Genomic DNA, 57671 nt, shown 5'->3' with positions numbered 1-57671 from the left:
GGGAGTGGCTATAGCCATGCTGGTGGTGACTTGCTGGGCTGGCTTGTTGGTGTTTCTGCTGCGTTGGTCCGTTGACTTTAGGTCTCCGCTCACGTACCTGTTTCTGCTGCTTCAGACCCATCTTTATACCGGTCTTTTTATCACCGCTCACGATGCCATGCATGGGGTGGCTGCCCCTGGCTACCCGAAGCTGAACAGGGGGATTGGGACGGTAACGGCATTGCTTTTTGCTTATAACTGGTACCCCCGCTTGCTACCCCGTCATCACCAGCACCACCGGCACGTAGCCACGGCGCAAGATCCTGATTATCATGCGGGTAGCTTTTGGCCCTGGTACCTCAGTTTTCTGAAGCAGTACATTACCTGGTGGCAGTTAGTGCTCATGGCCCTGACCTTTAACCTGTTGAAGCTGTTTTTCCCGCTGGAGAACGTGATTCTTTTCTGGATGCTGCCTGCTGTGCTGGCTACCTTTCAGTTGTTTTACTTTGGCACTTACCTGCCCCATCGGGGCGAGCACTCCGAGGATAATCCCCACAAGTCAGGGACACAGGCCAAAAATCATTTATGGGCTTTTTTCAGCTGCTATTTCTTCGGCTATCACTTCGAACACCACGATAAGCCGTACCTGCCCTGGTGGCAGCTTTACAAGGCCAAGGAGCCGGACCAGAAAGAGGTTTACGGTTAAATTGCTGGACCTTATCTTGTTGTATTCTTAAGCTGCTTTTCCCGTAACCCCGCTCTAAGTAAGGCCGGTTTCGCGTCATTGTGCAAACGCTGATTCCTTCTCTTTTTGGGATGTTCATCCACAGTCCTTCCACTTTGCCCCACTTTTGCCATTTTCCACCACTTTCCACATCCTTGCTGCTTGTGTGCAATTCATACTTCGCTATATTTAGATTATTATTCTGGTTTACAGGTGTTTGTAGTTTTAGTGCCTCGTATTTTACGGAAAGATCTGAATCCTTGCAAAAAAACTTATACCCAAAATGTCCCTGTTGAAATGTGGATAATGTGGATAAGTGGAGTGGATAACCATAATTTATCCACAAAGTGGGAAAAAGTGGAAGATAGTGGTTGCGGTATTTTCTTGAATCGCTACATTTGTATAGTCCGAAATCTATACGGTCTATACTACTGTGCCTATGAACTTCCTCTCCGGCGAGTATGAGTGCAAGATCGATCCGAAAGGAAGGTTGGTTTTACCTGCAAAGATAAAAGCCAACCTGCCGGAGGCGTCGGGCAATCATGTGGTGCTGATGAGGGGGTTTGAGCCTTGCCTGGTGCTGTACCCGAAGGCGGAGTGGAAGGTGATTTACGATAAAGTTGCCGGGCTTAATGAGTTTAACGAGGAGTACCGCCACTTTCAGCGTAATTTCTTTCGGGGAAACACTGAGATCGAGTTAGACGGGGCGGGGCGCTTTATTGTGCCAAAGACCATGTCCCGTTTTGCCGGCCTTGAGAAAGAGGCAATTGTGGTGGGCTTGGGCAACCGCGTGGAGATCTGGAATCCTGATACTTATGAGGACTTCCTGATTAAGGACCAGCAGAATTTCTCACAGCTTGCCCAGAAGTTTTTGGGTGACAAACCGGCTGAAGAGCCCTTGATGTAATGGAGTATCATCGCCCAGTATTGTTAGAGGAGTCAGTGGAGGCTTTAGCGATAAAGCCAGAGGGGGTGTATGTGGACGTGACCTTTGGGGGCGGCGGGCATTCAGCACTTATTTTAAGCAAGCTTACAAGCGGTAAGCTGTTTAGTTTTGACCAGGACCGGGATGCGGAAGAGCAGTCCAAAAAGCTGCAGGGGGAAACCTTCCAGTTTGTGCGGGCTAACTTCCGGGACCTGAAAAAGTACCTGCGGCTATACCGTGTGAAGGAGGTGGATGGTGTGTTGGCTGATTTGGGCGTTTCATCGCACCAGTTCAATGTGCCGGAGCGTGGTTTTTCTACCCGCTTTAACGGTCCCCTGGACATGCGCATGAACGCAGAGGCGGGTACAACGGCACAGGAGGTGCTCGAGACTTACTCAGAGGAGCAGTTGCACCGCATCTTCGGTATTTACGGTGAGGTGAAAAATGCCAAGACGCTGGCCCGCACAGTGGTGGAGAAGCGGAATAGGCAGTCGCTGCAGACGATAAACGACTTTAAGCAGGCAATCAGCTCCTGCACCCCGAAAGGGAAAGAGAACAAGTACCTGGCGCAGGTGTTTCAGGCGCTCCGCATCGAAGTGAACGACGAGATGAAGGCACTGGAGGAAATGCTGGAGCAGGCGGCTGAAATTCTGAAACCGGGTGGCAGGCTGTCCGTGATCTCTTACCACTCTTTGGAAGACCGCCTGGTGAAGAACTTCATCGCAAAGGGTAAATTCTTTGGGGAGGTAGAGAAGGACCTGTTTGGAAATGAGATAAAGCCGCTGGAGGCCGTGTACCGGAAGCCGATCACGCCAACAGAGCAGGAGTTGCTGGAGAATAGCCGCTCGAGGAGCGCCAAGCTGCGGGTGGCAGAGAAGAAAGAGGAGAGCGAACGGAAGTAAAGCAAACAAAAGCTAAAGGAAACAACAATTTATGGCTTCAAATCTACTTGCAAAGAGAGCAGGCACCCCAAAAGGAAACCTGAAGCGTGTGAAGCCAGAGCAGGAAGCCGCGAAGCCGAAGGGTCGTAGCTTTAGTCTGTTTACCCTGCTCGAGAAGTACGCGAACGTAGATGCCCTGTTTGAGCACGGTGTGCCGCTGAAATACATGCCGCACGTCCTGTTTCTGACAGGTATTACCCTTTTCTATATCGGCAACACCCACTTTGCCGAGAAAACAATCCGCAAAATAGACAGGCTTAAGGTAGAGGTAGAGGATCTGCGTGCAGATTACTCTACGCTCAAGTCCGACTACATGGAGGCCAGCAAACAGTCAGAGGTGGCGCGCAATGTGGCGCCCCTGGGCTTAGAGGAAAGTTCCACCCCACCGTATCAAGTAGTAGTGCCGGCAGATGAATATTAAGAAATCCATACTGATCAGGGTAAGGGTAGCTTTTCTGCTAGTCTGTCTTTTTGCCTGCGCCATTGTGTACAAGGTGGTGTACATTCAGTTTCTGGATGGGCAGAAGTGGAAGAGCATTTCTAAAGAGCGACGCATATTTTACAAGCCGGTGCTGGCCACGCGCGGGAACATCTATTCCGACAACGGAAGCATCCTGGCTACTTCGCTGCCTTTCTACCGTGTGGCCTTCGACCCAACGGTGGCAAAGGCAGAGGTGTTTAACAGCGGTGTTGATTCGCTGGCACTACTATTATCGCGTTTTTATGGTGATAAGTCGGAGGAGTATTACCGTCGCAAGATGAAGAACGCGCGCCATTCGGGCAGGAGGTATATCCGCATGAGCAGCCGCCAGATCAACTACCAGGACAAAAAGATGATGGCCCGCTGGCCGATCTTCCGGGAGGGCAAGAACAGGGGTGGGGTGATCTTCGAGAAGGTGGAAAAGCGCTTTAAGCCTTTCGGTATGCTCGCTGAGCGTACCATTGGCTTTATTAACGAGGATAAGAACGGGGCAGGCCTGGAGTACAGCTTTAACAGCAGCCTGACAGGTACGGACGGAGAGGCGCTCTTTGAGCGCATTGCAGGAGGCAGTAAGCCTATCTATGATGGCACAGAGGTAAAGCCGAAGCACGGGTACGACATTAAGACCACCCTGGACATTAACTTGCAGGACGTAGCGGAGAATGCGCTGTACAAGGCCCTGGAGAAAACGAATGCGGAGTACGGCACCGTTATCCTGATGGAGGTAAAGACCGGTGAGATCAAGGCCATAGCCAATTTGGGCAAGACCAAGGGGGGCTACATCGAGGACTATAACTATGCAGTGGGAAGCCAGGGGCGCACAGAGCCCGGGTCTACCTTCAAACTGGCCTCTATGATGGCGCTTTTTGAGCATGCGCCTCAGATTAAGCTTACTGATACGATCGATACGGGTAACGGTACCTATCGTATTAAGAATACCACCATGAGCGACTCGCACCACGGTGGCTTCGGGAAGATAACCGTGAAGGAAGTGTTTGAGAAGTCTTCTAACATTGGGGTAGCCAAGCTGATGGAGCAGTACTTCAGCAACGACCAGCGGGCTTATGTAGATTACCTGCACAAGTTCGGACTGAGTAGCACGCTTGGCTTCCAGATGGATGGGGAGGCCCGTCCTTACATGAAGAGCCCGGAGGACAAGAACTGGTACGGTACCACGCTTACCTCCATGGCTATTGGGTATGAGTTAAAGCTGTCGCCCTTACAAACGCTGGCCTTTTACAATGCCGTGGCTAACAACGGCGTGAAGATCCAACCGATCATTGTAAAGGAGATCAGCAAAGAGGATAACGTGATACAGTCCTTCCAGACAAGGGTACTGAATGAGAAGGTTTGCTCGGATGAGACGCTGAAGCGCCTGAAGGAGATGCTGGAAGGCGTGGTCGAGCGCGGAACAGCCCGCAACATCAGCAGCCCCGACTATAAGGTGGCCGGTAAAACAGGCACCGCCCGCAAGGTGAAGAATGGCCGGTACGTGCGGGAGTATTCGACTTCTTTTGTTGGCTACTTTCCGGCAGACAACCCGAAGTACAGCTGCATTGTGATCATCGACAGCCCCCGCGGCGTGAACGTGTACGGTGGCGACGTGGCCGCACCCGTGTTCAAAGAGCTGGCCGACAAAGTGTATGCGCGCGACCTGGCAATGCATAAACCGATGCACGCACGGGTGGTACCAAACAAAGACAGCATGCCGCAAGTGCCGGCAGGTAGCTTTGAGGACTTGTCGCTGATTTGTAACAGGATCGGAGTTAGCAGCCACGCCAACAACGTGGAGGAAGACTGGGTGAAAGTATCGCCAAAACGACGCTCCCTAAACTTTGATCCGAATCCTGTACTACAGGGGCAAGTGCCGGATGTAACCGGCATGACTCTGCGGGATGCCCTGTTTATCCTGGGAAATCAGCATCTGGAGGTAAGGGTAGAGGGCGTAGGGAAACGCGTTCAACGACAGTCCAAAACACCCGGTACTGATATAGACAAAGACAAAACAATAACCATTACACTAAGCTAATGCAGCTACTGCAAACCATATTACAAGACGTAAAAGTGTTGGACACAAAAGGCCCGCTGGACATTCCGGTGCAGGGCCTTACGTTTGATTCGCGTCAGGTGCGCGAGGGGTGGGTGTTTGTGGCTGTGCCGGGCGTTCAGTCCGATGGGCATGCTTTTATCCCGAAGGCAGAGGAAGCCAAAGCGGGAGCCATCATTTGCGAGCACCTGCCTGCAGCGCTGCAACAAGACATTACCTATGTGGTGGTACAGGACTCTGCAGAAGCAGTGGGACTGATGGCTTCGGCTTTTTATGGGCATCCTTCTCGAAAGCTGCAGCTGGTAGGGGTAACGGGCACGAACGGAAAAACTACTTCAGTAACGCTATTGCATAAGCTCTTCCGTGAATTGGGCTACCATGTGGGCTTGCTGTCAACAGTGCAGAACCAGATCGATGAGGAGGTAATTCCTGCCACGCATACCACACCGGATGCCATCAAGCTGAACGAACTGCTGGCGCAGATGGTAGCGGCAGGCTGCTCGCATTGCTTTATGGAGGTGAGCTCACATGCCATGGTGCAGCGCCGGGTGGCAGGAATCAGGTTTGCCGGTGGCGTCTTTACGAACATTACGCATGATCACCTGGACTACCATAAAACATTCGACGAGTACATCAAGGCTAAAAAGTCTTTCTTTGATGGGCTGCCCAAAGACGCCTTTGCCCTGGCAAATGCCGACGACAAGCGGGGGGCGGTGATGGTGCAGAACACAAAGGCAAGCATCCACTATTACGCTTTAAGAAAAGCCGTGGAGTTTAAGGCGCGCATTATCGACAACACCATACAGGGCTTGCACCTGGAGGTAGACGGGCAGGAGATCTGGTGCAAGCTGATCGGGGCCTTTAACGCCTATAACCTACTGGGTGCCTATGCCGTGGCGGTGCTGTTGGGTGAGGACCAGGTGGAAACGCTTACTGTACTCAGCAACTTAAGTTCCGCTGCAGGCCGTTTCGACTATATTGTTTCTGATTCACAGATTACAGGCATAGTGGATTACGCCCACACGCCAGATGCCTTGGAAAACGTGCTGAACACCATCCAACAGATAAGGAATCCAAACCAGAAAGTGATCACACTGGTTGGCTGTGGTGGTAACCGCGATGCGGCTAAGCGGCCGGTGATGGCTGACATTGCCTGTCGCCTGAGCGACAAGGTAATCCTAACCTCCGATAACCCGCGCTTCGAAGAACCGCAGGCTATCCTGGAGGATATGCAGAAAGGCGTGAAGCCCCTGGACTTTAAGAAAACCCTATCGGTGCTGGACAGACGGGAGGCCATCAAAACAGCCTGCGTGTTGGCTGAGCCGAATGATATCATATTGGTGGCCGGTAAAGGCCATGAGACTTACCAGGAAGTCAAAGGCGTGAAATACGACTTTGATGATAAGCAAGTGCTGCGCGAGATGTTTCAACTACTAGGAAAATAAACGAAGCCCAAAAAGCAAAAAACTAAAAAGCCAAAGGAAACCGATTACAATTAAATGCTTTACTACCTCTTCACATACCTAGACCGGGAGTTCGACTTTTTTGGAGCCGGTGTCTTCCAGTACATCTCCTTCAGGGCAGGTATGGCCACACTCGTCTCGCTGTTGATAGCGATGATCTTTGGCGGAAAGCTTATTAAAATACTGCAGCGCAAGCAGGTAGGGGAGAGTATCCGGGACCTGGGCTTGCAGGGACAAATGGAGAAAAAAGGCACACCTACCATGGGCGGCCTGATTATTCTGCTGGCCATTCTGGTGCCTACCTTACTTTTTGCCCGTCTGGACAACGTGTATATCCTGCTCATGCTGGTGTCTACGGTATGGCTGGGCCTGATCGGCTTCCTGGATGACTACATCAAGGTTTTCAAAAAGAACAAAGAGGGGCTGGCAGGGCGCTTCAAAATATTAGGGCAGATCGGGTTGGGCCTGATCGTGGGCTTTACCCTGTTTTTTAGCGATGATGTGGTGGTACGCCAATACCTCTTCGGGGATGGTAGCATTTCATCGGTAAATGCCAGCAGCCACTTTACGGATGTGCACAAAATGATCACCACCATTCCTTTCCGGAAAAACAACGAATTGGACTACTGTAACCTGTTCACCTTTGCCGGGCCGCTTTTTCAGGGCTGGTCGTGCTACCTGTACATCCCTTTTGTGATCCTGGTGATCACGGCGGTTTCCAACGGGGCGAATATTACAGACGGAATCGATGGTTTGGCGGCTGGTACATCTGCCATTATCGGAATGACCTTGGCCATCTTCACGTATGTATCGGGTAACACCATTTTCGCCGATTACCTGGACATCATGTTTATCCCTAACTCCGGCGAGCTGGCTATTTTCTGTCTGGCCTTTGTGGGGGCTTGTGTTGGCTTTCTGTGGTATAATACATACCCGGCGCAGGTGTTTATGGGCGATACGGGTAGTTTAGCCATTGGCGGTATCATTGCCGTGCTGGCCCTGATCGTGCGCAAGGAACTGTTGATCCCAATACTCTGCGGCATTTTCCTGATAGAAAACCTGTCGGTGATGCTGCAGGTGAGCTACTTTAAGTACACCAAGAAGAAGTATGGCGAAGGGCGCCGCATTTTTAAAATGTCGCCGCTGCACCACCACTACCAGAAACTCGGCTACCATGAGTCCAAGATAGTAGGGCGCTTCTGGATTGTAGGCATTATGCTGGCCATTTTGTCATTGGCGACGCTGAAGTTAAGATAAGCCACAAGGACTAAGGAAAACGAAACGATGAAGATAGCAATATTAGGAGCGGGAGAGAGTGGCGTAGGAGCCGCTTTGCTGGCAAAGGCAAAGGGGCTCGACGTGTTTGTGTCGGACATGGGGCAGATAAAGGAGACTTATAAAGCCAAGCTGGCCACTGCCGCTATCCCTTTTGAGGAAGGCAGGCATTCTACGGAGCGTATTCTGGGGGCAGATGAACTGATCAAAAGCCCCGGCATACCTGAAAAAGCCCCGATCATTCAGGAAGCTTTCAAAAAGGAGATCCCGGTAATCTCCGAAATAGAATTCGCCGGCCGCTATACCCAGGCAAAGTTCATCGGTATTACAGGTACCAACGGTAAGACGACGACGACACTTCTGACTTACCACTTGCTAAAGAACGCGGGGTTAAATGTAGGCTTAGCCGGGAATATCGGCGAGAGTCTGGCCGAGAAGGTGATCGAGGACAAGTACGAGTACTATGTACTGGAACTGAGCAGTTTTCAGCTGGACAACATGTACCAGTTCAAGGCGCACATTGCGGTGCTGATGAACATCACACCGGATCACCTCGACCGCTACGGCTATAGCATGGAGAAGTACGCCGCCTCTAAAATGCGCATAGCGCAGAACATGACCGGGGCAGACTTCTTTGTGTACAACGCTGATGACGAAAATATTGCCAGGGCCTTTCAGCCGAAAGCTTTTGCCGGAGTGGCTGTCCCGTTTTCCCTGAGTAACGCTGAAGCTAGCAAGGTGTACTTTGACGGGGGTAAAATCCGGGTAAACGAGAAATTCTACCAGGGGTCGGTAGATACCTCTACGTCTAGCCTGATAGGCAAGCACAACCAGTACAACACCATGGCTGCCGTAACTGTGGCCAAGTTGATGGGGGTTGCCGATGCGGAGATAGAGAAAGCGCTGGAGACCTTCCAGAATGCAGCGCACCGCCTGCAGCCGGTAGGAGTTGCAAAGGAAGTAACCTATATCAACGATTCGAAGGCCACGAACGTGGAAGCCGTGTGGTATGCGCTGGAGGGTATCAAACAGCCGATTATCTGGATAGCCGGTGGGGTAGATAAAGGAAATGATTACAGCACCCTACAGGAGCTGGCCCGGGAAAAAGTGAAGGTGCTGGTTTGCCTGGGCAAGGATAACGAGAAACTGAAGCAGGCCTTTGGGAAAGTAGTGCCGATTATCGCCGAGACAACCTCCATCGAGTATGCCGTGCGCTTAAGCCGCTCCCTGTCAACGCCTGGAGATGTCGTACTCCTGTCGCCGGCATGCGCGAGCTTCGACCTGTTTAACAACTACGAACACCGTGGACAGCGCTTTAAAGAGGCTGTAGAAAAGATTGTTTTGAAGAAGTAAAGACAACATAACCTGTTTAGCCGAGGGTTTATGATAAAGCAGTGGTTACAAAAGAACCTGAAGGGAGATCCTGTGATGTGGGGTATCGTGATTGCCTTTTCGCTGATTAGCGTGGCAGTTGTGTACTCTGCCACAGGTACGCTTGCTTACAGGATGCGGGATGGTAACACAGAGTATTTCCTAATAAAGCATTCCTCGCTTATCCTGGTGGGGCTGGCCTTTATGTGGATTGCCCACAAGATACCCTATCGCTACTATTCTAAGCTGTCCTTGCTGGCGCTCATCATTTCGGCGCCATTGCTGATCATTACCTTCTTCTACGGCTCTAACATTAACGAGGCTTCGCGTTGGATCACGATACCGGTTATTAATCAGACCTTCCAGCCTTCGGACTTGGCCAAGCTAGCCCTGATCTCTTACCTGGCCAGCATGCTGTCGAAGAAACAGCAAGAGTTGGAGAACTGGAAAAGCACGCTGGTGCCGATGCTGATCTGGACAGTGGCGATCTGTGCTTTGATTGCTTTAACGAATACCTCTACGGCTGTCCTCTTGTTTGCAACCTGTATGCTGCTCATGTTCATTGGCCGTGTGCCCTTCAAGTACCTTGGCGCCGTGGTGCTGATAGGTATAGTAGTAGGTGGCTCAGCCCTGGCATTAGGACAGCGTATGGGCACGGCTATTAGTCGCTTCGAAGACTTTATGGACCCGAACGAGGTGCCCTTTCAGTTGGAGCAGTCCTACATTGCCATTGCCACAGGCGGGCTCGTGGGGAAAGGGCCGGGAAACAGTGATCAGCGGGACATCCTGCCGCACCCTTATTCAGACTTTATCTATGCCATCATACTGGAAGAGTATGGCTTGATCGGGGGAGTGGCGGTGCTGTTCCTCTACCTGGCGCTCCTGTATCGGGGGCTTGTTACGGTTAGTAAGAGCAATGGGGCCTTTGGTGGTTTGCTCTCTGCCGGAGTAAGCTTTAGCCTGGTGCTGCAGGGGATGGTGAACATGGCCGTGGCTGTAGGATTAGGGCCTATCACAGGTTTGCCGCTTCCTTTGCTCAGCATGGGAGGCACTTCCCTGATCTTTACGGGCATCTCCGTGGGAATCATCCTGAGCGTGAGCCGTAGCGATGAGCAGGAGTCGGAGAAAGCCAATGTGGCAGTTCCTGTTAGTACAGCCATAAATGCACCGATCAATGCCTAGAAGCGAAAGACCATATCGTGTAATCATCAGTGGCGGCGGCACCGGCGGGCACATTTACCCGGCGGTGGCCATAGCAAACCAGCTAAAGGCCGTAAACCCGGAGGCAGAGATCCTGTTTGTGGGGGCCAAGGGCCGCATGGAGATGACGCGTGTGCCAGAGGCTGGTTACAAGATCGTGGGGCTGTGGATCAGTGGGCTGCAAAGGCGCCTGACGTTGGATAACCTGTCGTTTCCGTTGAAAGTGCTTTCCAGTGTGCGGGCCTCGCATAAGATAATTAAAGAGTTTAAGCCGGATGCGGTGGTTGGCGTGGGCGGTTATGCCAGTGGTCCTTTGCTTTATGCAGCAACCTCACGTGGGATACCTGCCCTGATCCAGGAGCAGAATTCTTATGCGGGGATTACGAACAAACTGCTGGCCAAACGGGTGGACAAGGTCTGTGTGGCCTACCCCAACATGGAGGCTTTTTTCCCGGCTGAGAAACTGGTGCTGACCGGAAACCCCGTGCGCAGCGACATCCTGGACAGCCATCTGAAGCGGGAAGAGGCCTTGGGGCATTTTGGCCTGCAAAAAGACAAGAAAGTGATTTTGGTGATTGGCGGAAGCCTTGGCGCCAGAACGATAAACCGTAGCGTTGCTACCGGGCTTGCACAAATCGTGGAAGGCGGCTATCAGCTTGTCTGGCAGACAGGTAAAGCATTTTTCCCGGAGGCAAAAGCTTTGGAACAACAGTTCGAGGGGAAAGGGATTTACGCCTTTGACTTTATCAAGCGCATGGACCTGGCTTATGCCGCTGCGGACGTAGTGATATCCCGGGCCGGGGCCCTGTCTATCTCTGAGTTGTGTTTGGCTGGGAAACCCGCTGTGCTGGTGCCTTCTCCAAACGTGGCCGAAGATCACCAGACCAAGAATGCCATGGCGTTGGTAGAGCAGGAGGCAGCGCTTTTGGTACGGGATACCGAGGCGGGGGAAAAACTGATACCGACCACCCTGCAGTTAGCACAGGACGAGCAGGCGCAGCAGCGCCTGCGGCGGCATATTCTGAAAATGGCCCGCCCGAACGCGGCGGCCGATATTGTGAACGAACTTATAAAATTAATCGGGTGAGACTGGACAACTATTCATACATCTACTTTCTAGGCATTGGCGGAATAGGGATGAGCGCCATTGCCCGATGGTTCAAGGCCAAGGGCTACCCGGTCTGGGGATATGATAAAACGCGTACCCCCTTAACCGAAGCGCTCGAGCAGGAGGGGATTGAGGTGCATTACGAGGATAACATAGCCTTACTGCCCGAAGAAATCCTGCAGCACAAGCAGCAGACACTGGTGGTCCTCACCCCCGCTATTCCTGCAGAGCACAGCGAGTGGGCTTACCTGCGGGAGCAGCAGTACATGATCAAGAAACGTTCGGAGGTGTTGGGCATCATTACCGCTTCGGCCTATACGGTTGCAGTAGCAGGCACACACGGCAAGACGACCACTTCTTCGATGGTAACGCATTTGCTGCACCATGCCGGGGTGGACTGCTCTGCCTTTCTGGGCGGGATTGCGACAAATCTAAACTCCAATCTGCTGATTGGGAAAGGGGCTGTGGAGAAAGAGGTTGTGGTGGTGGAGGCCGACGAGTACGACCGTTCCTTCCTGACCCTGTTTCCGGAAATTGCAATTGTAACTTCCGCAGATCCAGACCATTTGGATATTTATGGCGATAAGGAGGAACTGATACGAACTTTTCAGCGGTTCATTAGCCAAATTAAGCCCGGCGGCTATCTGTTTTTACAGGAGAAAACGGACCCGCGCTTAACAGACCTCATACAAGCGGGGGTGCACATTGTAAAGTACAGTTTGGAGGGCGGGGAAGCCCACATCAAGAACCTTGCGATCCGTGGGCGCTGGTTTGAGTTCGGAGTGGAAAGTCCCTTTGGTAACATCCCTTCGCTGCGCCTGGGAGTACCCGGCTATCACAATGCTGAGAATGCGCTGGCAGCTGTGTTGGTAGCGCAGGCATTGAAGGTGACGGAAGAAAAAATACGTGACGGAGTCGAGACTTTTAGCGGGGTGAAGCGGCGCTTTGAGTTTGTGTATGAAGGCAAGGGCAAGGTGTATATCGACGATTATGCGCACCACCCGAAAGAGATAGATGCCTTCATGACTTCGCTGCGCGCTTTGTATCCAAACAAGAGAATAAAAGTGATATTTCAGCCACACCTTTTCAGCCGCACCCGGGACTTCGCCGACGAGTTCGCCGAGAGCCTGAGCAAGGCCGACGAGTTGGTGTTGCTGGACATCTATCCGGCCCGTGAAAAACCGATCCCGGGGGTGACCTCCGAGATGGTGCTGGAGCAGGTAAAAAGCCCCATAAAGGAGCTAATGCACAAGGAGGAAGTTGTGGGAAATCTGTTCAAAAACGGTGATTTTGATGTCTTGGCCACCGTGGGGGCCGGGGACATTGATACGCTCGTAAAGCCATTAAGAAATTTTTTAGAAAATAACTGAAATGGGCTTGAATAGTAAAATAAAATCTTTAATTTTTGCAGGTTGTAGCATCGTTACAATTGGCGCTTTGGCGGGCTTTGCTTCCTCACGGCAAAATGAAAAAGTCTGTGAAAAAGTGTCAATAAATGTTGAAAATGAGTACAACAATTACTTTATTGGGGACAGGGAAGTCAGGGACTTGCTCACCCGCGAGGGAGAGCGAAAATTAGAGGGGCTCCCCAATCAAAACATTGACCTGAAGAACCTTGAAAAACGCATCGAAGCGCATAAATTTGTGAAGAATGCGGAAGTGTACCGAGGTTTAGATGGGAACGTCCATGTACAGGTAAAACAAAACAGGCCTATAGCGAGAATTATACGATCAGATCAGGATGTCTACATCGACGCAGAGGGAACTATTCTTCCTCTGTCAGACAGATACACCGCTCGTGTAATCCCTATCACCAAGTCAGCGCTTGTTAAGTCATCTGACAAAGGATTCTTTCAGGATTCTATAGGCTACTCTTATCTTTCCTTACTGCAGTTCATTGAGCAGGATGCGTTTTGGAAAGCCCAGCTTGCCCAGATGCACATAGATGGCAAGGGCAAAGTCACTTTTCTGCCGCAGGTAGGTGAGCACAGCATTGAGTTCGGGAAGCCGGACCGGGTGGAGCAGAAATTTAAGAAGCTAATGGTCTTTTATAAAGAAGTACTGCCTGTGATGGGCTGGGAAAAATATAAAAGGGTAAATGTTGAGTACGAGGATCAGATTATTTGCGAATAACAGACACAAGATATGCAGAACGACAAAATAGTAGTGGGCTTGGATATTGGCACAACCAAGGTTTGCGCACTGGTAGGTCGTAAAAATGAGTTTGGCAAGCTGGAGATATTAGGGATGGGCAAAGCTACCTCCGAGGGAGTAGTGCGGGGCATAGTAAGCAATATCGACAAAACAGTAGAGGCCATCAGAAGAGCGATTCGTCAGGCAGAAGAGCAATCCGGAATTAATATCGGCGTGGTAAACGTGGGTATTGCGGGCCAGCATATCAAGAGCCTGCAGCACAACGGCAGCATTACCCGTCAGGTAACTGACCATGAGATCCGGCTGGAAGATGTGAACCGCCTTACAAACGATATGTACCGCCTGGTGACGCCTCCTGGCAGTGAGATCATTCACGTGATGCCGCAGGAGTACAAAGTGGACTATGAGGAGGGCATCGTGGACCCGGTTGGGATGTCCGGCGTGCGCTTGGAGGGTAACTTCCACATCATCACGGCGCAGTCAAATGCCATTAACAACATCAACAAGTGCGTGTCGCGCGCAGGCCTGGAGGTAGACCAGTTGATCCTGGAACCCCTTGCCTCCAGCATGTCTGTGCTGAGCGAGGAGGAGAAGGAAGCAGGTGTTGCTTTAGTGGACATTGGCGGCGGTACAACCGATTTGGCTATATTCAAAGACAATATTATTCGCCATACGGCAGTTCTTCCTTTTGGAGGGAATATTATTACGTCTGATATCAAGCAGGGCTGCATGGTGATGCAAAACCAGGCAGAGCAGCTAAAAGTGAAGTTTGGCAAGGCCATTGCCGACGAAGCGTCTGAGAACGAAATTGTTTCGATCCCGGGGCTACGGGACCGCACACCGAAGGAGATCTCCATTAAAAACCTGGCCTACATCATTGAAGCCAGAATGGAAGAGATCGTGGAACTGGTGTATGCTGAGATTGTGCGGTCAGGCTATGCCAACAGCCTCGCAGCCGGCATTGTGGTGACAGGTGGAGGTGCGCAGTTACAGAACCTGGTGCAGCTGACAGAGTACATCACCGGCATGGACACGCGCATCGGTTACCCGAACGAGCACCTGGGACGATCTAAAGTAGATGCCGTGAAGAGCCCGATGTATGCGACCAGTGTAGGCTTAGTCCTGGCCGGTTACCAACCGCTGGACCAGCGCGTGGATTCTTACAGCAGGACAGAGGAACCGGTATACCAGCAGCCAAAGCAGGCAGAGGTAAAGGCTCCGGGCAACAGTGGCGGCGGGCTGCTGCAGAAACTGAAAGGCTTCTTATCAGACGACATCGACAACAAACAAAGTTATTAACCCATTAGAGCAGGAGAATTTAAGTATGACATCAGCTTACACATTTGATTTGCCAGCTACCGGTAAGTCCATTATAAAGGTGATTGGCGTGGGCGGCGGCGGTAGTAACGCTGTAAACCACATGTATAGCCAAGGAATTAAGGACGTAGAGTTCATTATCTGTAACACCGACGCTCAGGCTTTGAAGAGCAGCAGTGTTCCGAATAAGCTGGCAATCGGGCAGAACCTGACAGAAGGCCTTGGGGCAGGTGCTAACCCTGAGAAGGGAAAGCATGCGGCGCTGGAGAGCAAAGAGGAGATCAGGGAGATGCTAAGCGCTGATACCAAAATGGTCTTTATCACAGCAGGTATGGGAGGTGGTACCGGTACGGGTGCAGCCCCTGTCATTGCGAAGGTAGCCAAAGAGCTGGGTATCCTGACAGTGGGAATTGTAACAGCGCCGTTTGCCTTTGAAGGCAAGAAGAAAAAGACTGCCGCCGAAAACGGTGTGAAGGAGCTGAGCGAAAACTGCGACACAATCCTGGTGATCCTGAACGATAAGCTTCGGGAGATGTTCGGAAACCTGACCATCCGGGAGGCTTTTGCGAAGGCTGACAACGTGTTGACTACGGCAGCCAAGTCAATTGCGGAGATCATTACGGTAACTGCTGAAGTAAACGTTGACTTTGAAGACGTTAAAACAGTAATGAAAGACTCTGGTGCTGCAGTAATGGGTTCTGCAACAACAGAGGGCGAGGGCCGTGCCCTGCGTGCTGCCGAAGAGGCTCTTTCTTCTCCTTTGCTTAACAACACCGACATCCATGGTGCCCAAAAGATCCTGCTTTCTATTATGTCAGGCGAGCAGGCTGAACTGGAAATGGATGAACTGACAGAGATCACAGAGTATATCCAGGATAAAGCTGGCCAGGAGGCAGAAGTGATTTTTGGTCATGGTATTGATTCATCATTGGGGCAGAGCATCCGTGTAACTGTTATTGCCACAGGTTTCGCAAGCGATACCCAGAGCATTATCGAGCCAAAAAAGACGGTGTTTGACCTGGAGAGCCAAAAAAAAATTGAAGTAAGCGAGCCTGCTAAGCCAGAGCCTGTTCCTGCACCAGAGGTGGCCACTTTCGTAGCCAAGCCTGTAGCACCGGCACCTGTTGCGCCGCCACAGCCTCCGGTGCAACCGCAACAGCCACAGGCGCCGCAGCAAGGTTATGAGCCAACGCGCCGACCAGTAGAGCAGCCACGTACACAGCCGATCGTATTTGAGTTGGACGGAAACGTGCAGCAGAACAACTACGCTGCTTCGCAGGAAGAAGAGATCATGGCGGCCCGTGCCAGAGAGCGCGAGGCGGCAGCCCGTCAGGCAGAAGAAAGAGAATTGATGCAGCGTCGTGCTGAAGAGCGGCGTGAGCGCCTGCGCATGCTGAGCTCTGAGATTACCTCCGAAGCCATCAAGGAGAAGCTGGACGTACCGGCTTACCTGCGCAGAAATGTGTCGCTGGAGAGAGTGGCTCATTCTTCCGAGCGTAACATCTCCCGTTTCAACTTAAACGATGACAACGAGATTCTTGGCGATAATCGCTTCCTGCACGATAACGTCGACTAAGTTTCAAGTAAGAGTAAAGCAAAAGGGCCTGTACCAGATCGTACAGGCCCTTTTGTTTATACAAGGCAAGAATTCTGTAGACGCAAGCAGACAGAAGCTTTAAAAAGAGATCAGTTGCTCTACGTGTTGTTGTAAGAGCTCATTATACAGTTTGCTGGTAAGCTGCTTTCCATCGAAGTTTTTCTCGATGTGGGCCAGCTTGAGCTTCATGGCCATAATATGCATGCCCAGGTAATTTAATATATCTGTCAGGTGGCTAAGGGCAAGCCCGCTGCCCTGCATACCCGAAGATAGTCCAATAAGAGCCCCTTTCTTATTTTGGAAAGGACAGGGGTAATCCAGGGCATCAATAAAGGCCTTCAGCACGCCCGGGAAGGAGGAGTTATATTCAGGCACCACGAACACAAACTTATCGGAAGCCTTGATCATTTCTGTTAGTTGGTTAAAGCGCTGGTTCTTTCCGGTGTTCTCATACATGGCTGACACAATAAAATCCGATGGGACGTCTGCCAAGTCAAGAATCTTGAAAGCCTGCCCGCGTTCCTCCAACATAGTCGCATACATGTTAGCAATAGCTCTTGATCTGGACGAAGGTCGGTTTGTGCCTGATATAAGTGTGATCATGTTTACTAGTGGCTTTCCCTTTTAACAGATGCGGTTAGTTAAGGTTATGATGCGGCTGTTAAAAGTGCTTTATACATACTTTAAAGCAAAAAGGCGAGAACTGTTGTGTCTCGCCTTTTTGTATACTCCTGTAGGAGGAAAAGTTTACTTACTACAGGTTCTCAGAGGTTGCTTTGGCAAGAATGTACTCGCTTCGCAGCATGTTGATGTTCTCTAACGAGATACCCACCGGGCATTCTGCGGCACAGGCACCTGTGTTCGTGCAGGCGCCGAAGCCTTCCTTATCCATCTGGGCAACCATGTTCTCCACGCGCGTCTTGCGCTCTGTCTTACCTTGCGGAAGCAAAGCCAGCTGCGATACCTTGGCGCTCACAAACAGCATAGCGGATGCATTTTTACATGCCGCCACGCAGGCGCCGCACTGAATACAAGTAGCCGCATCGAAGGCCTTGTCTGCAACAGACTTTGGAATCGGAATAGCATTGGCATCAGGAACACCTCCCGTGTTTACAGAGATATAGCCACCAGCTTGCTGAATACGGTCGAAGGCAGAGCGGTCTACCACCAGGTCTTTGTGTACCGGGAAAGCCGCAGCCCTCCATGGTTCGATCGTGATGGTGTCCCCGTCTTTAAAGTGACGCATGTGCAGCTGGCAGGTGGTTGTTCCTTTTTCCGGTCCGTGTGCACGGCCGTTGATGAACAGGCTACACATACCGCAAATACCCTCGCGGCAGTCATGGTCAAAAGCGATTGGCTCTTCACCGCGTATCAGCAGGTCTTCGTTGAGTACGTCCAGCATCTCCAGGAAAGACATATCCGGAGAGATACCCTTTACAGGGTACGTAACAAGCGCACCTGCTGCGTTTCTATCTTTTTGGCGCCAAACCCTTAGTGTCAGGTCCATTGGTTTAGCATTTGGATTACTTCCAGCCATTTCTATACAAATTTGAATTATGAACTTCGAATTAGGAGTTGCTCTGAGAAGCGTTCTGTTTACGCCATACTCACTTCTAATTCATAATTTCTTGTTTTTAACTTATTACTTGTAGCTACGCTGCGTCAGTTTCACGTTCTCGAACTTGAGCTCTTCTTTGTGCAGTTTTGGTTCGCCGTTTACGCCAGTAAACTCCCATGCTGCCACGTAGGCAAAGTTCTCATCGTCACGTAGGGCCTCGTTCTCAGGGGTCTGGTACTCCTCGCGGAAGTGACCGCCACAAGACTCCTCTCGGTGCAGCGCGTCTGTTACCATCAACTCACCTAATTCCAGGAAGTCAGCTACACGGTGTGCCTTCTCCAGTGTCTGGTTCAGTTCTTCGTTCACGCCAGTTACCTTCACGTCTTTCCAGAACTCTTCGCGCAGCTTGCGAATCGCCTGTTTCGCAAAGGCCAAGCCTTCTGCATTACGGGCCATACCGCAGTAGTCCCACATGATTTGTCCCAGCTCTTTGTGGAAGTCGTCTACGGTGCGCTTTCCTTTAATGGAAAGCAGCCTGTCGGTCATGTCCTTCACGCTCTGCTCTGCCTCCACAAAGGCAGGGTGGTCTGTTGGTACCTTGTCGTAAGGCATTTTAGCCAGGTAATCCCCAATGGTGTAAGGCAACACAAAGTAGCCGTCAGCCAGACCCTGCATCAGGGCAGAAGCACCCAGGCGGTTAGCACCGTGGTCGGAGAAGTTACACTCTCCGGCAGCGTACAAGCCAGGTACTGTTGTCATCAGGTTGTAATCAACCCAAAGGCCGCCCATGGTATAGTGCACGGCAGGGTAGATGCGCATTGGCCGCTCGTACGGGTTCTCATCGGTGATCTTCTGGTACATCTCGAAGAGGTTGCCATACTTGGCGGCAATGGCCGGCTGCCCGTCACGCTTGATGGCATCCGCAAAATCCAGGTAAACGGCCAGACCAGAAGATCCTACACCGCGTCCTTCGTCGCAAACAAGCTTCGCATTACGGGAAGCCACGTCGCGCGGTACCAGGTTACCAAAGGCCGGGTACTTACGCTCCAGGTAATAGTCGCGGTCCCCTTCCGGAATATCGTTAACTGTTATCTCTCCTTTTCTCAGGCGTTGTGCAATTTCCACCGTCTTAGGTACCCACACACGTCCGTCGTTTCGCAGGGACTCAGACATCAGGGTAAGCTTAGACTGATAGCCTCCGGATACCGGGATACAGGTTGGGTGAATCTGCGTGAAGCATGGGTTAGCGAACAAAGCCCCTTTCTTGTGTGCTCTCCAGCCTGCGGTGGCGTTAGAGCCCATGGCGTTGGTAGACAGGAAGAAGACATTTCCGTACCCCCCTGTTGCCAATACTACGGCGTGGGCACTGTGCGACTCTACCTTACCGGTGATGAGGTTACGCACCACGATACCGCGTGCCTTGCCGTCGACAACTACCAGGTCCAGCATTTCAGTACGAGGGTACATCTTCACTTTGCCATAAGCAATCTGGCGGTTCAGGGCAGAGTAGGCACCTAGCAACAGCTGCTGCCCTGTTTGGCCACGGGCATAGAAGGTACGGGACACCTGGGCACCACCGAAGGAACGGTTGGCCAGCAGCCCGCCGTAATCACGTGCGAAAGGTACCCCTTGTGCCACGCACTGGTCGATGATGTTCACCGACACCTGCGCCAGGCGGTAAACGTTCGCTTCGCGGGAACGGTAGTCGCCTCCTTTGATAGTGTCATAGAAAAGACGGAAAACAGAGTCGCCGTCGTTCTGGTAGTTCTTGGCTGCGTTAATACCACCCTGTGCCGCAATAGAGTGCGCGCGGCGAGGGGAGTCCTGAAAGCAGAAAGCCTTCACGTTATAGCCAAGTTCTCCAAATGTTGCTGCAGCGGAGGCACCGGCAAGACCTGTACCAACTACAATAATATCGTATTTACGCTTGTTAGCCGGGTTAACCAGCTTTACGTTGAATTTATGATTATCCCAAACCTCAGCTAAAGAATAGCCTTCCGGGATCTTAGAATCTAATATCATAGTAATATCAAAGACAGTTACAATTAAAAGAAGAAGAACACATACAGCGGAATGGCGGCAAAGCCTAAGCAAACAAGGATAGAGAAAGCGTAGCCAAACTTCTGAATGAACGGTGTGTATTTCTTATGGTCTAGACCCAGGGTCTGGAAGGCGCTCTGGAAACCATGAATCAGATGGTAGGCCAGTGCAATCATCGAAAGCACATAAATCAGCACGTACCACCACTGGCTGAAAGCATAAATTACCTCAGCATACAGGTTGTCGTACACTTCATTGTCGATGGAAACAGTGTCCAAACCACCGAAGCGAGCCGGTACAAAAAAGTTATACAGGTGAATGATAAGGAACACCAGAATCACAGTGCCCAAAAGCCCCATGTTACGGGACGACCAGGTGCTGTTTTCCTGCGGGCGCTGCTCAGCATAGTCAATGGGGCGGGCAGATTTATTGCGGCGGGTAAGCACGATGGCGTCGTAAATATGGAACACAAAGCCGAGGACCAGAATTAGTTCCATAAAGCGAATCACCTTGTTTGTCCCCATAAATGCGGAGTAAACGTTAAAAGCATCTCCTCCGTCACTGGCCAGTAATTGTAGGTTGCCAATCAGGTGAACCACCAGGAATGAGCACAGAAAAAGGCCGGTAATCGACATCACGATTTTACGGCCAATTGTACTGGAAAACGTTTTAGTAAACCAACTCATCTGTATTTGTTAAAGGTTAAATAAGTGTGCGTTTTAAATTCTCAAAGGTACTTCCGGTACGTATATAAAACAATTTAAATGCAATATTTTGAATCAATCTAAATTGATGTGCGTAGGACAAAAAACTACTACCTTTAAACCCACATTTCTTCCTTTTGTTGATAATAAAATTAAATTTTTGTAGTTATACATTGTAGCAATTTTTACCGCCAAATTATACTTATATGCCGCATATCTTACGCATGAGGTATTTGTTGCGTGTTAGTCTCTTGTGGGTGCTGATTTTAATGTGGGGAAGTTTCAACGAGGCGCAGGCCACGCACATTAGGGCAGGAGATATCACCGCAAAGAGAGATACCACGCCTAACCCTAACCCTCGTCGCTTTTTCTTTACCATGGTCATGTACACGGACCAGGCTTCTTCCGCTGATGACCCTGTCGTTTATATTAACACCGGTACAGGGGATGTGATTGAAGTACCCCGTCTTTCGGTGACGGACATCGGAAACGACACAGACAAGGAAGTATTCAAATGGGAATACACATACCCTTCTGACGGAACCTATACTGTTTCCTGGAATGGTATAAACCGGAACCCCGGTATCCTGAACATGGCAGCGCCATCCGATCAGCGCTCCTTCTTCATTTCCACGACGATCAACATCAATGCCCTCCGTGGCTTCAACAGCACACCGGTGCTTACCGTGGCGCCGATAGACCTTGCTGCCGTGGGCCGTAAGTACGTGCACAACCCCGGCGCCTACGACCCGGATGGGGACAGCCTCGCTTTTAAGCTGTCGGTGCCGAAGTACATCGGCCCGAATGGCGTGATTGCCCCGGTTCCGGGCTATTCGCTCCCGGACCGCACATTCAACTGTACCACCTCCGACGCGCAGGGCAATGCTTTCCTGACGCTGGACCTGCAGGACGGGCAGTTGGTGTGGGACGCGCCTTGCCGCAAAGGGGAATACAATGTCGCCTTTATAGTAGAGGAATGGCGGGTGTCACCCAACGGTGGGGCCGTCAAACTCGGCGAAGTGGTGCGCGACATGCAGATACTGGTGAAGGAAACACCCAACAAACCGCCCGTTCTGGAGCCGAAGGATACCTGTATCGTGGCTGGCACTGTGCTTGAGGGCGTAGTGCGGGCAACAGACCCGGATGGCGATTTGATTGACCTGACAGTGGCGGGATCCGGCATTGTGCCCCCGGCCACCTTCGAGGTGACGCGCCGTGTAGCCGGCGAGACGACCGGTTTGCTGACCTGGAATACCTCTTGTGAGGATGTGCGGGAGCGACCTTATCAGGTCGTGTTCAGGGCCGAGGACGTCCGGCCGCCGGGAGAAACGCGCCTGGCTGACCTGCAGCCCTGGAACATCAAGGTAGTAGGGCCGCCTCCGCAAAACCTGGCTGCTGAGGGCGCCAGTCGCAACGTGACCCTGACCTGGGATCCTTACATCTGCCAAAATGCGAGCAAGATCCGTATCTACCGACGGGAAGGACCTTCGGGTTTTGAGCCGGACGTGTGCCAGACAGGCATCCCTGCCAGCACCGGCTATGTGCTGGTAGGCGAGGTGGATGCCGGCGAGGCGACCTTTTTCGACGACAACAACGGGGCCGGCCTGAAGGCTGGCATGGAGTACTGCTACATGATCTACGCCACCTTCCCGTCGCCTGGACGTGGGGAGAGTCTTGCCTCCAACGAGGCCTGCGTGGAAATCGACCGCGACGTTCCTTACCTGACCAATGTAACGGTAGACGAAACGGATGCCACCAACGGGCAGATCACCGTGCGCTGGACACAGCCAGAGGCAGAGCGCCTGACGCCGCCTTTCGAGTACCGTTTACTGCGCAAGCAGGGAATGGAACCTGGAGAGGGGTACGATGTAGTTTACACGAGCCGTAACCTGCGTGACACAACTTTTGTAGACGAGGGGCTGAATACCCTGGAGGAGGCCTACCGCTATCGTCTGGAGTTCTACCAGGCGCCGCGGGCAGGAGCAGGCCCGACCGAGTTGCGCGACAGCACCGAAGCTTCGAGCGTGCGGTTGGATGTAGAAGCGGCTGCAAACGATGAGAAGGCGATCAACCTGAGCTGGACGTACGACGTGCCGTGGGATAACAGTGTCTTTAAGCACCGCATTTACCGTTTGGTGGATGGGGAGTATACCCTGATCGACAGCGTGCAGGTAAGCGGGAGCACAGGATCCTACACCGATACGGGTGCCTTTGGAGACGCGGGGCTGCAGCGGGGACAGGAGTACTGCTACTATGTGGAGACAGTGGGTACTTACGATATAGAAGGGCTGCCTGAGCCGCTGTTTAACAGAAGCCAGGTGATGTGCAGCACCTTGCCTAAGGTGGTGTGCGCGCCGGAGCTGAGCATCGACCAGTTGGATTGCGAAGCTTTTGCCAATAGTCCTAGAAGGCCTCCGTACAGCAATGTGCTGACGTGGGTGCCACAGATAACGGGCGACTGCACCGATCAGATCGACTTCTACACCGTCTACTTCAAGGACACGGCCGACGGCGAGTTCACCAAGCTGGCGACGACGACAGAGACAACGTTTACGCACGGCGATCTCCGGTCCTATGCCGGCTGCTACGTGGTGACGGCCACCGATACGGCGGGCAGGGAGAGCCCGGTTAGCAATGAGGTGTGCAAGGATAACTGTATCTCCTTCATGTTGCCGAACATCATCACACCGAACGGTGACGGGCTCAACGACGTGTTCCGCCCTGACCAGAAGACAGCCTTCGTGAAGAGCATGAACTTCAAGGTGTTCAACAGATGGGGTAACCTGGTGTACGAGAAGCGGGCCCTGGACGGGGGCGGCGACGACGTCTACATCAACTGGCCTGGCGTGGACAAGGACGGAAACCGGCTGCCAGACGGAACCTACTATTATGAGGCAGAGGTAGAGTTCTACTCCATAGACCCCGCTAAAGTAAGGTCCACCTATAAAGGATGGGTCGAAGTACTTCGCTAGAAATGATTCTACAAGATTTGGAAAAGCCGCAGGACGCAGCCATTGTTTTTTATGATGGCACCTGCGGCTTTTGCCAATTCAGCATACAGCTGGTTTTAAAGCATAACCGAAAACAAAACCTGTACTTTGCCTCTCTGCAGTCAGGCTTACTAGAGCAGCTTGTGCCACAGGTCCGGCGCCCTGAGCCTGTGCCTGATTCTGTTTTATTTTATGAGCAGGAGAGGCTTTATACAGAGTCGGATGCAGTCCTACGCATTGCCCGCCATCTTAACTTTCCCTTTTCCATACTTTCGCATTTCCGCTTTATTCCTTTATCTTTCCGCAATTTTGTGTACCGCTTTATAGCCAAACACCGCTATAAAATCACTGGTCGCACGGAGAGTTGCACCTTGCCAAGCCCTGAAGAAAGGGCAAGGTTTGTAGCTTAAAAGACAAAAGCCGGGAAGAGTTACCGCTAAAGTTTCTTCTGGTCTTACAGTCTGGCGCAGCGGGAAGGCGTGCCCCGGGTTTACGGGCTTGTCCTTTTGCTGAGCTTTTGTCTCCTCCGCTGATTGCGAAGAAATTAATTAACCAATCATAAGTAATGAAAAAGGCATATGTTTTCCCAGGCCAAGGAGCTCAGTTTGTAGGGATGGGTAAAGACCTGTACGAGCAGCACGAAGAAGTGAGGCAGCTGTTTGACAAAGCAAACGAGATTCTTGGTTTCAACATCACGGAAATCATGTTTAACGGCCCTGAAGAAGAGCAGCGTCGCACAAGGGTAACGCAACCTGCTATTTTCCTGCACTCAGTAGCTCAGGCTGCCGTGGCAAAAGACTTCCAGCCCGACATGGTGGCCGGGCACTCTTTAGGTGAGTTCTCTGCGTTAGTTGCCAGTCAGGTGCTAAGCTTTGAAGATGGCTTGCGCCTGGTATACAAGCGGGCGATGGCCATGCAGGCTGCCTGCGAGGCGAACTCCTCTACCATGGCGGCTGTGCTTGGCCTGGAAGATGCGAAAGTAGAGGAAGTGTGCGCTTCCATTGAAGGTGAGGTAGTAGTGCCTGCCAACTATAACTGTCCGGGGCAGCTAGTGATTTCCGGTACAAACAGAGGAATAGAGGTAGCCTGTGAGCAGCTGAAGGAGGCTGGGGCCAAGCGCGCGCTGCCTTTATCGGTTGGCGGAGCATTTCATTCGCCGTTGATGAAACCAGCCGAGGTAGAACTGGCCAAGGCCATCAAAGAAACAACCTTTAGCCAGGGGATTTGCCCTATCTACCAGAACGTAGATGCAAAGGCGCACACCGACCCGGAGGAAATCAAGCAAAACCTGATTCACCAACTTACCGCCCCCGTCCTCTGGACACAGTCTGTACAGCAGATGATCGCCGATGGAGCCACAAGCTTTGTAGAGTGTGGGCCGGGCAAGGTCCTGCAAGGGCTTGTGAAAAAGATCGACCGAACTGCCGAGGTAAGTTCTGCGGAATAGCCTGTTAAAGGTGCTTTAACCAAGCTAGCCGGTTCTTCATCTTTGGAGAAAGGCATTAAGGTTTGGTGTGGGCAGTTAAAAGAAAAACAAAGCGATGTGGGTATTTCCGCATCGCTTTGTTTTTTTGCTTGATACGGTTATGGCTACAATTTCTTACATTTCTGTATGGAATCGTACTTGTAAACTTAGCTTAAACAACTAAACCTATGGAAAATAGAATGTCCCCTGTGGTGTGGACCGCTGCCTTCCTGCTGCTGAACCTGTATGTAAACGGAGTGCCCCGGTTTTTACAGCAGGATGAGGCCCTGTTGTGGATGTGCTATTGGCTGGGCTTCTTCTTACTCGCCTCCCTTGTAGCAAAGTTTGTCCTACGGCTAAAAGGGCTTCAGGAGTTAGGCCTCTGGCTGCACAGAGGCTGGTGGCGGAACGCCGCCGCTGGTTTCATCATTGGGTTTTCTGTTTATGCGGCCAAGTACCTTGCCTTATATGGGTTGGAGAAGTTTGAGGTAAGAGGTGTAATGGATACTTCTTATATCCTGAACATGCTTTCTTTGGCCCTGCTGGCGATGTTCTTTTCCTCAATTCTGAATGATGTTATGATCAGGGGATATTGGCTGGCATATTTTCAGAAAAAGAACCTGATGCAAGGTTTTCTATTAACGGCTACCCTGCTCTACACGCTGGATGACTTCTGGAACGAGGGCTTGAACTTAATGAACCTGGCTTTCTCTGTTGTGTTTGGGGTAACTTTTGCCTATGCGGTACTCCGAACCGGATCCATTTGGCTGGGCTTTGGCCTGCATTGGGGTGGCAATATGATGTACAGAGCCATGTATGGCTTTGATGGGCAAGGAATCCTGCAGCTAGAAGAAACTGCGGAGGGCATGACCTATGATTACATAAGTCTCCTGGTGACGGCGCTGATGTTCCCGGTGGTGTATCTGGCGATCAGGTCTGGCCTTGTTACACGGCGGCAGGAGCTGAAAATGGAGGCCCCTTTGCGAGAGGAACCGGCTTAGTTCTCCGTAAAAACCCGGACCTTCAGTTCGTCGGGGCATTCGTTCAGTAAAGCAGACAGGTGCTTGCCAAGTACTGGGTGAATTAGCATGGGGGCGATTTCAACTAAGGGCACCAAGGTAAAACGGCGCAGGTGTAGTTGTGGGTGCGGAATGGTTAGCCTTTGCGTTTGCAGGATCATGTCGTCGTAAAACAAGATATCGATGTCGATCACGCGTGCCCCCCAGTGTTCGTGTCGCTGCCGACCGAGTTCCTGCTCTATGGCGTTAATGGTGCGCAATACCTGTTCTGGTGGCAGTGCTGTCTCCACTTCCAATACCTGATTCAGGAAAGCAGGCTGGTCTGTTTTGCCCCAGGCAGCTGTTTCATAAAGCCCGGAGTTCTGTCGGATGCTCCCTACTCTGGAAGCGATGCTTTCGCGCGCTTGACTTAAAAAGCTTGTGCGGTCCCCCAAGTTGCCCCCGAGGAGCAGGTATAGCTTAGCCATGTTTTTGAAAGAAGGCGATGGAGAGGTCGGCGGCGGTGCGGGCAGGGGAGGGCAGTTCCTCCAGCTCGTAGGGGTGCTTTCCGCCAAAGGAGTGGTCTGCCTCCGGCAGTAAAGCGATTTCGGCGTCCGGCTTCCAGCTTTTCAGGTCGTGGGCCATTTGCACCGGAAGGGTCTCGTCCTGCTCTCCATGCAGGATAAGCAGGGGTTGCTTTAATTTCCGGACCGCCTTCGGTACTTCCAGCCGGTCCCGGTTTGCGTAAAAATCCTCCACGATCTGGTAGTAAAGCGGCATCTTCTGCCCTGTGCGCCCGTTTAATACCCACTGCACCCCATCCTGTTTCCACTGCTGCATCTGCAGCTCATCCCAGCGTTGGTCAAAATCGCTTACAGCGGCCCAGGTAGCAAGAGCCGTGACGCGCTCATCCTCTGCTGCTTTTAAAATAACAGAGCCTCCCCCGCGGCTATGGCCGATTAGGTAAATGCGTTTATGGTCGAGCTCTTTTTGTGGCAGTGGCCCCTGTGCATCATGTACTAGGTCAAGCAGGGCGTGTAAATCATCCAATTCCAGGCTAAAGTTGTTCTGGCCGAAGGCTTCCAGGTCGTGCACGTCCGAGTAGTCTTCCAGCGTGGTGCCATTGTAGGAGAAGTTGAACTTGACAAAAAGGAACCCCCTTTCGGCAAAGTACCTGGCCAGCAGATTAAAGTGTCCCCAGTCCTTAAAGCCTTTGAACCCGTGGGTGAAAATCACGATCGGCTTTGGTTGTCCATCTGCAACGAAGGTCGCATCGGCGGTAAAAGGGCGGCCATGCGCGGGGTATACTACAAAGTCTACTTTTGTGCTCTCTGCCATGGGGGCTATGTTTTAGGGTTGTTAACTGCTGCGTGCCTTAACCTGATCTTCTGTTTCATGCTGGGTGCCAGGGTCCTGAAAATGTGCCTGTGGTAAGGCTACCCGCTGTCTTCTTTGTAAGGAACCCGGCTGTGCGGCAATTTAACAATTAATAGGGCTTGGAAGCCTTATTTTATCAATATACCTGTTTTAAGTTAATTATACTGGCTTTTGCTAACACGCGTTTGGAAACCTCTCAGGGAGGTAGTAATATTGCGCTCTTGACACATGAGCATCAGCCTAAAGGATATACAAGCGCCCATAGCGCAGGAAATGGAGCTGTTCGAAAAGAAGTTCAGGGCCTCGATGAAAACGAAGGTGCTGCTTCTGGATCGGATTATGAGCTACATCGTAAAGCGCAAAGGCAAGCAGATGCGCCCGATGTTTGTGTTCTTTACGGCTAAGCTGTTCCACGAGCATATTGATGAGCCTACCTACCGTGGCGCAGCCCTGATCGAGCTGTTGCACACGGCTACCCTCGTGCATGACGACGTGGTGGATGACGCCAACTACCGTCGTGGTTTCTTTTCGGTAAACGCCCTCTGGAAAAACAAGATTGCCGTGCTGGTAGGAGACTATCTCCTGTCGAAAGGCCTCCTGCTTTCGCTTCAGAACGACGATTACGCCTTGCTTAAAATCGTGTCGAACGCTGTGAAGGAAATGAGCGAGGGGGAATTGCTGCAGATTGAGAAGGCCCGCCGTCTGGACATTACTGAGGATGTTTACTTTGACATCATCCGCCAAAAGACCGCTTCGCTGATTGCCTCCTGCTGTGCTGTAGGCGCTGCCTCGGCCGGTGCCACTCCTGAAGAAGTAGAAAAGGCCCGCCTGTTCGGAGAGAAGGTCGGTATCGCTTTCCAGATCAAAGATGACCTGTTTGACTATGGCACGGCCGAAATCGGCAAGCCGGTGGGTATCGATATCAAGGAAAAGAAGATGACCCTGCCCCTGATCCATGCCCTGCGGGAGGCAGACTGGCTAACGAAGCGCCGCGTGATTTATAATGTGAAGAACAACAACGGCGACAACAAGCGTGTGCAGCAGGTCATAGACTTTGTAAAGCAGTCCGGCGGCATTTCCTACACGATCAAGGTGATGAACCAGTACCACGCCGAGGCGCTGGAGATACTGCGTACGTTTCCTATTTCCCCGTCCCGCACCTCTCTGGAGCAACTCATTTCCTACACCATCGAGCGCGAGAAGTAGCAGTTGTTTGGATTTACTGCATTTCTTTATCTGAATCAGGATTTGCAGGATTTTCTCAGATGAGCAGGATTTCGAAATTTCGCAGCGCGTGCAGCTCCTGCGAGCTTAACTGCTTCATCACAACAAGTTTGTATAAACCGCAATTATCTGATTCAGGATTTATGAATTAAGGATTTTTAAATCCTACCGATCCATTCGCCCGAGAAATTTCTATGCTACTTAGGGGCAAGTTTAGTAGATACTTTACCCTGTTCATCTTAGGAAATCCTGTAAATCCGGATTTAGAGGATTTTATAAGCATCAGCCATAATTCTGTAATAGAAGGCTCCGGGCAATAGCTAGCTTTGCATATGCAAAATACACTATGAAATGAGCTTGAACACGAATACCTGGAACCGGCTGCGGTACACGCTGTACCTTCCGGTTTATGACCTGATTGCCGATCGCGTTTTCCGTAAATACCGGAAGCGCTCCATCCAGTTGCTATCAGCTAATCCCACAGAGGCAATTCTGCTATTAGGCGCTGGCACAGGCTTAGATTTACCTTACCTGAAGGGTTACACGAACCTTACTGCCATTGATATCACCCCTGGTATGATTACGAAGCTGAAGCAGCGCGCCGAAGAACTGGGCATACCTGTACAGGCAACGGTTATGAATGGAGAGGCGCTTCGTTTTGCCAACGCAAGTTTTGATGCTGTCGTTCTGCACCTGATTCTGGCTGTTATCCCAGATCCCGTAGCCTGTATCAAAGAAGTAGAGCGGGTGCTGAAGCCGGGCGGTGCGGTAGTAGTCTTTGATAAGTTCTTGCCGGACGGCACCAAGCCCTCTCCGATACGCCATCTGCTGAACCAGTTCGCCAGTACACTTTTTTCTGACATTAACCGATCGATCGGTAAAATCATTAGCTATACTGCGCTGCAGCCTGAGCTAAATGAACCAGCCGCTTTTGGCGGAACTTTCAGAATTGTGAGACTGCGGAAACCCTGACCCTTAGCTTTCTTTTTCTGATGTTCTGAAGGGGTTCTGTGGCAACCCCAACTGCCTTTCTGTTTCTTTATCCGGCCGTAACAACATAACGGGAAGAGAATAGGCTTCGTGCTTCAGTAGGTCTTAAGTTGTACACTACTCTTGTAGGCACCTCGCTAAGTGCTTAAAAAAGACAGAGGCTGTTACTGTAAAAATAACAGCCTCTGTCTTTCTGTCTATTGAGAAACAAAATAGGCATGCTACTTCTCTGCCAGCAGCTCGTCCATGGTTTTGTTAAAATCGGCTACCCACTCCTCATAGTACTTGCCGGTGCCGGGACCGGAGAAGCCAGTGTGTATTTTGCGCACTTTGCCGGACCTGTCGATGAAAATGGTCGTGGGGAAGGACATCACGTGGTTCAGAGCTGGGAGCGCTTTGGCGGCTGCCTCCTTGTCGGACACACCGGCCACTAACAAATCATACCCGATATCGAAGCGCTCTTCCATTTTCTCCAGGCGTGCCGCGGCTTTCTCAAACTCAGGGCTGCGCTCGAATCCCAGGCCGATGATTTCCAGGCCGCGGTCCTTGTTCTGTTCGTAGTAGGGGGCCAGAAACTTGGTCTCATCCATGCAGTTCGGGCACCAGGAGCCGAGCAGCTGCACCAGTACGACCTTGCCTTTGTACTTGGGATCAGACAGCGATACAGGTTCCCCTTGCAGGTTTGGAAAGGTGAAAGACAAAGTCTCGTAGCCTGGCCTCAGGTACGTGAGGGTATCGGCGCTGGCCAGCTGCGCGTTTTCGTTACGTTTTGCTGTCCAGGTCTCGTGGCCAGTCATGCCCGAGTAGAACTGCCCTTGTAGCGTGCTATCGCCGCTAGGGGTGGCGGTAAAGAGGTAGGCATGGTTGCCGTCGAAGGTCGATAACTTTAGCTGGTCTCCCTCCACCTGGCCCTCCAGGTAGCGGTAGTCGCCCGTCTCTGTCAGGAAGGTGCCCGTCACGTAATTATCCTTTTGCTCGAACACCCCGATAGCATCATAGGTGTTTCCATTCTCTTCGTCGAATACCACTTCCCACTTGCCGTCAAAGTTATAGGAAGCTGCAGCAGGGCTTTCTGCAAAGCGGTTGTTCTTGCCGTGCACGGCTGTAAAAGGAATCGCATAGGGGGGCGTGGCATCGTTCTTCACAAAAAGGCCTTTCAGTTGGTTGCCCTCCACTTTAGCGATCAGGTCCGCATCAAAAATGTGCAGGCCGATCTTCACGGAATCGCCTTGCTGCTGGATATCATCGAGCAGGATACGCTCCTCGCCATTAACGAGGTAGAAAACGGTAGCCCCTTCTACCTCCTTCGCTTCCATGATAAAAGGAATTTCCTGGCCTTGTGTATGAAGCACAACGCGCCAGGGGCCGGTTTTAAGAGCTGTGTCAGAAGAGGACATAGAGGTACAAGCGGTTATAAACTGGGTAGTGAAGAATGCCAATAACAAAATCAGCTTAAGAGCTGTATTAGAAAAGGGGTGTTTCATGTATTCGAAAAAATATTGGTTCTGGCTGACAAAAATACAAGATGTTGCTTTAAAAACAGTAGGAAACAAAGCAGGTCGCGCAACTAATACACACTTCTATATTCCTATAATGGAATGTTGTTAAGTACTCCTTAGATTTCGTATATTTGTAAACTTCTTAAAGAAGCATTTAAAACACTAAGAATAGCAAAACTATGGCATTTGATTTAGAAATGATCAGGGCAGTTTATGCCGGCATGGAGGAGCGTGTGACTGCTGCCCGCAAGGCGGTTGGTCGTCCGCTTACTCTAACTGAGAAGATCTTGTATTCGCACCTGCACGAGGGCGCTGCCCAGCAGGGCTTTGAGCGCGGCAAGTCTTATGTGGACTTTGCTCCGGACAGAGTGGCTATGCAGGATGCGACGGCACAGATGGCTTTGCTTCAGTTCATGCAGGCGGGTAAAGCACAGGCTGCTGTACCTTCTACAGTACACTGCGATCACTTGATTCAGGCACGTGTTGGTGCTGACTCGGATTTGCAGGACGCTTACGACGAAAACAAAGAGGTATACGATTTCCTTGCCTCTGTTTGTAATAAATATGGTCTTGGCTTCTGGAAGCCAGGCGCAGGTATTATCCACACGATCATCCAGGAACACTACGCTTTCCCGGGTGGTATGATGATCGGTACCGACTCGCACACACCAAACGCTGGTGGTCTGGGTATGGTCGCGATCGGGGTGGGCGGCGCTGATGCCGTAGACGTAATGGCAGGCATGCCGTGGGAGCTGAAGTTCCCGAAAGTAATTGGTGTGAAGCTGACAGGCAAACTAAGTGGCTGGACTGCACCAAAAGACGTGATCCTGAAAGTGGCCGGTATCCTTACTGTTAAGGGTGGTACTGGTGCTATCGTGGAGTACTTCGGCGAAGGAGCGGAGAGCTTATCAGCCACTGGTAAGTCTACAATTTGTAACATGGGTGCAGAGATTGGTGCGACTACTTCGGTGTTTGCATACGACGAGCGGATCCGTGAGTACCTGAAGTCAACAGAGCGCCAGGAGGTAGCTGAGCTTGCTGACGGGGTGTACGAGCACCTGCGCGCCGACCAGGAAGTATATGCCGATCCGGCATCGTTCTACGACCAGTTGATCGAGATCGACCTATCTACACTGGAGCCACACGTAAACGGCCCGTTCACGCCGGATGCGGCATGGCCTCTTTCTCAATTTGCCTCTGCGGTAAAAGAGCACGGCTGGCCATCAGAGCTGGAAGTAGGCCTGATTGGTTCTTGTACAAACTCTTCTTACGAAGACATTACCCGTGCGGCTTCTGTAGCAGCGCAGGCAGTAGACAAGAAGCTTGTAACGAAGGCTGAATTCACCATCACACCAGGTTCTGAGATCGTGCGCTACACAGCAGCCCGTGACGGCCTGTTGGATACGTTTGCTGAGATGGGCGGTGTTGTGTTGGCGAATGCCTGCGGTCCTTGCATCGGCCAGTGGGCGCGTCATACAGACGATCCGTCTCGCAAAAACTCTATCATCACTTCCTTTAACCGTAACTTTGCGAAGCGTAACGATGGTAACCCGAACACACACGCGTTCGTGGCATCGCCTGAGATCGTAACAGCCTTCGCTATTGCCGGTGATCTTACCTTTAACCCGCTGACCGATACCCTGACAAATGAGGATGGCCAGCAGGTGAAACTGGATGAGCCGCAAGGCATCGAGTTCCCGACCAAAGGCTTTGCCGTAGAGGACGCTGGCTATGTGGCTCCTGCAGAGGACGGCAGCCAGGTAGAAGTAGTGGTTGACCCCGCTTCTGACCGTCTGCAGTTACTGGAAGGCTTTAAGCCATGGGAAGGCACTGACCTGAAAGGTCTGAAGTTGCTGATCAAAGCACAGGGTAAGTGTACGACTGACCACATCTCCATGGCCGGCCCGTGGTTGAAGTACCGTGGTCACCTGGATAACATCTCTAACAACCTGTTGATCGGTGCGATCAATGCCTTCAACGGTGAGGCTAACAAGGTATACAACGACATGACGCGTGGTTACGAGACTGTGCCTGCTACAGCCCGTACCTATAAAGCTGCCGGCATCGGTACCGTGATCGTGGGGGATGAGAACTACGGTGAGGGATCTTCCCGTGAGCACGCTGCCATGGAGCCGCGCCACTTGGGTGCGCGTGCCGTTATCGTGAAGTCATTCGCACGTATCCACGAAACCAACCTGAAAAAGCAGGGTATGCTGGCGCTTACCTTCGCTAACAAAGCCGACTACGACCTGATCGAGGAGACTGATACCTTCGATATCCTTGGGCTGGAAGACTTCCAGGAAGGCAAGCCGCTGAAAGTAGTGGTACACCACAACGACGGCAGCCAGGATAGCTTCATGGTAAACCATACTTATAATCAGGGACAGATCGAGTGGTTTAAGGCTGGTTCAGCCCTTAACCTGATCCGTCAGCAAAGCAAGCAGTCAACTAACGCATAAGCGCAGCTGATAAATTGTTGGTAAAAAGAGAAGGCCTCCCCATGATTGGGGAGGCCTTCTCTTTTTTGTATATGCCCTAAATTTTTAGCGGGTGTCAGCCTATTGCTTTACCACAAGACGCTCGACGTAGCTGCTGTTATGATAGCGGATGTGAACCAGGTACAGGCCGCTAGCCAGGCCGTCCAGCTTAAAATACATGTTGGCCCCCGACACTTGCCCTTGCGGAACACGAACCGTTTTGCCTGCCATGTCTGTCAGCGTCAGGTGTGGCAGGCTGGAGGGTATGGCCAGATCAACAGGCGCTGTGAGGGTGAACATTACTTGCTCCCGGGCGGGATTCGGGAAAAGCGTAAGGCTGTTGCTGTATATAGTAAGGGTTTTAGAGGTAACGCTTGTAAAGCAGCCCAGGCTATCTGTAACAGTTAAGGTAACGCGGTACACTCCTGCTGTGTGGTATACGTGTTCCGGCTCCTCTTCATCAGAGGTAGTGCCGTCGCCAAAATCCCATTTCCAGGAAGAGGCATTGGTGCTGTTGTTCACAAAGCGCAGGTTCTTGCCGATGTTCCCAAAGGCGTTTTCTGCTCCAATACTTGCCACCGGTTCGGCAGTAATCAGATAGGTGAAAGGGGAGACGGCGCTTTCAAACAAAGAGTCTGCATTGCTGACGTAGATGGTCCTGTCTTCGTTTACGCTGCCTAGCGAAAACACCTCCCCCGAGCCGAGCAAGTGTTCTCTGCTTTTGTCTGCATAAAAATTAAAGGTACTGCCTCCCTGCGGCGTAATGGTCACGCTATTGCCAGGGCATATAGCTGTGCGCGCTGCCAGAGGCACCGGGCCAGACTTGATGTCGATGTACTTGACCTGGGCGGCATCGGCATGTTGTTGCAAGTGCTTTAGGTTGTCTCCAGCCAGCAAGGCGAAGGCAACGGTTTTTGTTTCGCCCGGTGCCAATTGCAGATAGGAGGCACCTACCACGTGTGACACGTTGTTACCCGTAAGGCCCCCGGCTTCTTTTCTGCTAAGCCCCCCGGAGAGGATCTTATACTTTTCAACGTCCGAGAAACCGTCATCCACCGTGACAGTAGATGCGTCTTCTCCAATATTATCAATGGCATGGTACAAAGGCTTATCTGCAGTGAGTAACTTTATCCCTACATAAGGCAGATTCGAGTTCTTGTTGTAGACGTAACCCAACTGGCGCTGTTGGTCCCAGCCTGCCCAGTTTTCCATATAGCTGCCTATGTCCCAATCCGCGAAAAGACCGGCATGCAGGGTGTCTATTGTTTCGGAGGTAAGGTTTGTGATCTGGTACTCCACAACCACAAAATGTTGATTAGGATCAGTGGCCCAGGCGTAGGCGGCATGCCTGACCTGTACACCCGCCTGCTCGGCGCCTGTGGCTGCGTAAGCCGTCCGTACCTCCTGATGGGCGAGAGGTGTGTTATAGGAGAGGCGGGTGGGGCTTGTTTGAACAAAATCGCCTTCCGAAACCCAGTTTTCGTTGTGCAGGTTATCAGATACAAGCCCCCTGTTTGTAGCTACCATCAGGCCCCCTTCAAAAAGAAGGGACGGGCTGTTGTTGTACTGTACCCCTACACCTTGTGACAGGTTCAGCCCGTTATAGCCGAAGTTGCCTTTCCCGTTGATTGTTACCTGCAGCCTGTTAGCTGAAAGTGTCACAAATTCAGGGTTTAGTATGAGGGGGAAATATTGGAAGTCCTGATAGTTTTCGTCTTCAAAGCCTACCCTTAAGTACACCTCTGCGTTTATCGGCGCATCGCGTGCTATTTTCAGCACAAAAGGTTGTTGTCCGCTGTCTGCCTCGCCCATGATGCCCAGGCTCCCCAAAGTAAGGGTGCCCTGCTCCACAGAAACATAGGGGGAGGGAGAGGTAAGTGTAACCTTTAAGTTGGACGTAGGGCTAAGGTAGTTTAGAAAGGAGGCGTTTATACGAATGGTACTGCCGTTAAAAGGCAACTGCTTATCGGCAACAGAAAAGGAAGTACAGCGCACAGACTTAGGGGCTTGCTGTTTAAGGGCCTTCTTTACATTCAACCGGCCTTTCCCTAGCTTCTCGAGGTAGGCCTGGTTGCCGGGCAGGGTATAAATGTTGTCTGTGGTCACACGCAGGCGCTCTGCCACCTGCCGGGCATTTAGCGCAGGGTACTTCTTCCGGACCAGGGCAGCTGTGCCTGCCACAAGAGGCGAGGCAATGGAGGTGCCCCAGCCACCAGTATAGGCATTATCGCCAGCGATCGAGGCAGCGTAAACGTTTGTGGAGGGGGCGGTTAGGTCTATTTTGTAGCTGTACGTATAGTCCTTGTACTTTACGTCTTTGTCGTCTGTGCCGCCCACTGATAAGACGTTATCATAAGAGGCGGGGTAAATATCCAGCAGGGCGTTGGTGTTTCCGGCAGAGGCGACAATTACAACGTCTTTGTCCAGCACCGCATAGTTAATGATGTCCTGCTCGTATGCTGACATGCCGGTGCCTCCCCAGGAAAGGTTAATGACTTTACAGCCTTTGTTTGCGGCATATACGATAGCCTCATAGCCGCTGAAGGGGCCGTTAGGGTCGGACGAGAACACTTTCAAAGGCATAAACAAGGCCTTGTAGCCCAGGCTGGCAAGCCCTGTACCGTTGTTTGTACTGCCTGCCGCTACGCTGGCCACAGAAGTACCATGCCCTTTCCACTGTGTGTCGTCCTGCACGTTATTGTCAGCGTCTGCAAAGTCCCAGCCGCTGAAATTGTCCACTAAGCCATCCTGGTCGTTGTCCACCCCGTCCACCGGGTCGGCGTAATTGTACTTGATTTTGTCTTTTAATTCCTGGTGCGTTAGCCGGAAACCAGTGTCCAACACCCCGATGACCATGGTGGTGTCGCCTTTTTCCTCATCCCATCCCCCGTAAGCCTGAATCAGCTTTAAGTAGTACTGGGTAGCTTTGGTGGAGTCGGCGGCCGGGTCGTTTGGCTGGTGCAGCGGCTCACGCAGGTACAGGGGCTCTACATAAGCCACCATGCCTGTTGCCAAAAGGGCTTTCCTTACCTCTTCCAGGGTTTTCCCGTCATCATACTTCAGCTCGTAAATGAGGGAGAGGTCCACCGCAGGAGCGGCTGTGCGCGCATGGCCTGCCGGAACTGACTCTTTCGGGAACTTTTGTTTCAGGTGTTGTGCCCCTACCTGCTGCAAAGCTGTCTGCAAGGCGCTTCCGGAGCGCTGGCTGCTGCCTGCCACCTGGCTGTAAACCGGCTTTAGTTTATAGACAACGGTGTTAGGAACAGTGCCACTCCCATAATGGGCTGGCCGCTGCGCATAGAGCAGCGGCATAAAGATAAGGGACAGCAAAAGGCCCCAAAGGGTACGTTGCAGCATTAGAACAAGGGTGTGCATGCTGTCAGGCGGTAAAAGTGTACGATACGTTTCGGCTTTGCTTTTGAGCAGAAGAAGGCTGTTGGCCCCAAAAAACATGAAACAGGCAATACTACGCTCTCTAAAGCTCCCGGTTTATTACGCATCTTTGGTAAAAATGGCCGAAAATATATAGTAAAAGTTATATGCTATCTGTGTGGTTAGATAAGCTGTGGCACTAAAATAAGTAAAATATCACGATAGTTATGCAGTTTTGTCTTTTTTGCTGCTATAAAAGAGCGGGTTCCTGATCTACCGGAGCTGTGCCATGAAAATAACAGAAGGTGTAATAGAGTTGATGCCAAAGGGGGATTATGGATTGGATCAAGTAGCCTCAGGGACTGGACTACCTTGTCTTAGGTAAGAAAAAAGCCCCTGTACCTACAGGGGCTTTCTGTTATTTGAATATGTTGTCTGCATCGTTGTGCAGGTTGTTGATGTTGTTGTGCAGGTCCTGCCATTTCTTTTGGTCGTTACCAGAGTCGTTCAGCTTGCTGGCGATCAGCTCTCGCTTTTTCTCCAAACCGGCAATGTGCTCGTGGTAGGTATGGTTGGAGTCAGCAGCGGTGGCATGTGCACGTCCTTTCAGCGTTTTAATCTTGTTGTCCAGCTCATCAAGGCTCTTCTGTATTTCCTCGCGCGACAGGTGGTTTGGTGCGCGCATGTGCTCTGGTTTTAAAGGGTATGAATCCATAGTAAAAAGCTTGGTTAAGGTTAGGCCCAAGGGGCGTTTACATGTAATGTAATACTCTTAAACGGGAGAAAAGGATGTATGTCCGGCAAGGAACGGAAAAATTGAGGGCAAGGGAGCAGGAGGTGAACAGAAACAACCTAAGCTCCAACGGTTGATCCCATGCGTAAGCCAGGTACTTGCCTAAGGTTAAAAACATGCTTTGTACGGCAATGAAATGCTCCACCAAGACTAAAATAGGGATTTGATTTCGTGTTACTAATTACGATATTAGCAATTCATTCCTGATACGGGCTGCCTGTTGAAGAAACGGAGCGAGGGAACCGTAGTTTTATAAAGAACAGGCCATATGAACACTTTGATGACGCCTTATAACTATCCACTGGGTCTGGTGCTCTTAGTAGATGATGATGACACAACCAATTATCTGAACGAGCGCCTGTTGCGCGAGATGCAGATAGCCCGGGAGTATAAGGTGCTGAAGAACGGGAAGGAGGCGATCGAGTACATGCGCAAAGCCTACCAAGCGGAAGTGGACCCTGACTTTCCGCGGCCTGATGTGATCTTCCTGGACATTAAAATGCCCGTGATGGATGGCTTCTCTTTTTTAGAGGAGTATCAGAGAAATGACCTGGACGCGTCTAACCCCGTCGTGATCCTGATGCTTACTTCCTCCGCCAGCTTTTATGACCTGGAGCGCCTGAAACAGTATAATAAGGTAAAAAAGCATTACGCCAAAGCACTGACCAAGCATGATGTGCGGGAGATCATGAACGAGTTCTTCAGCAACAAAGCGAAAGCATAGGAGAGCAGGGCTGGTTATGCCAGCCTTTTTTGTGCTAGCTATCCTGCTGCACGACCTCTTTGCCCGGCCAGGTAAAGACGAAGCGGCTTCCGCGTGCTTCCGATTCCACCCATACCTTACCGCCTTTTTCCTCTACGATCTTCCGCACAATAGACAGCCCCAGCCCGGTGCTGTTGGGGCGCGCAAAGGAGTTTCCGGATTCGTAAACGTTAAAGATCCGCTGCTGCACCTCTTTGGCAATGCCAGGGCCATTATCCTCCACAGAAAGATAAAGCCACTCCTGCTCCAGGCTGCAGCCAACGCTTATCACTGCCTGCTCGGGCTGGTCATGGTACTTGATGGCATTGCTTATGATGTTGCTAAACACCTGGTGCAGGTAAATCTCCTGCGTGTAAAGGATGGGCAGATCGTCCGGAATGTGTATGCGGAACGAGGAAGGTACGTTAAGGGAGGTGATCACCTGGTGCAGGAGCGGGTGTAAGTCTACCACGGCTTTCCGGATGTTATGGTGCCCCGCCAGCGAGTAGGCCAGAATTCCGGTTATCAGGCGGTCCATCTTCTGCGTTTGCTGCCGTAGCATAGGGAACATGTTCTGTGCCTCTGAAATATGATCGGTATCCAGGCATGACTCCAGTGCAGCCGTAAGGCCGTTTATGTTCTGCAGGGGGGCGCGCAGGTCGTGCGACACGGTGTGGGCAAAGGCATCCAGGTGCCGGTTGGCTTCCTGCAGCAAGCGGTTCTTCTTCTCCCGCTCCTCCAGCAGTTGGTTAATGTCCTGGTTCGACTGCTGTAACTGCGCATTCAGGCGCCGGATTTCCTGCAGCTGCTGCTCTGTTTCCATGTTACGCATCCGTAGTTGCTCCAAGACCTCCAGCAACTGCATGTTTTGTTTCTTTATCTCTGCGTAAGGCGATATGTCCGCGTCCTGCTCAAACTCTGCCATCCAGTTATCCAGCACAGCTTTGGTGATGGTTGGTCCCACATGGGGAAGCTGCTTGCGCAGCATCACCTTAGTGCCCTTTTCAAACGAGCTTTCGATCTCAAACTGGTCTACCAGCTTTCTGGAGTTCACAATGCCAGAGCCCCGGCCGCTTCGGCTGTAATTGCGGCTGGCCAGGATGTCCTCCAGGTTCCCAATGCCCCGGCCCCGGTCCGTGACAAGGGCCTCCAGGTAGTGTACGCCTCTGTCGTTAGCAATACTGAAGCGGATGGCGCCGCTGCCAACATACTCTACCACGTTACGGCATATCTCGGATACAGCCGTGGCAAACTTTGTCTGGTTCGCCTGTGCCATGTTCAGTCGTTCAGACAGCTGCATGGCCCGTTTGTAGGCCAACACCACATCCAACTCATTGCTGACGCTTATCTGGAGGAAGTTTTGGTACATGAGGTTCAAACTTTACTTTTACAGACTAAAACCAGGGTGTCGTCGGTCTGGCGGCTATGCTCTTTGTAAAGCACGGCGGCAATGGTCGTTGCCAGGTGCCGGTTTAGGTGGGGGTACTTGGTCAGTTCCCACCTCGACCTTAAGCCGTCAGAGTGCAGTACCAGTGTTTTGTTGCGGCTCCAGTCAAGTTGCTGGTTGTTGAGGGTGTTCGGGATGTTGTGCCCCAGGATGCCATTATACGAGATGATGTTCTTGTAGGCCAGGCCAGCCAGGGAACTTTCCGGGGAGTAGAGCTTTCCGGCAATGTTGCCGATCCCGCAGTAGGACAGCTTATGGCTGTTGCCGCTGATGTTTAGCGCTAAGCCCACAGCACCGCGCGTGCGCCTGATTTGCTGGTGTATGGTGCGTAGGGTGTCGGAAGGGTACTGCGGCGAAGCGGCGGCGAAAGCCTGTACCGCCGCCTGTGCTGCCTCGTTTGCATGGGCGCCATGCCCCAGTCCGTCCAGGGCCAGTAAGTTTATTTCGGCCCCGTTTTGCTTAACGGCCAACCCATCACCACAAAAGGTCTCGTTTGGTTTTGGAACCAGCACATAGCCTATGTCGTGGCGGGAGGCTTGCTGCCTGAGGGGGCCGCTTTTGTATACCTGGGTGACGATTACGGTACCCAGCTCTGGCTGGGAGTACAGATCAAACACATCTGACTGCCGCTTGATGGCCCCTAAGCCCTCACCGGCAGAGCCATAGGTGGAAACGCCGTCTTCCATCATGCGCAGGGGGTCCTGCATGCCAGGGCCGCGGTCGATGCAGATGACCTCTATCCCTTCTCTTCCCAAGGGGCGTACCAGCAGTTCTCCTCCTGCGGAGGCATGTTTGGACAGGTTCGACGTGAGCTCGGAGACTACGATGTTCAGCTTGCCGATGTCGGCAGCCGATAGGCTAACCTCCTCTGCCATGCGGCTGATCTCGCGCTTGGCAATGCTTGCGTACGACTTGTCAGGTATAACAAAGCGTTTATGCTGGCTAACGTCCATTTTTCCAGTGCGTAATCGTGACGGTGGTGCCTTCGCCGGGTTTGCTTTTGATATCAAACTCGTTTACCAAGCGCTTGGCACCGGGTAAGCCAAGCCCCAGGCTCTTACCCGTAGAAAAGCCATCTCTCATGGCCTGTTGCACGTCTGCTATGCCAGGGCCCTCATCCATAAACGTTAACCTTACGCCTGTCCGGCCATTGTTGCTGATGATCTCGAGTAAAATTTTGCCGCCGTTGGCATATTTTAACATGTTACGCACCAGTTCGCTTGCCGCCGTTATGAGCTTGGTCTGGTTTACCAGGCTCATGCCTATCTTGGTAGCTAATTCTTTTACTCTGTTTCTAAAGGGCACTACATTTTGCTCATGCACAATCTGCATGGTGTCTTTAGACAGTATCATCATCCGGCACCTCCTCGTCTTCGTCTTCAGGATCCTCTATAATGCCGATCTTGGTTTGAAGTAATTCCATGCCTTTCTCCACATCCAAAGCGGTGTATACGCCCTGTAGCGTAAGGCCCAGTTCTACCAGTGTTATCGCTACGGCAGGCTGCATGCCTACTACAACTGTTTCAGCATCCATGATCCGCGACATGGAGGCAATGTTCCCCAAAATGCGCCCCATAAAGGAGTCTACTATGCTTACCGCCGAAATATCAATGAGTACACCACGGGCGCCGGTCTTGCTCACCATGTTGATCAGGTCGTTCTCCAGGGTAAGGGCTAGCCTGTCGTAAAGGTCTACCTGTATGGTCACCAGCAGGTAGGGCCCCATTTTCAGAATCGGAATTCTATCCATGGTACGCTACTATCTTAACAGGTTTAACCCCGTGTTCTTGTTTGATTTTCTTACTTCCACCCCGCGCATGGCAAAGGCTACCTGCAGGGCGCTGGCCAATGAGGCCTTGGTTTTGATGTTGGACAGGTCGATGCCCAGGTGCACGATGGTTTGGGCGATCTCGGCGCGAATACCGCTGATGATACACTCGGCCCCCATCAGGCGCGTGGCGCTAACCGTCTTGATCAGGTGCTGTGCCACCAGGGAGTCTACAGCCGGTACCCCGGAGATGTCCAGTATGGCAATGCTACTGCCGGTGTTCACAATCTCCTGCAGCAGGTTCTCCATCACAATTTGCGTGCGGGCGCTGTCGAGGGTGCCGATGATGGGCAGGGCCAGGATGCCTTCCCACACGCGGATAACCGGTGTGGATATTTCACTTATCTCGTCGTTCTGGCGCAGAATAACCTCTTCACGCCCTTTAATAAAGGTGTCAAAGGTTACCATACTCAGGTTGTCGAGTAGCCTGTGCATGGTATTTAGTTCCTTGTAAAGCTGTTCCGGTTTGTCGCTCAGCTTGTTTTCCATTACCTGGCTGATGGCCTGCTTCAGGCTGAGTACGTACATGCCGGTTTCGCGGGGGCTGAAGCCCTGGCGCGCGCGGGTGATGGAAATGTCTGTCAGGATTTCCGTCACGGGCTCATATTCCGGTGCATAAATGTTCTCTACGTTTCCTGAGGCTGTCGCAGAAGCCAGGCTGCTTAGCAATTCCTCCGACTGGCGTCGCAGCTCTTCGTTCGAGATCAGGTCATCGCGCAGGGCCTCATCGTCCAGCTGGTTTTGCATCCAGATTTCGAGTATTCTCTTCTTGTTGTTCTGTAACAGTTGAGCAGTGTTGTTCATGATAGCGTGTGTAGTAAGCTTTTGCGTGCAGGACTGTTATGCCATTTGCACTTTTAAAGTTAAGGAAAGCAATTTAAAAACGGCTGTTTACGGAAACATTTGTACAGTTGCCTGTATACGTACTGCCGGTGGCTTCATTCATAGTAATGATCATTTTAAATAAGAAAGGCACGAAAAACAGTTGTAGGACAAGGATTTGGTGCTTTAAAAAGTTGGCCGTGCTCTAGCTGATTTGTTTGTTACTTACGGCTGTTTCTTAGACTTTTCCGGGGAACGGGTTGTTAACGCTTCAGTTCTGTGGTCCGTATAGCTATAAGTGATAACAGAACAGTATAAACAGCGATAGCATGGCACAACCCCTCAGACTCTTCTTCTCCTTCCTTGTTCTTCTTGTGGTAACGGGCTGTTCACCGGCTATACACACCAACACAGAGGCAGTTTCCGGCTTTAACCTGAACAATTACCAGACCTTTGGCTTTTATGAGGTAGATGCTTCCGGCGATGCTTTGGGAGCGAACTACCAGCAGCCGATCAATTACCTGCAGGAGGAGATAGCCCGGCAGTTGGAGGCCCGCGGCCTTACCCGTACCACCACGGACCCAGACCTGCTGATTAACCTGGGTATTGTAGTAGACGAGCAGGTGCAGACGCGTGAAACGAGTATTTTAACAGACCCGCCGAACTACATCGGGCAGCGCCGCTACACCTGGAAGGCCCGCGAAGTGGAGGTGGGCCGGTATAAGGAAGGAACCGTGTCCGTGCACCTGGTGGATAAGGACCAAAACGAACTGGTGTGGCGCGGTACCGCCGAGTCGATCCTGGAAAGTAAGCCCGCGAAGCTGCAAGAGCAGATTGCCCAGGGGGTGCAGAAGCTGTTCAATGCATTGCCGCAGTAAGCCTGAGCAGTGGCTTGCCTGGCACACTAGGTTATAAAAAGGGACGATCAGAGCGTGCTCCCTCTTGTACCCGGATCACCCACCCTATGATAATGATGGCGGGGTAGGTGAGCGCATTTACCCGGATCAGCTCCGGTAAATCCTTTACCCTGCCCACCACAGACTTTTTATGGGGCAGCGAAGCATGTTGTATCACAGCTACCGGCGTGTCGCCCTTTCCTTCCTGCACGTAAACAGCGGCAATTTCCGGCGCTTTTTTCATGCCCATGTACACCACCACGGTAGCGTTGCTTTGCATCGACAGCTTTAGGTCCTTCGACAGGGACCCATCTTTCTTCGTGCCCGTGATCGCCCAAATCCCTTCGCTCACAGCCCGATGTGTAAGCGGGATATCCTCAAAGCCGCTCGCCTGCATGCTGGTAATACCCGGTATATAATGCGTTTGGATCCCATGTTCCCGTGCGAAAAGCACCTCTTCAAACCCTCGCCCAAAAATATAAGGGTCGCCGCCTTTTAAGCGAACAACCACACCTTTACTAAAGGCCTTTTCTAAGATCAGTTCATGGATCGTTTCCTGTGGTGTGTAGTCCTGGTAAGGCCGCTTACCCACATAAATCTTCTCACAGTCTTCTTTCGTGATGGCCAAGAGCTCTTTGTTGGCCAGGTTGTCATACAGCACCACGTCTGCTTTCTGCAAAACCTTGTGCGCTTTAACGGTAATTAACTCGGGGTCGCCAGGACCTGCGCCCATTACATAAAGTTCAGGTGTTATGCTTCGATCGTTCATGTTTTCCCTCTTACACGAGCTGGCTTTACTGTCCCTAAAGAAGTTAGGGCGATTGCTAAAAGAACAGCGTCGCGTTCTATGCTTCTAAAGTACGCTTTTTATGGCTGAACCTGTTTCTCCAATCATTTTAAAACAGGCATTCCGGACTCTGATCGGGCTTGCTCCCCATCAAATAAACGTCATCTGTTGCCTCCTGCCGTCTTCTGTTTCCTTAGGGTTATAACATAGAACGCCCTTGACAAATCTTGTTCTGTTTGATACTCCTGTTGATTAGTTACTCACTCATGGTTTAACTTCTGATTTGTTTGATAATTTCAATTATTACGCAAGTATGAGTGATTGTTGGTGTGTGTTGTTGTTTTAAGGGGTTGTAGAGGTAAAATAGGTTAAAATGTTTCATAATGCTTTGTTTTAAAGGGGGTGTATAGTAATTAATATGCTTATTTAGGTTGGTGGGTATGTATATTTAAGGGGGGTGTAAAAAAATTAAAAAATATTTTTAAAGTTTTTGTCATTAAAAAAGTTCAATAAAAAGCGCTTGAACAGGGAAGGTTTGTTAGAATTGTTAAAAACTAAAAAAGTAGTCGGAGTATTAAGACTATTGCAATGCATATCTAAGTTTTTGAAAAGTTAGTAATGATATATAAGTTTGATTGAAAGCATGGTAAAAGTATAAGGTCATAATTGTCTTGTATGCTGCTTTTAGAGTAATGGTTCCTAAAGTCTCTTACCCTTGTAGGGTCGGTCCTTTTAATAAAATCAGGAAAATGATGAACATGTCTCTGCAAGAACCCAAAACAGTAGTGGTAGTCGGGAATGGTATGGTAGGCTACAAGTTTTGTGAGAAACTGCTCGCAAAGACCAGCGCTTACAACCTCGTTGTCTTTGGGGAGGAGCCCCGCCACGCCTATGACCGCGTGCATCTGAGCGAGTACTTCAACGGTAAGTCGGCAGATGATTTGGCGATGTCATCGCTGGAGTGGTACCGGGAGAACAACATCACGCTGCACCTTAGTGACACTATCACGGAGATTAACCGCACTGAAAAAACAATACATTCTCAGAAAGGTGTTTCGCAGCCCTATGATTACCTGGTGTTAGCCACTGGATCTTCTGCTTTCGTGCCTGAAATGCCTGGTGTGGAGAAAGACGGGGTCTTTGTGTACCGCACCATCGAAGACCTCGACCTGATTCAGCGTTACGCCAAAACTTCCCGAAAAGGAGCTGTGTTGGGTGGCGGGCTTTTAGGGCTGGAGGCAGCGAAAGCACTCATTGACCTGGGCCTGGAAGAGACACATGTTATTGAGTTTGCACCAAGGTTAATGCCCCGGCAGATCGACTCAGCCGGTAGTGCCATGCTGCAGGCGAAACTGGAATCGCTGGGCCTGAAGGTACACATGAACAAAAGCACCAGTAGCATCCTGGGGCACGACAATATCAAAGGACTTCAGTTTGCCGACGATACCACACTGGATGTGGACATGCTCGTGATCTCAGCCGGTATACGGCCCCGCGATGAACTGGCCAGGCTGGCAGGGCTGGAGACTGGAACGCGCGGCGGTATTGTGGTGAACGAGAAAATGCAGACCAGCGATGAAAGCATCTTTGCTATCGGCGAATGTGCCCTTTATGATGGCATGATCTACGGTTTGGTGGCACCTGGTTACGAAATGGCCGAGGTAGTGGCCACTTCCCTTTGTGCCGGCGAAAGAGCCTTTACCGGCTATGACATGAGTACAAAGCTTAAGCTGATCGGTGTGGATGTGGCCAGTTTCGGTGATCCTTTTGTAACGGAGCCTGATAGCAGATCCATTGTTTTTGAGGATACACACAAAGGGGTGTACAAGCGCATCAACATCAGCAATGATGGCAAACATTTGCTGGGCGGCGTGCTGATTGGCGATGCAGATGCCTACAACATCCTGCTGCAGACGGTGAACAACAAGATTGTGCTGCCGCCAAACCCCGAAGACCTGATCTTAGGCGCCAGAGGAGGCGAAGCCAATGCGGGAGCGGGCGTGGTAAGCCTGCCGGATGAGGCGCTGATCTGTTCCTGTGAAGCCGTTTCGAAAGGAGACATTTGCAGTGCCGTGACGGATCTGAACGTGACGAGCGTGGAGGGAATGAAGAAGTGCAACAAAGCCGGCACCGGATGCGGGGGCTGCGTGCCACTGGTAAAAGACCTCATCCACGAGACACTCAAAGCCAACGGTACCTACATCAAGAACGTGGTGTGCGAGCACTTCGAGTATTCCCGTCAGGAGCTGTTCGACCTGCTCAAGCTGAATAACATCAGAACTTACGATGATGCCTTAGACCACTTCGGGAAAGGAGATGGCTGTGAGGCCTGCAAGCCAACGGTAGCCAGTATTTTGGCCAGCCTCTGGAACGATGTGATCGCGAAGCAGCATACCATACAGGATAGCAACGACCGCTACCTGGCCAACATACAGAAAGGCGGTACCTATTCGGTGGTGCCACGCATTCCGGGAGGCGAGATAACACCAGACAAACTCATTGTGATTGGTCAGGTGGCAAAAAAATACGGCCTCTACACGAAGATTACAGGCGGCCAGCGCATTGACCTGTTCGGGGCGCACCTCAGTGACCTGCCAGATATATGGAGCGAATTGATTGACGCCGGCTTTGAAAGCGGCCACGCCTATGGGAAAGCCCTGCGCACGGTAAAAAGCTGCGTGGGCAGCACCTGGTGTCGCTTTGGCTTGCACGACAGTGTATCCTTTGCCATTGAAGTGGAGGAGCGCTACCGGGGCATCCGGGCACCACACAAAATAAAAGGTGGCGTAAGCGGCTGTGTGCGCGAGTGTGCAGAGGCGCAGTCAAAGGACTTCGGCATCATCGCCACCGAAAAGGGCTGGAACCTGTATGTGTGCGGCAATGGCGGTTCCAAACCGCAACACGCCCAGTTGCTGGCCACCGATATTGACAAAGAGACCTGTATCAAATACCTCGACCGGTTCCTGATGTTTTACATCAATACGGCTGATGCCCTTACCCGCACTGCTACCTGGCTGAATAAAATGGAAGGCGGCATGAGTTACCTGAAGAACGTGATCATCAACGATAGTCTGGGCATTAACAAGCAGTTGGAAGCGGAGATGCAGGGCCTGGTAAGCAGTTACCACTGCGAGTGGAAAGAGGTGGTGGAAAGCCCAGACCTGCGCAAGCAGTTCGCGCACTTCGTGAATGCCCCGAAAGAGAAAGACCCCAACGTTGCCTTTGACACCATGCGTGAGCAGGTGAAGGCGAAGGACTGGTAACTCCTGAAGAGAAAGAACCTTAAGACAAATTCAATTTATAACATACAAGTTTATGGAAGCAGCAGTAATAGAAGCAGCAGTTCAGTGGGTCTTGGTTTGTAAAACAGACGACATCCCGCAGAATGGGGGAGGATGTGTGAAAGTGGGGAACGAGCAGATTGCCTTGTACAACTTTAGCCGTCGCGGAGAATGGTACGCTACCCAAAACATGTGCCCGCATAAACAGCAGATGGTCTTATCCAGAGGCATGATCGGCAGTACCGGCGATACATGTGAGCCTAAGGTCGCCTGCCCCTTTCATAAGAAAACCTTCTCCCTTCTTTCCGGTGAGTGCCTTACCGGCGAGGACTACCAGCTTAAGACCTACCCTGTCAAAGTAGAGGGCGACAAGGTGTTTATTGGCATCGAGTAGGGTAACTTCTGATGCGGCATAAGCCTAGCCTGCAAGACTTCCTCATCCAAATTATCTGATACAGCTAAACATGTAAAAGTCAAATGACTTCAGCCTAACCCTGTGTTGATGAAGGTCATCGTGATCCTTTAAGAATAGTGTCACTTTGCTGTAAGGTTATTCATCACCATAACATAGGATTTATTTCAACCCTTAAGCTGTAACACATGAACGGAAGAAACTTTACTCAGACCCTACTGTTGGCAACCGGCCTTCTGCTGGCCTCGTCCGAACTGTCCTTTGCGCAGTTCAGCTTATCCGCTGAAATAAGGCCGCGGGCAGAGTTTCGCGATGGCTTTAAGACAGTACGGACAGAAGAAGAGTCTCCGGCGTTTTTTATAGAGCAGCGGTCACGGCTCAACGCCAACTACCAGTCCGATAAGCTCCGGCTGCGCCTGGCCTTGCAGGACGTGCGCGTGTGGGGCCACACCAGCCAGGTGTACAAGGCTGACCCCAGCCTCTTTAACGTGTATGAAGCCTATGGCGAGTACCAGCTTACACCCAGGTGGGCTGTAAGAGTGGGGCGGCAGGAGCTGGACTACGACAATGCCCGTTTCCTGGGCAACCTGGACTGGGCACAGCAGGGGCGCAGCCACGATGCTGTCCGGTTTATGTATGCCGACACCACAGGGTTTGCGGTGCATGCAGGAGCTGCCTTTAACCAACAGGTTCCTTTTGAGCCTGCAAAACTAACCAGTACCTTCTACGGGGGGATAGACAACTACAAGACCATGCAGTACCTCTGGCTGCACAAGGAATGGGGCGAGGCAAAGTTCTCCGGACTGTTATTTAATGACGGCCGCCAGCGGGCATCTGACTCCACCGTTTTCTTCCGCCAGACCTATGGTGTACTCGGGGAGAAAACCATAGGCTTGCTAAGGCTGGGTGGGGAGCTCTATTACCAGGGCGGAAAAGATGCTGCCGGCACAAGGGTAAACGCTTACCTGGCAGCCATCAGCGCCACTTTCGTCACCCGGTTTAGTCCCCTGACCATAGGTGCGGATTACCTGTCTGGCTCTGAAGCCAGTGACCCCCGGAACAAGGCGTTTGTGCCGCTCTATGGGACCAACCATGCCTTTTACGGCTTGATGGACTATTTCTATGTGGGGAATAACCACGGGCAGAGCGGCCGTACGGCTGGCCTGGCAGACTTGTACCTGAAAACAAACTTTAAGCTAGGGCAGAAGAGCACATTGCTTGCCCAGGTGCACCGCTTCGTGTCTCCCGCTACAGTGTACAGCCCGGTAGAGGGCGAAGGAGAACTTGCATCACGGCTTGGGGAAGAACTGGATCTGGTGTACAACCGGAACATTAGCCCTGATTTTAACCTGAAGGCTGGCTACTCCCAACTCTATGCCACCGAATCGATGGAAGCCCTGAAGGGCAAGACTGGGAAGAGCTTTAACCAATGGGCCTGGGTGATGCTCACCTTTAAGCCTGTTTTATTTAAGCAGTAGCTGCACCCAAGGGTAATACCACCCTTCCAACAAACATCTCACCTTAAACGAATATTATTATGAAAGCATCTAAAGGAAAAGCAACTTCGATTAAACTGTTTAGCTTAAAGACGATCCACATGCGGACCTTCCACCTTTCTTGGTTTGCGTTTTTCCTGTGCTTCTTTGGTTGGTTTGGCATTGCTCCCCTCATGGCCGTGGTTCGGGAGGAGTTGGACCTTACAAAAGACCAGATCGGGAACATCATTATCTCCTCAGTGGCCATTACGGTTATTGCGCGCCTGGCCATTGGCTGGTTGTGCGACAAAATCGGGCCGCGTGTCGCTTATACTGGCCTGCTTGTGCTGGGTGCCCTGCCAGTTATGGGGATCGGGCTTAGCAGTAGCTATGAAGCCTTCCTGATCTTCCGGCTGGCCATTGGGGTGATCGGGGCTTCCTTTGTGATTACCCAGTACCACACCACGATCATGTTTGCACCCAACGTGGTGGGTACGGCCAACGCTACCACGGCAGGCTGGGGTAACTTGGGAGGAGGGGTTACTCAAATGGTGATGCCGTTGATCTTTGCCGCTTTTGTTGGGCTAGGCTTTGTCGAGGCCCAGGCCTGGCGTTATGCCATGGTAGTACCGGGGGTAGCTATGATGCTTTGCGGTATCCTGTACTACCGGTACACAAAAGACTCACCGGCAGGAAACCTGGATGAGCTATCGGATGTGGCGGCCGCGAAAAAGAAAAAAGACACGGTACCCTTTTGGAAGGCAGCATCGGACTACCGCGTGTGGGCTTTGTTTGTACTCTACGGAGCCTGTTTCGGTATTGAACTGACCATCAACAATATTGCCGCCATCTATTACCACGACTATTTCTCCCTCGACCTGGCAACAGCCGGTCTGATTGCCGGCCTGTTTGGGTTGATGAACATCTTTGCCCGTACCCTGGGCGGCTTTTTCGGAGACAAGGCCGGGATTCGCTGGGGCCTCTCCGGGAGGGTATGGTTCCTGGGCGCTGTGATACTGGTAGAGGGACTTGCACTCCTGCTCTTCTCTCAGATGACGGTTCTGCCGCTCTCTATCCTGGCCATGATTGTTTTCAGCTTGTTTGTACAGATGTCGGAGGGAGCTACTTTTTCGGTGGTGCCTTTCATCAACAAGAAAGCTATGGGGGCTGTGTCGGGCATCGTGGGTGCCGGCGGTAACGCTGGTGCCGTGGCGGCAGGCTTCCTGTTCAAGGTAGATGGCCTTTCTTACCCGGAGGCCCTCTTCATCATCGGTTTGGTTGTAGCCAGTACATCTGTGCTGACCTTGCTGGTAAGATTCTCACCAGCCATGGAGCGCGAAGCGCAGGCCGAGATGGAGACGCTGCTCGCGGAGAAAGAGGGTATAACAGTCGCAGAGCCGGCTTACCAGGCACAGGGAGTAAGATAGGGGATGGCCTGCTGCGCGCAGTAAACTGGCCATGATAATTTAACTTAAAAGGAACGGGAGGATGGAAGGCTGCTGGTTAACTAAACTAGTCTAACTCACCTAATCTAGCCTGCCAGCAGCGCCATCTTCCCCACCCAAAAGGGAAGCTAAACCGTTTCCCCAATAACAGGATAACACAATGTCTGTAAACACTCAATATAAAGACACCTTTACCAGCACCTGTTGCTATTGTGGTGTAGGTTGCGGGGTAGTGGTTTCGAAAGAGAAGAATGGAACGGTGACCGTAGAGGGTGACAAAGACTATTCTGTAAACAAAGGCATGTTGTGCAGTAAAGGGATGAACCTGCAGTACACGGTGAACGATAAGCGTGACCGGCTGCTTTATCCGCAGATGCGCTACAACAAGAACATGCCGATGCAACGCGTCGGTTGGGAGGAGGCCCTGCAGCGCACAGCCGCTGTGTTCAGCACCTTTATCAAGAAGTACGGACCCGAGTCGGTCGCTTTTTATGCCTCAGGACAGTGCCTCACGGAAGAGTATTATGTGATCAATAAACTGATCAAAGGCTTTATTGGCAGCAACAACATCGACACCAACTCCCGCCTGTGCATGAGCAGTGCGGTAGCCGGCTATAAGATGGCACTGGGCGAGGACAGTGTTCCGATCTGCTATGACGATATCGAGCTGGCTGACTGCTTCTATGTAACCGGGGCAAACCCGGCCTGGTGCCATCCGATTCTCTGGAGAAGAGTAGAGGCGCATAAGGCTACTAACCCCGATGTGAAAATTATCGTGGTGGACCCGCGGGTAACAGACTCCTGTGCCATAGCAGATCTGCACTTGCAGCTGAACCCGGGTACTGATGTTGTCCTGAATCATGCCATTGGTCGGGTATTGATCGAGAACGGAGACATTGATTTAGACTTTGTCCGTAATCATGCGCAGGGTTTTGAGCAGTACAGGGAGGTGGTTTTCCAACGAACGCTTGGCAAGTCAGCAGAGATCTGCGGGGTGAGCGAGGAGGATATCAGGCTGGCGGCCAAATACATTGGCAACGCAAAAGGCTTTATCTCTATGTGGACGATGGGCCTGAACCAGAGTGCCATTGGCGTAAACAAAAACCTGAGCCTGCTGAACCTGAACCTTATCACCGGGCACATTGGCAAACCCGGCTCCGGCCCCTTTTCCCTGACAGGCCAACCCAACGCCATGGGAGGCAGAGAAGTGGGCGGCCTGTCTAACCTGCTGGCGGCGCACCGTAACTTGAACGACCCGGCACACCGCGAAGAGGTGCAAAAGTTTTGGGGAGGAACAGCCATCTCTGAAAAGCCGGGCCTTACCGCCACCGAAATGTTCGAGGCTCTGAACGATGGCCGTTTAAAGGCTATCTGGATCCTTTGCTCTAACCCGCTGACCAGCCTGCCGAATGCCCGTATGGCGGAAGAAGGGCTGAAGAAGGCCAGGTTTGTGGTGGTGCAGGAGATCAGCAACAAACCGGAAACACTGTCATATGCCGACGTCATTTTGCCGGCTGCCGCCTGGACGGAGAAGGAAGGCACTATGACCAACTCAGAACGCCGCATCACCTACCTGAACAAAATAACGGATGCCCCTGGCGAAGCATTGCCGGACGTGGAGATCATTTGCCGCTTTGCCCGGAAAATGGGCTACAAGGGCTTTGACTATGCCAGTGCCTCCGAGATTTACCAGGAGCATGCGCGGTTAACGGCAGGTACAAACATCGATATTTCCGGGCTAAGCTATGCGGTACTAAAAGAAAAGCGGTCGGTGCAGTGGCCCTACCCAAGCGGGGAGAGGGCAGCAGGTACCCCAAGGTTATTCTCAGACAAAATCTTCTACACCCCCTCCAAAAAGGCCATTATTCATCCGGTGCCTGTTGACTTTAGAAGCGAGCAGCCGGACGAGGACTATCCACTGATCTTAACCACCGGCCGTATCCGGGACCAGTGGCACACGATGAGTAAGACGGGCAAGGTCAACAAGCTCAAAAAGCATATATCCCAGGCTTTCCTGGAGATACATCCTGCCGATGCTGCCCAGCTGCAGTTAACAGAGGGGGAGATGGCCTTAATTAGCTCCAGAAGAGGGGAGGTGCGGGTAAAGGCGAAGGTATCGGAAAACATTAAGCAGGGTGTCGTGTTTCTGCCCATGCACTGGGGTAAAATACTGGGTAGCGACCTTAACCGCGCCAACAATGTGACCAGTGAACTACTGGACCCTGTTTCCAAAGAGCCTGATTTTAAATACTGCGCCGTTCGGGTCGAGAGATATAAAAAGCCTTTCCAGCGCATCGTAGTAGTAGGAGCAGGGGCTGGAGCCTATGGTTTTGTGAAGTCTTACCGTGCGTTAAATCAGATCGACGAAATTACGATCTTCAGCAAAGAGGACTTTCCGTTCTATAACCGGGTGATGCTGCCTGACTACATCAGCGGACAACAGCGCTGGGAGCAGCTCGTGAAGATGAAAGACTCCGAAGAGCCGGACTACCACATCCGCCTGCTCCGGGGGGTGAGCGTGGAGAAGGTTGACCGGGAAAACAAATTTGTGGTCGACTCGAGAGGAGTACGCACGGAATATGATGTCCTGATTATGGCGACCGGTAGTCGTGCGGCTATGCCAAAGCATGTGCCCTCCCTGCCTGGCATTTTTACCATGCGCAGCCGCACCGATGCGGATAACTTTAAGAGCCACCTGCCGGCAAACGCAAATGTCGTAATTGTTGGCGGAGGTCTGTTGGGCTTGGAAATGGCTGCCTCGCTGCGGGAGATCGGAACCAAAGTGACCATCATCCAGCGTATTTCCCGTTTCCTGGACCGGCAACTGGACCCGCTGGGGAGTCAGTTGCTGCAGGAAGAAATGGTGGACCAGGGCTGCGATCTTTATTTTAACGATGAGGTGCAGCTGTACTATGGCCGGTCTAAGCTCACCGGGGTCGGCCTGAAAAGCGGCCATCGTATCGACTGCGATGCCATGATCATCGCAATCGGTACCGTGCCAAACCTGGAGCTGGCCCGTGAATGCGGCCTGGAGTGCAAGCGAGGAGTTCTGGTAAACGAGAGGCTGCAGACCAGCGATCCGAACATCTTCGCGATCGGCGAGATTGCCGAGTTTGAGGGGGTGCTTTACGGTATCACAGCCGCTGCCGAACAACAGGCGGATGTGGTGGCCCGGTACCTGAGCGGCGACATTGCCAGCTATTACGAGGGCAGCACTTTCATGAACATCATCAAGATCCATGGTTTCGACCTGTGCAGCATCGGCTTGCCAGAAAGCCCGGATAATGAGAATTATGAAGAGATTGTCTTTATCGATAAAGCCAAGCGCTATTATAAAAAGTGCATCATTCACCAGGACAGGTTGGTGGGCGCTATCCTGATAGGTGATAAAAGCGAGTTTCAGGAGTACCGGGAGCTTATCTCGAATAAAATAGAGCTCAGCGAAAAGCGACTGCAGCTACTGCGGAGTGGTAGTAAAGCAGAACCCGTGCTGGGCAGGCTGGTGTGTAGCTGTAACAACGTGGGCAGCGAAAACCTCCGGCAGAAGATTGCGGGGGGCTGTACAGACTTTAAGGAGCTTTGTGTCACTACAGGGGCAGGAACAGGCTGTGGATCATGCCGCCCGGAAGTGAAGCAGATACTGGACGATAGCTTAAAGCTGGATTTACTGGAGCAGGTAGGATAAAAAACAGGAAGACACATGACGCTTAAAAGCCATACCATCAAAATCAACCTGCCCGGGGGCATCGTGTCAGCGGGCGATTTGTTGGATATTTTACAAGCTGCTGAGAAAGCAGAGGTCGAGAACGTCCGTTTCGGGAACCGGCAACAGGTGTTCTTCAGCGTGGCAGAAGAAAAACTGGAGGGGCTGAAGCAGGACCTTATCGCGGCAGATATCATCTTCGAGTTGAATGCCGATGTACATCCCAACATCATCAGTTCTTATGCCATTGAAGACGTGTTTTACCACGCCGACTGGCTCAGGGAAGGCGTTTACAAAGATATCCTTGACCTGTTTGATTACAGGCCACAGCTGAAGATCAATGTGGTGGATAATGACCAGACGTTCTTCCCTTTCTTTACCGGTAATCTTAACTTCATCGCTTCGGACACCAGCAATTACTGGTATCTGTACATCCGTTTCCCGAAAACAAACAGCATCTACCTATGGCCCTCGCTTGTTTACTCAGAAGACATAGCTGATCTGAGCAGTGCGATCGAAAGAACTGTTTTTGCCAACAAAGAGCAGTTCTACGATCAACTTACAATCGATGGCAGCCAATTGTACAGCCTGGTAAGCGCCAGTGCCAACTTTGTGCAGCAGCCCATGGTGGAAGCACTTAAGTTGCCGGACTTTAAGTTGCCCTACTACGAGGGGTTTAACCGCTATGGCAATAAACTGTGGCTGGGTATTTACCGTCGGGACGAGCTGTTCCAGGTGGCTTTTCTAAAAGATGTGTGCAAGCTGTGCCTCAAAACCCGGGTTGGGCAATTATACACAACTCCCTGGAAATCGCTTATTGTGAAAGGCATTGGGTTAGAAGAGCGTGACTTATGGGACCTTGTGCTGTGCAAGCACCGGATCAACGTGCGGCACGCTTCCAACGAACTGAACTGGCAGGTAGAGGATCTTTGTGCCTATGGCCTCGATCTAAAGAACTACCTCGTCCGGAAGTTCAACGAAGAAGACGTGAGAACATACCGCTTGTGCTTTGCCATCAAAACGCAGCCTAAAACAGGCTTGTTCGGCTCCATCATTATCCGAACACAGCAACAGGATGTGCAGCAGTTAGCTTCCGGCACCGAGCTGTTTGAGGTGTTGCATACCCGGGAGTTTAATCCCAATTCGAAGGACTTTGTGAGCTACCGGAAGGACGTAAGCAGAGCAGCACTCAGCGCTTGTCTGATCGAGCTATGCAACTATTTTTATGAGCTCCAGAGTCAGCCAGCCTTAATGGCAAGTGCCGTATACCTGGAGGAAGAGAAGCCAGGTGATGCAGAAGAGCAGGTACGGCATGTAGTATACCAGTGCGAGCACTGCTTTACTGTGTATGACGAAAGGTATGGAGACGAGTTCAACGGTATTGTCGCGGGTACATCCTTTGATACTCTACAGGGTTATAGCTGCCCTACCTGTGAGGCCTCGAAAGATAACTTTGTGCTGGTAGAACTGCAACGATCGACAGTAGGGTAAGTCCAGCGAGCGGTAGTCTCAAAAGATTTTTTCCGGGCACCAGCACTCGCCTGCGCTGTCCATAAAGGCAGTTTGTTTATGATAGGTGCTTATTCGAAAAGGATCGTTTTGTTTCTGTAGACGAATACTTGTTCGTTTAACACAAGTCTCAGGGATTTAGCCAGCACGTTCTTCTCTACATCGCGCCCCGCCTGTGCCATTTCCCTGGCGCTGTGCGTATGATCAACAGGAATCACACTCTGCGCAATAATAGGCCCCTGGTCCAGATCGTTGTTCACGAAATGGGCGGTAGCTCCGATAATTTTAACACCTCGCTCATACGCCTGTGCATAAGGGTTAGCACCTACAAACGCCGGAAGGAAAGAGTGATGGATATTGATGATACGATTCGTGAAATGAGAAACAAAATCACCCGATAAAATGCGCATGTACTTGGCCAGTACCACAAACTCCGGGGTATACTGCTGCACAGTCTGGAGTATGGCTGCTTCATGTGCTTCCCTGCTCATACCCTCGTGGCTGATAAAGTGAAAGGGTACATCAAACTTTTTTGTTAGCTCTTCCAGCACATCATAGTTACTGATCACGCAGCGGATGTTCGCGTTCAGTTCGTTAAAAGCGTGGCGGATAAGCAGGTCGCTCAGACAGTGATGCTCTTTTGTAGCCAGTAAGACAATGTCTTTCTTGCGCTTGTCGGTGAGCTTTATCTCTACGTCTTCAGGTAATACCTCATACAGTTCCTTCAGCAACTCCTCCCGGTCAAACTCGCCGGAGAACTCGGTTCGCATAAAGAAGTGATTGAAATTTCTTTCCACAAACTCGTCATTCCGGATGACGTTCAGGGCGTACTTGTTATACAAAATGCTGGTGACTTTAAAAACAAGCCCCCTTTGGTCCGGGCAGTTGATCAGGAGAATGTTTGATAGCATAGGTATCAGTTACATGAAGCTACCTTGTCTATAACAAGGATATTCGAACTAGAGCAAGGCTTTTTGAATCAGTACAACCCACCCCTAGCCCCTCCAAGGAGGGGAATCTTCTTCTAGAGTCCAGCTTACTCCCTTACATACCGCAAGTGTTCAACTGGCGTGGCTCGGTTTCTCGTCTCTCTTACTTATGTCAGTTGAGAACCTGAAGCAGGTAAAGCTCTTCTGTTCTGTGCCTTACCTTAAAGCATTATACAGCACCTCAATCGGGTGCAGGGCATTTCGGCCGGTGCCATCGTGTATCTGGTGTCGGCAGCTTGTTCCTGGAGCGGCAATAATGACCTCTT

Annotated in this window: 46 protein-coding genes (2 of these 46 cut by a window edge); 29 read left to right on the top strand and 17 right to left on the bottom strand. The window is 51.6% G+C overall.

The window, feature by feature from the left end:
* From CHB92_RS09655 to ftsZ, 14 genes are all read left to right on the top strand, one after another.
* On the top strand, positions 1-685 hold the 3' portion of the coding sequence (locus CHB92_RS09655; protein ID WP_089318990.1) for a fatty acid desaturase. 29 nt of this gene lie to the left of the window's left edge; only the last 685 of its 714 coding nucleotides appear in the window; its start codon lies beyond the left edge, outside the window; its stop codon occupies positions 683-685.
* A gap of 457 nt (positions 686-1142) precedes the next feature.
* Positions 1143-1610, top strand: a complete 468-nt coding sequence (gene mraZ, locus CHB92_RS09650) for a division/cell wall cluster transcriptional repressor MraZ (RefSeq protein WP_089318989.1) — start codon at positions 1143-1145, stop codon at positions 1608-1610.
* Positions 1610-2530 carry a 16S rRNA (cytosine(1402)-N(4))-methyltransferase RsmH gene (rsmH, locus tag CHB92_RS09645; protein ID WP_089318988.1) on the top strand — a complete coding sequence of 307 codons (921 nt, stop codon included), beginning with the start codon at positions 1610-1612 and terminating at the stop codon, positions 2528-2530. Before mraZ ends, rsmH begins: the two co-directional genes overlap by 1 nt.
* A gap of 31 nt (positions 2531-2561) precedes the next feature.
* Positions 2562-2990 (top strand): FtsL-like putative cell division protein, encoded by a 429-nt coding sequence (locus tag CHB92_RS09640; RefSeq protein ID WP_089318987.1) that lies wholly within the window; start codon positions 2562-2564, stop codon positions 2988-2990.
* Complete coding sequence (locus CHB92_RS09635) at positions 2980-5079, top strand: penicillin-binding protein (RefSeq protein WP_179223001.1); 2100 nt, start codon at positions 2980-2982, stop codon at positions 5077-5079. The genes CHB92_RS09640 and CHB92_RS09635 overlap by 11 nt, the downstream gene beginning before the upstream one ends.
* The gene (locus CHB92_RS09630) at positions 5079-6542 is read left to right on the top strand and encodes a UDP-N-acetylmuramoyl-L-alanyl-D-glutamate--2,6-diaminopimelate ligase (protein ID WP_089318986.1); all 1464 of its coding nucleotides are present in this window, start codon (positions 5079-5081) and stop codon (positions 6540-6542) included. The genes CHB92_RS09635 and CHB92_RS09630 overlap by 1 nt, the downstream gene beginning before the upstream one ends.
* Before the next feature lie 54 nt (positions 6543-6596).
* Positions 6597-7817, top strand: coding sequence for a phospho-N-acetylmuramoyl-pentapeptide-transferase (gene mraY, locus CHB92_RS09625; RefSeq protein WP_089318985.1), 1221 nt, complete (start codon positions 6597-6599; stop codon positions 7815-7817).
* A 27-nt stretch (positions 7818-7844) separates the two neighbouring features.
* A complete protein-coding gene (gene murD / locus CHB92_RS09620; RefSeq protein ID WP_089318984.1) occupies positions 7845-9188 on the top strand; it encodes a UDP-N-acetylmuramoyl-L-alanine--D-glutamate ligase in 1344 nt (447 codons plus the stop codon).
* A 30-nt stretch (positions 9189-9218) separates the two neighbouring features.
* Complete coding sequence (locus CHB92_RS09615) at positions 9219-10388, top strand: FtsW/RodA/SpoVE family cell cycle protein (protein WP_089318983.1); 1170 nt, start codon at positions 9219-9221, stop codon at positions 10386-10388.
* Positions 10381-11493 carry an undecaprenyldiphospho-muramoylpentapeptide beta-N-acetylglucosaminyltransferase gene (murG, locus tag CHB92_RS09610; protein ID WP_089318982.1) on the top strand — a complete coding sequence of 371 codons (1113 nt, stop codon included), beginning with the start codon at positions 10381-10383 and terminating at the stop codon, positions 11491-11493. Before CHB92_RS09615 ends, murG begins: the two co-directional genes overlap by 8 nt.
* Positions 11490-12884 (top strand): UDP-N-acetylmuramate--L-alanine ligase, encoded by a 1395-nt coding sequence (gene murC / locus CHB92_RS09605; RefSeq protein WP_089318981.1) that lies wholly within the window; start codon positions 11490-11492, stop codon positions 12882-12884. Before murG ends, murC begins: the two co-directional genes overlap by 4 nt.
* 115 nt (positions 12885-12999) lie before the next feature.
* Entirely contained in the window at positions 13000-13647 is a 648-nt protein-coding gene (locus tag CHB92_RS09600; RefSeq protein WP_245842424.1) for a cell division protein FtsQ/DivIB, read from the top strand.
* Between the two features lie 12 nt (positions 13648-13659).
* Positions 13660-14967: a cell division protein FtsA gene (ftsA, locus tag CHB92_RS09595; protein ID WP_089318979.1), complete on the top strand. Its 1308-nt coding sequence runs from the start codon at positions 13660-13662 to the stop codon at positions 14965-14967.
* Between the two features lie 25 nt (positions 14968-14992).
* Positions 14993-16561, top strand: coding sequence for a cell division protein FtsZ (gene ftsZ / locus CHB92_RS09590; protein WP_089318978.1), 1569 nt, complete (start codon positions 14993-14995; stop codon positions 16559-16561).
* A 99-nt stretch (positions 16562-16660) separates the two neighbouring features.
* Here ftsZ and CHB92_RS09585 read toward each other — a convergent pair whose 3' ends face one another.
* The 4 genes from CHB92_RS09585 to CHB92_RS09570 form a co-directional block, all read right to left on the bottom strand.
* A complete protein-coding gene (locus CHB92_RS09585; protein WP_089318977.1) occupies positions 16661-17185 on the bottom strand; it encodes an NADPH-dependent FMN reductase in 525 nt (174 codons plus the stop codon).
* 151 nt (positions 17186-17336) lie between these two features.
* Positions 17337-18089, bottom strand: coding sequence for a succinate dehydrogenase/fumarate reductase iron-sulfur subunit (locus CHB92_RS09580; protein WP_089318976.1), 753 nt, complete (start codon positions 18087-18089; stop codon positions 17337-17339).
* Positions 18090-18224: 135 nt separating this feature from the next.
* The gene (locus tag CHB92_RS09575; RefSeq protein ID WP_089318975.1) at positions 18225-20162 is read right to left on the bottom strand and encodes a fumarate reductase/succinate dehydrogenase flavoprotein subunit; all 1938 of its coding nucleotides are present in this window, start codon (positions 20160-20162) and stop codon (positions 18225-18227) included.
* A 23-nt stretch (positions 20163-20185) separates the two neighbouring features.
* A complete protein-coding gene (locus CHB92_RS09570; protein ID WP_089318974.1) occupies positions 20186-20866 on the bottom strand; it encodes a succinate dehydrogenase cytochrome b subunit in 681 nt (226 codons plus the stop codon).
* A 242-nt stretch (positions 20867-21108) separates the two neighbouring features.
* Here CHB92_RS09570 and CHB92_RS09565 point away from each other — a divergent pair, with 242 nt between their 5' ends.
* From CHB92_RS09565 to CHB92_RS09550, 4 genes are all read left to right on the top strand, one after another.
* On the top strand, positions 21109-23856 hold the full coding sequence (locus CHB92_RS09565) for a T9SS type B sorting domain-containing protein (RefSeq protein WP_245842422.1): 2748 nt from the start codon (positions 21109-21111) through the stop codon (positions 23854-23856).
* A gap of 2 nt (positions 23857-23858) precedes the next feature.
* Positions 23859-24284 carry a thiol-disulfide oxidoreductase DCC family protein gene (locus tag CHB92_RS09560; protein WP_089318973.1) on the top strand — a complete coding sequence of 142 codons (426 nt, stop codon included), beginning with the start codon at positions 23859-23861 and terminating at the stop codon, positions 24282-24284.
* Between the two features lie 155 nt (positions 24285-24439).
* Positions 24440-25321 carry an ACP S-malonyltransferase gene (gene fabD / locus CHB92_RS09555; RefSeq protein ID WP_089318972.1) on the top strand — a complete coding sequence of 294 codons (882 nt, stop codon included), beginning with the start codon at positions 24440-24442 and terminating at the stop codon, positions 25319-25321.
* Between the two features lie 206 nt (positions 25322-25527).
* Positions 25528-26340 carry a CPBP family glutamic-type intramembrane protease gene (locus CHB92_RS09550; RefSeq protein WP_089318971.1) on the top strand — a complete coding sequence of 271 codons (813 nt, stop codon included), beginning with the start codon at positions 25528-25530 and terminating at the stop codon, positions 26338-26340.
* Here CHB92_RS09550 and folK read toward each other — a convergent pair.
* On the bottom strand, positions 26337-26825 hold the full coding sequence (gene folK / locus CHB92_RS09545; RefSeq protein ID WP_089318970.1) for a 2-amino-4-hydroxy-6-hydroxymethyldihydropteridine diphosphokinase: 489 nt from the start codon (positions 26823-26825) through the stop codon (positions 26337-26339). The genes CHB92_RS09550 and folK overlap by 4 nt on opposite strands.
* Positions 26818-27675 (bottom strand): alpha/beta hydrolase family protein, encoded by an 858-nt coding sequence (locus CHB92_RS09540; RefSeq protein WP_089318969.1) that lies wholly within the window; start codon positions 27673-27675, stop codon positions 26818-26820. Before CHB92_RS09540 ends, folK begins: the two co-directional genes overlap by 8 nt.
* A gap of 267 nt (positions 27676-27942) precedes the next feature.
* On the opposite strand from CHB92_RS09540, the gene CHB92_RS09535 reads away from it, so the two are divergent.
* Together CHB92_RS09535 and CHB92_RS09530 are read left to right on the top strand one after the other, a co-directional pair.
* Positions 27943-28920, top strand: a complete 978-nt coding sequence (locus CHB92_RS09535; RefSeq protein WP_089318968.1) for a polyprenyl synthetase family protein — start codon at positions 27943-27945, stop codon at positions 28918-28920.
* Positions 28921-29289: 369 nt separating this feature from the next.
* A complete protein-coding gene (locus tag CHB92_RS09530; RefSeq protein WP_089318967.1) occupies positions 29290-29910 on the top strand; it encodes a class I SAM-dependent methyltransferase in 621 nt (206 codons plus the stop codon).
* Between the two features lie 239 nt (positions 29911-30149).
* On the opposite strand, the gene CHB92_RS09525 is transcribed toward CHB92_RS09530, so the two are convergent.
* A complete protein-coding gene (locus CHB92_RS09525) occupies positions 30150-31325 on the bottom strand; it encodes a peroxiredoxin family protein (RefSeq protein ID WP_089318966.1) in 1176 nt (391 codons plus the stop codon).
* 281 nt (positions 31326-31606) lie between these two features.
* On the opposite strand from CHB92_RS09525, the gene CHB92_RS09520 reads away from it, so the two are divergent.
* Positions 31607-33886, top strand: a complete 2280-nt coding sequence (locus tag CHB92_RS09520; protein ID WP_089318965.1) for an aconitate hydratase — start codon at positions 31607-31609, stop codon at positions 33884-33886.
* 99 nt (positions 33887-33985) lie between these two features.
* Here the strand turns inward: CHB92_RS09520 and CHB92_RS09515 are convergent, their stop codons facing one another.
* Positions 33986-37261: a S8 family serine peptidase gene (locus CHB92_RS09515; protein ID WP_245842421.1), complete on the bottom strand. Its 3276-nt coding sequence runs from the start codon at positions 37259-37261 to the stop codon at positions 33986-33988.
* Positions 37262-37694: 433 nt separating this feature from the next.
* Positions 37695-37961: a sll1863 family stress response protein gene (locus CHB92_RS09510; protein ID WP_245842419.1), complete on the bottom strand. Its 267-nt coding sequence runs from the start codon at positions 37959-37961 to the stop codon at positions 37695-37697.
* A gap of 376 nt (positions 37962-38337) precedes the next feature.
* Between CHB92_RS09510 and CHB92_RS09505 the strand changes: the two genes are divergently transcribed.
* Positions 38338-38793 (top strand): response regulator, encoded by a 456-nt coding sequence (locus CHB92_RS09505; protein WP_245842418.1) that lies wholly within the window; start codon positions 38338-38340, stop codon positions 38791-38793.
* Positions 38794-38827: 34 nt separating this feature from the next.
* Here CHB92_RS09505 and CHB92_RS09500 read toward each other — a convergent pair whose 3' ends face one another.
* Genes CHB92_RS09500 through CHB92_RS09480 form a run of 5 tightly spaced genes read right to left on the bottom strand, consistent with a single transcriptional unit; the run spans position 38828 to position 42890 of the window.
* Positions 38828-40180: a sensor histidine kinase gene (locus tag CHB92_RS09500; protein WP_089319073.1), complete on the bottom strand. Its 1353-nt coding sequence runs from the start codon at positions 40178-40180 to the stop codon at positions 38828-38830.
* A gap of 5 nt (positions 40181-40185) precedes the next feature.
* On the bottom strand, positions 40186-41211 hold the full coding sequence (locus CHB92_RS09495; RefSeq protein WP_089318963.1) for an ATP-binding protein: 1026 nt from the start codon (positions 41209-41211) through the stop codon (positions 40186-40188).
* Positions 41201-41614 (bottom strand): anti-sigma regulatory factor, encoded by a 414-nt coding sequence (locus tag CHB92_RS09490; protein WP_179223000.1) that lies wholly within the window; start codon positions 41612-41614, stop codon positions 41201-41203. Before CHB92_RS09490 ends, CHB92_RS09495 begins: the two co-directional genes overlap by 11 nt.
* A complete protein-coding gene (locus CHB92_RS09485; protein ID WP_089318962.1) occupies positions 41598-42008 on the bottom strand; it encodes an STAS domain-containing protein in 411 nt (136 codons plus the stop codon). The genes CHB92_RS09490 and CHB92_RS09485 overlap by 17 nt, the downstream gene beginning before the upstream one ends.
* A 9-nt stretch (positions 42009-42017) precedes the next feature.
* Positions 42018-42890, bottom strand: a complete 873-nt coding sequence (locus CHB92_RS09480) for an STAS domain-containing protein (protein ID WP_089318961.1) — start codon at positions 42888-42890, stop codon at positions 42018-42020.
* A gap of 347 nt (positions 42891-43237) precedes the next feature.
* Between CHB92_RS09480 and CHB92_RS09475 the strand changes: the two genes are divergently transcribed.
* Positions 43238-43786: a DUF4136 domain-containing protein gene (locus tag CHB92_RS09475; RefSeq protein WP_089318960.1), complete on the top strand. Its 549-nt coding sequence runs from the start codon at positions 43238-43240 to the stop codon at positions 43784-43786.
* Between the two features lie 31 nt (positions 43787-43817).
* Here CHB92_RS09475 and cobA read toward each other — a convergent pair whose 3' ends face one another.
* Positions 43818-44573 (bottom strand): uroporphyrinogen-III C-methyltransferase, encoded by a 756-nt coding sequence (cobA, locus tag CHB92_RS09470; protein ID WP_089318959.1) that lies wholly within the window; start codon positions 44571-44573, stop codon positions 43818-43820.
* A 776-nt stretch (positions 44574-45349) separates the two neighbouring features.
* On the opposite strand from cobA, the gene nirB reads away from it, so the two are divergent.
* From nirB to CHB92_RS09440, 6 genes are all read left to right on the top strand, one after another.
* Positions 45350-47854, top strand: a complete 2505-nt coding sequence (gene nirB, locus CHB92_RS09465) for a nitrite reductase large subunit NirB (RefSeq protein ID WP_089319071.1) — start codon at positions 45350-45352, stop codon at positions 47852-47854.
* Between the two features lie 52 nt (positions 47855-47906).
* Positions 47907-48266, top strand: coding sequence for a nitrite reductase small subunit NirD (gene nirD, locus CHB92_RS09460; protein ID WP_089318958.1), 360 nt, complete (start codon positions 47907-47909; stop codon positions 48264-48266).
* A 206-nt stretch (positions 48267-48472) separates the two neighbouring features.
* Positions 48473-49762: an alginate export family protein gene (locus CHB92_RS09455; protein ID WP_245842416.1), complete on the top strand. Its 1290-nt coding sequence runs from the start codon at positions 48473-48475 to the stop codon at positions 49760-49762.
* A 59-nt stretch (positions 49763-49821) separates the two neighbouring features.
* A complete protein-coding gene (locus CHB92_RS09450) occupies positions 49822-51186 on the top strand; it encodes an MFS transporter (protein WP_179222999.1) in 1365 nt (454 codons plus the stop codon).
* A gap of 178 nt (positions 51187-51364) precedes the next feature.
* Positions 51365-54889: a nitrate reductase gene (locus CHB92_RS09445; RefSeq protein ID WP_089318957.1), complete on the top strand. Its 3525-nt coding sequence runs from the start codon at positions 51365-51367 to the stop codon at positions 54887-54889.
* A gap of 15 nt (positions 54890-54904) precedes the next feature.
* Positions 54905-56398, top strand: a complete 1494-nt coding sequence (locus CHB92_RS09440; protein WP_089318956.1) for a rubredoxin — start codon at positions 54905-54907, stop codon at positions 56396-56398.
* An 89-nt stretch (positions 56399-56487) separates the two neighbouring features.
* Here the strand turns inward: CHB92_RS09440 and purU are convergent, their stop codons facing one another.
* Both purU and CHB92_RS09430 read right to left on the bottom strand, forming a co-directional pair.
* A complete protein-coding gene (gene purU / locus CHB92_RS09435) occupies positions 56488-57327 on the bottom strand; it encodes a formyltetrahydrofolate deformylase (protein ID WP_089318955.1) in 840 nt (279 codons plus the stop codon).
* Positions 57328-57561: 234 nt separating this feature from the next.
* Positions 57562-57671, bottom strand: the final stretch of a protein-coding gene (locus CHB92_RS09430; RefSeq protein WP_089318954.1) for an FAD-binding and (Fe-S)-binding domain-containing protein. It continues 2836 nt past the right edge of the window; 110 of the gene's 2946 nt are visible here — the last part of the coding sequence; its start codon lies off the right edge, out of view; it ends in the stop codon at positions 57562-57564.

It is taken from the genome of Pontibacter ummariensis, assembly GCF_900188175.1.
Lineage (GTDB): Bacteria > Bacteroidota > Bacteroidia > Cytophagales > Hymenobacteraceae > Pontibacter > Pontibacter ummariensis.
Note: the sequence above shows the minus strand (reverse complement) of the source record. Positions and strands in the feature narration are given on the sequence as shown.

Excerpts from the sequence above, each read along its gene's own strand:
- mraZ (WP_089318989.1), top strand. The coding sequence starts at position 1,143 with ATGAACTTCCTCTCCGGCGAGTATGAGTGCAAGATCGATCCGAAAGGA.
- rsmH (WP_089318988.1), top strand. The coding sequence starts at position 1,610 with ATGGAGTATCATCGCCCAGTATTGTTAGAGGAGTCAGTGGAGGCTTTA.
- CHB92_RS09640 (WP_089318987.1), top strand. The coding sequence starts at position 2,562 with ATGGCTTCAAATCTACTTGCAAAGAGAGCAGGCACCCCAAAAGGAAAC.
- CHB92_RS09635 (WP_179223001.1), top strand. The coding sequence starts at position 2,980 with ATGAATATTAAGAAATCCATACTGATCAGGGTAAGGGTAGCTTTTCTG.
- CHB92_RS09630 (WP_089318986.1), top strand. The coding sequence starts at position 5,079 with ATGCAGCTACTGCAAACCATATTACAAGACGTAAAAGTGTTGGACACA.
- mraY (WP_089318985.1), top strand. The coding sequence starts at position 6,597 with ATGCTTTACTACCTCTTCACATACCTAGACCGGGAGTTCGACTTTTTT.
- murD (WP_089318984.1), top strand. The coding sequence starts at position 7,845 with ATGAAGATAGCAATATTAGGAGCGGGAGAGAGTGGCGTAGGAGCCGCT.
- CHB92_RS09615 (WP_089318983.1), top strand. The coding sequence starts at position 9,219 with ATGATAAAGCAGTGGTTACAAAAGAACCTGAAGGGAGATCCTGTGATG.
- murG (WP_089318982.1), top strand. The coding sequence starts at position 10,381 with ATGCCTAGAAGCGAAAGACCATATCGTGTAATCATCAGTGGCGGCGGC.
- ftsA (WP_089318979.1), top strand. The coding sequence starts at position 13,660 with ATGCAGAACGACAAAATAGTAGTGGGCTTGGATATTGGCACAACCAAG.
- ftsZ (WP_089318978.1), top strand. The coding sequence starts at position 14,993 with ATGACATCAGCTTACACATTTGATTTGCCAGCTACCGGTAAGTCCATT.
- CHB92_RS09585 (WP_089318977.1), bottom strand. The coding sequence starts at position 17,185 with ATGATCACACTTATATCAGGCACAAACCGACCTTCGTCCAGATCAAGA.
- CHB92_RS09580 (WP_089318976.1), bottom strand. The coding sequence starts at position 18,089 with ATGGACCTGACACTAAGGGTTTGGCGCCAAAAAGATAGAAACGCAGCA.
- CHB92_RS09575 (WP_089318975.1), bottom strand. The coding sequence starts at position 20,162 with ATGATATTAGATTCTAAGATCCCGGAAGGCTATTCTTTAGCTGAGGTT.
- CHB92_RS09570 (WP_089318974.1), bottom strand. The coding sequence starts at position 20,866 with ATGAGTTGGTTTACTAAAACGTTTTCCAGTACAATTGGCCGTAAAATC.
- CHB92_RS09565 (WP_245842422.1), top strand. The coding sequence starts at position 21,109 with ATGAGGTATTTGTTGCGTGTTAGTCTCTTGTGGGTGCTGATTTTAATG.
- CHB92_RS09560 (WP_089318973.1), top strand. The coding sequence starts at position 23,859 with ATGATTCTACAAGATTTGGAAAAGCCGCAGGACGCAGCCATTGTTTTT.
- fabD (WP_089318972.1), top strand. The coding sequence starts at position 24,440 with ATGAAAAAGGCATATGTTTTCCCAGGCCAAGGAGCTCAGTTTGTAGGG.
- CHB92_RS09550 (WP_089318971.1), top strand. The coding sequence starts at position 25,528 with ATGGAAAATAGAATGTCCCCTGTGGTGTGGACCGCTGCCTTCCTGCTG.
- folK (WP_089318970.1), bottom strand. The coding sequence starts at position 26,825 with ATGGCTAAGCTATACCTGCTCCTCGGGGGCAACTTGGGGGACCGCACA.
- CHB92_RS09540 (WP_089318969.1), bottom strand. The coding sequence starts at position 27,675 with ATGGCAGAGAGCACAAAAGTAGACTTTGTAGTATACCCCGCGCATGGC.
- CHB92_RS09535 (WP_089318968.1), top strand. The coding sequence starts at position 27,943 with ATGAGCATCAGCCTAAAGGATATACAAGCGCCCATAGCGCAGGAAATG.
- CHB92_RS09530 (WP_089318967.1), top strand. The coding sequence starts at position 29,290 with ATGAGCTTGAACACGAATACCTGGAACCGGCTGCGGTACACGCTGTAC.
- CHB92_RS09525 (WP_089318966.1), bottom strand. The coding sequence starts at position 31,325 with ATGTCCTCTTCTGACACAGCTCTTAAAACCGGCCCCTGGCGCGTTGTG.
- CHB92_RS09520 (WP_089318965.1), top strand. The coding sequence starts at position 31,607 with ATGGCATTTGATTTAGAAATGATCAGGGCAGTTTATGCCGGCATGGAG.
- CHB92_RS09515 (WP_245842421.1), bottom strand. The coding sequence starts at position 37,261 with ATGCTGCAACGTACCCTTTGGGGCCTTTTGCTGTCCCTTATCTTTATG.
- CHB92_RS09510 (WP_245842419.1), bottom strand. The coding sequence starts at position 37,961 with ATGCGCGCACCAAACCACCTGTCGCGCGAGGAAATACAGAAGAGCCTT.
- CHB92_RS09505 (WP_245842418.1), top strand. The coding sequence starts at position 38,338 with ATGAACACTTTGATGACGCCTTATAACTATCCACTGGGTCTGGTGCTC.
- CHB92_RS09500 (WP_089319073.1), bottom strand. The coding sequence starts at position 40,180 with ATGTACCAAAACTTCCTCCAGATAAGCGTCAGCAATGAGTTGGATGTG.
- CHB92_RS09495 (WP_089318963.1), bottom strand. The coding sequence starts at position 41,211 with ATGGACGTTAGCCAGCATAAACGCTTTGTTATACCTGACAAGTCGTAC.
- CHB92_RS09490 (WP_179223000.1), bottom strand. The coding sequence starts at position 41,614 with ATGATGATACTGTCTAAAGACACCATGCAGATTGTGCATGAGCAAAAT.
- CHB92_RS09485 (WP_089318962.1), bottom strand. The coding sequence starts at position 42,008 with ATGGATAGAATTCCGATTCTGAAAATGGGGCCCTACCTGCTGGTGACC.
- CHB92_RS09480 (WP_089318961.1), bottom strand. The coding sequence starts at position 42,890 with ATGAACAACACTGCTCAACTGTTACAGAACAACAAGAAGAGAATACTC.
- CHB92_RS09475 (WP_089318960.1), top strand. The coding sequence starts at position 43,238 with ATGGCACAACCCCTCAGACTCTTCTTCTCCTTCCTTGTTCTTCTTGTG.
- cobA (WP_089318959.1), bottom strand. The coding sequence starts at position 44,573 with ATGAACGATCGAAGCATAACACCTGAACTTTATGTAATGGGCGCAGGT.
- nirB (WP_089319071.1), top strand. The coding sequence starts at position 45,350 with ATGTCTCTGCAAGAACCCAAAACAGTAGTGGTAGTCGGGAATGGTATG.
- nirD (WP_089318958.1), top strand. The coding sequence starts at position 47,907 with ATGGAAGCAGCAGTAATAGAAGCAGCAGTTCAGTGGGTCTTGGTTTGT.
- CHB92_RS09455 (WP_245842416.1), top strand. The coding sequence starts at position 48,473 with ATGAACGGAAGAAACTTTACTCAGACCCTACTGTTGGCAACCGGCCTT.
- CHB92_RS09450 (WP_179222999.1), top strand. The coding sequence starts at position 49,822 with ATGAAAGCATCTAAAGGAAAAGCAACTTCGATTAAACTGTTTAGCTTA.
- CHB92_RS09445 (WP_089318957.1), top strand. The coding sequence starts at position 51,365 with ATGTCTGTAAACACTCAATATAAAGACACCTTTACCAGCACCTGTTGC.
- CHB92_RS09440 (WP_089318956.1), top strand. The coding sequence starts at position 54,905 with ATGACGCTTAAAAGCCATACCATCAAAATCAACCTGCCCGGGGGCATC.
- purU (WP_089318955.1), bottom strand. The coding sequence starts at position 57,327 with ATGCTATCAAACATTCTCCTGATCAACTGCCCGGACCAAAGGGGGCTT.